The sequence below is a fragment of the Streptomyces sp. CLCI03 genome, from assembly GCF_053615355.1.
In genome coordinates, this window is record NZ_CM132132.1 from 4,987,833 (window position 1) to 5,045,503 (window position 57,671).

The window sequence follows — 57,671 nt, forward strand, 5'->3', positions numbered from 1 at the left end:
GACGAGCTCGGTGCCGACGGGGCCGCGGCGCCCGCTGCCCAGCACGATCTCGGCGAGGCCGCCCATGCCCTGCCCCTGGTCGGTGGCGGCGGCCCAACGGGCCATCAGGGAGGCCGGGGTGGCCCGGGCCAGCCCCAGCTCGTCCAGCAGCCGCGCGGTGGCGGGCAGGGTGGCCGCGGTCGTCCGGTACGGGTCGCCGGAGCCGCCGCCCTCGGCGGTGCGCAGCGGGGCGAGGGCGCGGGCGAAGCGCTCGGCCCAGGCGGCGGAGACGGCGTCGGAGGTCGCGGTGCCCCCGGACGGGACCGGCCGGCCGCCGTCGAGGGTGAAGGTGCGTACGGCCGTGGCCACGTCGCCGCTGAGCAGGGCGACCGCGCCGCAGTCCCGGAAGGCGGGCGAGCTCGCGCATGCGGCCTCGTACGTCTCGGCGACCGGTGAGGCGGGGGTGGCTGCCGGGGCCTCGGCGAGCACGAGCACGTGGATCCCGGCGGCCGGGCCGTGCGAGGCGAGCCGGCCGGTGATGTCGCGCAGCGGGCCGGCTCCGGGATCGCCGTCGAGGACGACGAGCGTGTACGGGCCCTGGTAGGCGTCGGCGGCCCGCCGGACCTGCCCGGGGTCGGCGGCGGCCCAGTGCGTGCCGAGCGGACCCTCGTCGAGGCGCCGGGTCAGCTCACCCGTACGGGCGACGGCCTGGTCGCGGTCGTAGGCGAGCAGGAGCCGGCAGTCCTGGCCGTGCGCCGGCCGGACGTGGGGCAGCCAGCCGAGCCAGCCCCAGTCGCGCCGCCGGTCGGCGAGACCGCGCGCCCGGTCGGCGGAGACGAGTACGATCTCCAGCTGCCCCGGCGCGTGCAGTGCCGCCAGCTGCGCGACCACCCAGCGGGCTGCCCCGGCCAGCCGGGCCCGCGGGCCGGCGAGCCCGAGGGCGCCGACGGCGAGCAGGGACACCCGGCTCCCGGCGCCGAGCCCGACGTCCAGGACGGCGGGATGCCCGGGCGTACGGGACCACAGACGCTCGCCGGGGCCCATCGCGGCCAGCAGCAGGGCGGCGGGATCGTCGGGGTGGGGTGCGGCGGCCACCGGTTCCTGGGGGGCCTCGGCGGGTTCCTCGCCGCGCACCCACTTGCGGGCCCAGGCGCCGAGGCCCTTCCGCCGCCCGAGGCCGGGGCCGGGGCCGGTCGAGGGGCCGGTTCCGGGGTTCGGCGGAGCACCCTGCGGCCCGGCCTCACCCACGGCGTCGGGGACCTCGGGCGCGTCCGGCACGGGCCTCGGGGCGGCCGGATCCGCGCTGCCGGGCGGACCGGCGAGGGGACCCGTGGGCGGAGCGGGGGCGACGGGCCGGGCGGAGATCGAGAGGTGGCCCTGGAGGTCCGGGGTCACCGCCAGCGCCGGAACGCCCGCCGGGGCCAGCCGCAGGGTGGACTCGCCGACCCGCAGCAGCGCCCCCGGGGGCAGGGCCACGGGCTGGGCCCCCAGCGGGGCGCTGTCCAGCGTGGTGCCGTTCGTCGAGTTCAGGTCGGCCACCGCGACCCGCCCGTCGGGGATCACCGTGACCGCGCAGTGCAGCCGGGAGACGTCGGGGTCGTCGAGGGGGACGTCGGCGTCGGCGGAGCGGCCCACCATGATCTGCCCGCTGTGCAGCAGGTGCACCCCGCCCGCGTCGGGTCCGGCGACGACGTGCAGCTGGGCCGCGCCGAGGCCGTCCTCCGGCAGCACGTCCGGCACGGGTCCGTGCAGCGCCAGCACCGCGCCGTCCACGAGCGGCGGCTCGCCGAGCACCCGCCGCTGGAGGTCGAGGCGCTCGGAGCCGGCGTACAGCACGACCGTGCCCCCGGTGTCGGGTCCGCCGACGGTCGCCGCGAGCCCGGAGGCGACCGCGGCCAGCACGGTGCCGACGGGGGCGGTGACGAGGACGTCACAGCTCGCGGGGGCGGTCGCGGTCTGGTGGCCGCTGCGCGACCCAAGGACGGTCAGCCGGATCTGCATCGCCGTCAGCGGTCCCTTCTGCGCGGTGCGTGCGCCCGGCAGGGGAATCCCGTGACATGACCGTCCGGTCGCCCCCCACCCGGCACGGACGCGTCGTCCGGTCAGGTCTGCCCGGAAGGCGGGGCTCCCGTCCCGTGCCGTCCGTACATGTGCATCCTCGCACCTGTCACGGACAACACGCCCGGCACCCGGCAACAAATGATCTTGATGTGTCGGGACCCGGGTCGGACCCCGATCGGATCCGGCCACCAAGGCGGTGGAAGACGGGGAAAATCGCCTCCGGCATACCCCGCAAACATCACCCTCCGCACATATGTGCGGCAACCAACCTCCGGGGACCCGCGTCTTCCGAGGGGACACCCCCTAGAGTGGGCCGGAAAACCACTCAGCGGATCGACCACATTCAGACGACAGCAGGGGAGCGCGAGACGTGCGGCCAGTCGGCAGCAAATACCTGCTCGAGGAGCCGCTCGGGCGCGGCGCCACGGGCACTGTCTGGCGTGCCCGCCAGAGGGAGGCCGCCGGCGCGGAGGCGGCCGTCGCGGGACAGCCCGGAGAGACCGTGGCCATCAAGGTCCTCAAGGAGGAGCTGGCCCAGGATCCCGACATCGTCATGCGCTTCCTGCGGGAGCGCTCGGTCCTGCTGCGCCTGACCCATCCCAACATCGTCCGGACCCGCGACCTCGTCGTCGAGGGCGATCTGCTGGCCCTGGTCATGGACCTGATCGACGGCCCGGACCTGCACAAGTACCTCCGCCAGAACGGCCCCTTCACCCCTGTCGCGGCGAGCCTGCTGACCGCCCAGATCGCCGACGCCCTGGCCGCCAGCCACGCCGACGGCGTGGTCCACCGCGACCTGAAGCCGGCCAACGTGCTGCTCGACGAGCGCGGCGGGCAGATGAAGCCGATGCTCACCGACTTCGGCATCGCCCGCCTCGCGGACTCCCCGGGCCTGACCCGCACGCACGAGTTCGTCGGCACCCCGGCCTACGTCGCCCCCGAGTCCGCCGAGGGCCGCCCGCAGACCTCCGCCGTCGACATCTACGGCGCCGGCATCCTGCTCTACGAGCTGCTGACCGGCCGCCCGCCGTTCGCCGGCGGCACGGCGCTCGAAGTGCTCCACCGCCACCTCAGCGAGGACCCGCAGCGGCCCTCGACCGTGCCCGAGCCGCTGTGGACGGTCATCGAGCGCTGCCTGCGCAAGGAGCCCAACGAGCGGCCCAGCGCCGAGAGCCTGGCCCGCGGGCTGCGCGTGGTGGCCTCCGGCATCGGCGTGCACTCCTCGGCCGCCGAGGTGGAGGCCGCGCTCGGCGTCGGCGCCCTCCTCGCGCCCGACCCCTCGCCGGCCCCGGTCCCCGAGACCCCGGGCGCGCCCGTCGGCGGATACGACCCGAACGGCATGACCAGCGTCCTGCCGCCGGTCGGCGCGGCCGACGCCACCTCCGTGCTGCCCATGGGGTCTCCCCGGCCCGGAGGGCCAGGGGAAGCGGCGGGCCCCGGGGCCGACCCGACCTCGGTGATGCCCCCGGTGCAGCGGCCCGACTCGCCGCATCCCTGGCAGTCGCAGATGCAGGCCGCCCGCGACCGCAACGAGCAGACGCAGATCCAGCGCCTCGACCCGAACGACGACCCGCTGCGCCGCCGCCCGCAGCGGCAGGCGCCGCCTCCGCCGCAGCACCGGCCCCAGCAGCCGCAGCAGCCGCCGCAGTACCGGCAGGGCCCGCCGCCCCCGCAGCAGCAGTACCAACAGCCGCAGCAGCCGCAGTACCGCCAGCCGCCGCAGCAGCAGTACGCACCCCCGCCGCCGCAGCACTACCAGCCGCAGCAGCCGCCCCAGCCGTACCAGCAGCAGCCTCAGCCGCAGCAGCCCCAGTACCGCCAGCCGCAGCAGCAGCCCCCGCAGCCGCCCCCGCAGCAGCGGCCGGCCCCCCGGGAGCCGCGTGAGCCGCGCCGCCGCAGCGCCAACCCGGTGCGGATCCCCGGCCTCGGCTGCCTCAAGGGCTGCCTGGTGCTGATCCTGGTGTTCTTCGTCGCCGGCTGGCTGGTCTGGGAGCTGACCCCGCTTCAGGAGTGGGTCGGCACCGGCAAGGGCTGGTGGGACCAGGTCTGGTCCTGGGGCTCCGGCGTCGTCGACTGGGTCAGCACGATCGGGGACTCCGCGGGCTCCTCGGGTTCTTCGGGGTCCGCCAAGCCCTGAAACGGACCCGCGTAGCCCCGACTTCGTGGATTTGTCGACTTCTGGGACACGATTTCGCTCGCAGAAGTGAAGGTCGCCGCGAATCCGGCCCCCTGCCGGCCTCCAATGCCCACCCGGCCGCGTAGCTTTGGTGCGTACGCCAGCCGCTGAGGGAGCAGTCGTGGCACGGAAGATCGGCAGCCGGTACACCGCGCACCAGATCCTGGGGCGCGGCAGCGCGGGCACGGTGTGGCTGGGCGAGGGGCCTGACGGGCCCGTCGCCGTCAAACTGCTGCGCGAGGACCTCGCGTCCGACCAGGAACTCGTCGGACGGTTCGTCCAGGAGCGCAGCGCGCTGCTCGGCCTGGAGCATCCGCACGTCGTGTCCGTCCGCGACCTCGTCGTGGACGGCAACGACCTCGCCCTCGTCATGGACCTGGTCCGCGGTACGGACCTGCGCACGCGCCTCGACCGGGAGCGGCGGCTCGCCCCGGAGGCGGCCGTGGCCATCGTCGCGGACGTCGCCGACGCGCTCGCCGCGGCGCACGCGGCGGGGGTCGTCCACCGGGACGTCAAGCCGGAGAACGTCCTGCTGGACATGCAGGGCCGGCTGGGCCCCGGTGGCTCGCACCCGGCGCTGCTGACCGACTTCGGTGTGGCCAAGCTCATCGACTCCCCGCGGCGGGCCTCCACGGGCCGCGCCTCGGCCCCCACGACCCGGATCATCGGCACCCCGGACTACCTGGCGCCGGAGATCGTCGAGGGCCTGCCCCCGCGGGCCGCGGTGGACATATACGCCCTGGCCACGGTGCTGTACGAGCTGCTGGCCGGATTCACCCCCTTCGGCGGGGGCCACCCGGGCGCGGTCCTGCGGCGGCACGTGACGGAGACGGTCGTCCCGCTGCCGGGGATCCCCGACGAGCTGTGGCAGCTCATCGTGCAGTGCCTGGCCAAGGCCCCGGCCTCGCGGCTGCGGGCCTCGGAGCTGTCGGTGCGGCTGCGGGACCTGCTGCCCCTGCTGGCGGGCATGCCGCCGCTGGACGTGGACGAGCCGGACGACGCGGATCCGGACCCCGAGCCCGCGGAGGAACCTGCGGCCGACCCGGTCCGGCGGCGGGGCGTGGTCCCGCTGGTGCCGGGCTCCGCGACCGACTCCAACCGGGACACCCACACCTCGATGCGCGTGCCGGGGCCGGACGAGCTGGCGGGCGGGGCGCTGGGCACCGCCCGGGTCCCGCGCCCGGCGGGCGGCCACCGCCCCGGCTCCGCCCGCCACCGGGCGGAGGCGGCCCGCAAGCGGAGGCTGGCCTTGTCCGCCGGAGCGGTGGCCTTGGTGGCGGCGGTCGGGCTGGGTACCTGGCTCGCGGTCTCGGGAGACGAGGCCCCGCCGCCGCAGGACAGCAAGCAGTCGGTACCGCGGGTTCCGTAGCGTCGTGCGGCGCCGGGGGTTCGGGGGCTCCGCCCCCCGGACCCCCGCGCCTCAAACGCCGGCGGGGCTGAAACAGCGGGGCTCCGCCCGAACCCCGGTCCTCGAACGCCGGACGGGCTGGAAAATCCAGCCCCGCCGGCGATTGAGCAGGGGGCACCTCCCAGCGGTAGCTGGGGGAGGGTCCGGGCGGAGCCCAGGAGGCTCCGCGCAGCGGATACGGTCACGCCCGCCACACGGCCGGGGGCGGTTACACCGAGGCCAGTTCCGGGTGCCAGCGCCGCGCCACGGCCGGGTGGGCGCGGACCCAGCCCTTCAGTTCGTTGCGGCCGTACTGGGCGTGCAGCGGGTTCGACTCGTCGTGCGCGACACCGGGCGCCGAGCGCAGGTATGCGCCGGGGACGGTCTCGATCACCGCGTCGAGCCGCGGGTTGTAGAAGAACGGCACCGAGTACCGCTCCACCGCGCCCGGCGGGCTGACGACCCGGTGGTCCGTCGCCGTCAGGTAGCCCTCGGTCGCGATCTCCAGCAGCTCGCCCAGGTTCACCACGAACGCGCCCGGCATCGGCGGTACGTCCACGTAGCCGCCGTCGCGGACCACCTGGAGGCCGCCCACCGAGTCCTGCAGCAGGAGCGTCAGGAACCCGTAGTCCTTGTGCGCGCCGACTCCCTGGTCGGCGCCGGAGGGGGCCGATCCGGGGTAGCGGATCAGCTTGGTGTGCAGGTGCGGGCGGTCCGCGAAGGCCTCGTCGAAGAAGTCCGCCGGGGCGCCGATCGACACGAGGAGCTCCTGGAGCAGGCGGTGGGCCACCGCCGCGAGCCGGGACTGCCAGTCCAGGACCACCGTACGGAGCTCCGGGAGGGCGGCGGGCCACTGGTTCGGGCCCTCCAGCCACAGGAACGCCGGGTCGTCCGGCCCCACGACCGGTGCCGGGCGCTCCGCGCCGACGTCCAGCTGGTCCCGCCAGTCGGAGGCGCCGCCGGTCAGCTCGTGGCCGATCCGGGTGTACCCGCGGAAGTGCGGGGAGTTCAGATTGCTGACGGCGAGCCGGTCGGCCTCCGGGAGGGCGAAGAAGGCCCTGGTCAGCTCCAGGATGCGGGCGCTCTCGGCGGCGGTGACGCCGTGCCCGGTCAGGTGCAGGAATCCGGTGTCCCTGGCAGCCGCGTGCAGCTGCTTCAGGAAGCCGGCCCGCTGGGCCGGGTCGTCGGCCTGGGAGAGGTCGAGGACGGGGAGAGAGTGCGCGGACGGCATGACGGCTCCGTTTCGGATGTCACGGGGTCCTGTTCCCCAAAGGTGGTGGGGGCCGCGGGCGGGGGGAGGGTCTCCGACGGGGATGGTGCCGGGACCACGGGGGCCGCGTACAGGACCAAGTCGGATCGTGGTGGATCAGGCTTGGGTTCGGTCCGGCGGCGGACAGCTCGTCGTCGTGACACGCATGTGGTCCACATGGCGGCGCTTGACGAGGAGAACGGTCATACGGAGAGCGTACGCCTGTGCGATCCATCATCAGAACGGGTGATTCGGCCTGCCCGGACGGCGTCCTCCGGGGACCGGCTACGCTGGACCCGTGGCAGTCGTCGATGTTTCCGAAGAGCTGAAGTCCCTCTCCTCGACCATGGGGTCGATCGAGGCCGTCCTGGACCTCGACAAGCTGAGGGCAGATATCGCCGTGCTCGAGGAGCAGGCCGCCGCGCCGTCCCTGTGGGACGACCCGGAGGCCGCCCAGAAGATCACGAGCAAGCTTTCGCACCTCCAGGCGGAGGTCCGGAAGACCGAGACCCTGCGGGGGCGCATCGACGACCTCGCGGTGCTCTTCGACCTCGCCCAGGAGATGGACGACGCGGAGACCCTGGCCGAGGCCGAGGCCGAGCTGGTGTCCGTCCGCAAGGCGCTGGACGAGATGGAGGTCCGGACCCTGCTCTCCGGCGAGTACGCCGAGCGCGAGGCCCTGGTCAACATCCGTGCCGAGGCCGGCGGCGTGGACGCCTCCGACTTCGCCGAGCGCCTGCAGCGCATGTACCTGCGCTGGGCCGAGCGGCACGGCTACTCCACCGAGATCTACGAGACCTCGTACGCGGAAGAGGCCGGCATCAAGTCGACCACCTTCGTCGTCAAGGCCCCGTACGCCTACGGAACCCTCTCCGTCGAGCAGGGCACCCACCGCCTCGTGCGCATCTCGCCCTTCGACAACCAGGGCCGCCGCCAGACCTCCTTCGCGGGCGTCGAGGTGCTCCCGGTCGTCGAGACCAGCGACCACGTCGAGATCGACGAGGCCGAGCTGCGCGTCGACGTGTACCGCGCCTCCGGCCCCGGCGGCCAGGGCGTCAACACCACCGACTCGGCGGTGCGCATCACGCACATCCCGACCGGCATCGTCGTCTCCTGCCAGAACGAGCGCTCGCAGATCCAGAACAAGGCCAGCGCGATGAACGTCCTCCAGGCCAAGCTGCTGGAGCGGCGCCGCCAGGAGGAGAAGGACAAGATGGACGCCCTCAAGGACGGCGGCAGCTCCTGGGGCAACCAGATGCGCTCCTACGTCCTGCACCCGTACCAGATGGTCAAGGACCTGCGGACGGAGTTCGAGGTCGGCAACCCGCAGGCGGTGCTCGACGGCGAGATCGACGGCTTCCTGGAGGCCGGAATCCGCTGGCGCAAGCAGCAGGAGCAGACCGCGTAACGACGCGAGACGCGTGGAAGGGCCCGGACACCTGGTGTCCGGGCCCTTCTCGCGTGTGTGACGCGTGTGTGATCGGTACGTGGCACGGGGCCACGGGCACCACGGCCGGGGCGGTGGCGGTCTAGGCGGTGTGCTGGGCCACCAGTACCAGAGCTGTCACGAGGACCACCATGAGCGCGATGAGTGTCACGGGGTTCAGGCCGGAGAAGGGGCCCTCCTGCTGGAGGCGCTCCCGGTTCGCCCGGCACACCGGGCAGCGGCCCTGGCTGACGGGTGCGGCGCAGTTCGCGCACACGAGCCGGTCATATGTCATGCGCTCCTCCTCTCGTCCCCTCGTCTTCTGCTGCCTATAACGGCGTCGGGAACCGGAGCGTTCCCCCTACCACTGTGCCGGCTTCGCCGACATTCGGCGCGGCCCGTCCGGGCAATCAGGCTCCTGGGCGCCCGCACGCCGGGATAAATCGGGCAAGTCCGGAGGCCGGGTCCCCACCTCGCGCCCGTTCGCGTATGGTCACGCACACCTACTCCCGGCGACCGTGGTGCACCCGTGATCCGATTCGACAGTGTCTCCAAGTCCTACCCGAAGCAGAGCCGCCCCGCACTCAGGGAAGTCTCCCTCGACATCGCGAAGGGCGAGTTCGTCTTCCTGGTCGGCTCCTCCGGCTCCGGCAAGTCCACCTTCCTGCGGCTCATCCTGCGCGAGGAGCGGGCGAGCCACGGCCAGGTGCATGTCCTGGGCAAGGACCTCGCCAAGCTCTCCAACTGGAAGGTTCCGCAGATGCGGCGCCAGCTGGGGACCGTCTTCCAGGACTTCCGCCTGCTGCCCAACAAGACGGTGGCCGAGAACGTGGCCTTCGCGCAGGAGGTCATCGGCAAGCCGCGCGGTGAGATCCGCAAGGCCGTCCCGCAGGTCCTCGAACTCGTGGGTCTGGGCGGGAAGGAGGAGCGGATGCCGGGCGAGCTCTCCGGCGGTGAGCAGCAGCGCGTGGCCATCGCCCGCGCCTTCGTCAACCGCCCCGCCCTGCTGATCGCGGACGAGCCCACGGGCAACCTCGACCCGCAGACCTCGGTCGGGATCATGAAGCTGCTGGACCGGATCAACCGGACCGGCACCACGGTGATCATGGCCACCCACGACCAGCAGATCGTCGACCAGATGCGCAAGCGCGTCATCGAACTCGAACAGGGCCGACTCGTGCGCGACCAGTCGCGCGGCGTCTACGGCTACCAGCACTGAAAGGTCCCTGAGACGCAATGCGCGCCCAGTTCGTCATGTCGGAGATCGGCGTCGGTCTCCGTCGCAATCTCACCATGACCTTCGCGGTCATCATCTCGGTGGGCCTCTCGCTGGCCCTGTTCGGCGGCTCCATGCTCATGAGCGAGCAGGTGAGCAAGATGAAGGGCTTCTGGTACGACAAGGCCAACGTCTCGATCTACCTGTGCAACAAGCAGGACGCCCTGGAGGCGAGCGAGGCCGCGACCAAGAAGGCCGACGGTTCGGCGGGCGGCTCCACGGGCGTCACCACCTGCGCCAAGGGTGCGGTGACCGAGGAGCAGAAGAAGCAGATCCAGGCCGAACTCAAGCAGATGTCCCTGGTGAAGTCCGTCGCCTACGAGTCGGCGGACGAGGCGTACAAGCACTACCAGGAGCGGTTCGGGAACACGGCGCTCGCCTCCTCCATCACGCCCGACCAGATGCAGGAGTCCTTCCGCGTCAAGCTGAAGGACCCGGAGAAGTACAAGGTCGTCACCTCCGCCTTCGTCGGCCGTGACGGCATCCACACCGTCGACGACCAGCGTCAGGCCATCGACGACCTCTTCCGGATCCTCAACTACCTGAACATCGCCGCGCTCGCCATCATGCTGATCATGCTGATCGTGGCGCTGCTGCTGATCGTCAACACCGTGCGCGTCTCGGCGTTCAGCCGACGGCGTGAGACGGGGATCATGCGGCTGGTGGGCGCGTCCAGCTTCTACATCCAGGTCCCGTTCATCATGGAGGCGGCCGTCGCCGGCCTCATCGGCGCGCTGTTCGCCTGCGCCATGCTGATGTCCGGCCAGTACTTCGTGATCGACCACGGCGTCGGACTGCGGGACAAGATCCAGCTCATCGACTTCATGGGTTGGGGATCGGTGCTGGCCAAGCTCCCGTACGTGCTCTTCATCGGCCTCCTGATGCCCTCCATGGCCGCCTTCATCGCCCTGCGCAAGTACCTGAAGGTGTGACAAGCGCCCCGCGAGCGGTCCGGTCAACCACCCGTACCGGCGCGGGGCTTGTCCTAGACTCGGCGCCATGCTGGGCTTGCCGAGTATTCCCGCCTTCTGTCTGCGGCCCCGCGACCTTCGTCGCGGGGCCGTTCTGACGATGGCCTTCCTCGCCGCCGTCGGCACCGGTGCGTACACCGGCTGCTGGGACCGCGAGGAGGGCGCCGCGGTCGCCGCGGTCCCGGCGGGCGCCCCTACGGCCGAGGGCCCGCGCGAGGCGGGCACCGCCGACCGGGACGCGGTCGCCCGCGCCGTCGCCGAGGCCGTCGCCGAGGGCAAGTCCGGGAAGAAGGCGGCCCAGGAGGTCGTCAGCCGCAGCGGTGACCGCTGGGGCACCGTCTACGACCAGGGCGAGTACGCCGCCTTCGCCGAGGGCCTCGACGGCCACTGGACCGGCGTCGGGGTGTGGGCCGGACGGGCCCCCGACGGCATGATCAAGGTCGACAAGGTCCAACCCGGCAGCCCCGCCGCCCGGGCCGGACTCCGGGCCGGGGACCGGCTGCTGAGCGTCGACGGGCGCGCCGTGACGGGCCTGGCCGTGCCCGACGTGATCGCCCTGCTGCGGGGCGACGCCGGCACCCCCGTCGTGCTGAACCTGAGCCGGGACGGCGTCGACCTCACCGAGACCGTGCGCCGCGAGCAGCTGAAGACCGAGCCGGTGACCGTACGGCAGCGCCCGGACGGGGTCACCGTCATCAAGGTGGCCTCCTTCACCCGCGGTTCCGGCGACCGCGTCAAGGCGGCCGTCAAGGCGGCCCCGCCCGGCGAGGGGGTCGTCCTCGACCTGCGGGGCAACCCGGGCGGGCTGGTCACCGAGGCGGTCACCACCGCCTCCGCCTTCCTGGACGGCGGGCTCGTGGCCACGTACGACGTACGGGGCGACCAGCGGGTCCTGTACGCGGCGGAGGGCGGGGACACCGGCCGGCCGCTGGTGGCGCTGGTCGACGGCGGCACGATGAGCGCGGCGGAGCTGGTGGCGGGCGCCCTGCAGGACCGGGGCCGGGCGGTGGCCGTGGGCAGCCGGACCTTCGGCAAGGGCTCGGTGCAGATGCCGACCGAACTCCCGGACGGTTCGGTGGCCGAGCTGACGGTGGGCACGTACCGCACGCCGGCGGGCCGCAGCCTGGACGGCGGCGGCATCACCCCGGACGTGCCGGCGGGCGAGCGGGTCGAGGAACGGGCGGTCACAGTATTGGGTGGCCTCGGGGTGGGTCCGTAGTGCGAAAATGACCGCACTATGGCTAAGGAAAAAGGGCGCAAGCTGATCGCCCAGAACAAGAAGGCGCGCCACGACTACGCGATCCTCGACACCTACGAGTGCGGTCTCGTGCTCACGGGTACCGAGGTGAAGTCCATGCGCCAGGGCCGGGCCTCGCTGGTGGACGGCTTCGTGTCGGTGGAGAGCGGGGAGGCCTGGCTCTACAACGTGCACGTGCCGGAGTACAGCCAGGGCACCTGGACCAACCACAGCGCCCGGCGCAAGCGCAAGCTCCTCATGCACCGCGAGGAGATCGACAAGCTGGAGCGCAAGGCCGACGAGGCCGGTCACACGGTCGTGCCGCTGTCGCTGTACTTCAAGGACGGTCGGGCGAAGGTCGAGATCGCGCTGGCCAAGGGCAAGAAGGAGTACGACAAGCGGCAGACCATGCGGGAGAAGCAGGACACCCGCGAGACGAACCGGACGATCTCGGCGATCCGTCGCAAGCAGCGCGGCACGGTTTAATCACCTGGCACGCGGTGGTCCACTTCGCGTACCATGGCGTCAGCACCGCCCCCCGGGGTGGAGCAGCTTGTTAAAAAAACATGGGGATGATCGGTTTCGACAGCGGATGTCGATGCAGGGGAAGCGAGCCGAGGAAGCGGCAATGATCTCGCTAACCATATGTCGCAAACAATAATCGCCAACTCCAAGAGCGATAACTCCCGCTTCACCCTCGCTGCCTAATAACAGTGAGCTGAAGCCTCTGTGAGGAGCGTCAGCCCGGAAGTGGTCCCGGTCCGGATCCTGGCGTCAATTAGGGATCTAAACCTCTAGCCCCGGTCACGGGGGTTGGAGGGAAATCAAACAGTGACTGAGCCCGTCGGAGACTTGTCCGTGTGATCTCCGGGGCCGAGAAAAGCGCAGCGGACTGCGCTCGGAGAAGCCCTGCTTCTGCACCGTTGGACGCGGGTTCGATTCCCGCCATCTCCACTCATCCCATGTGGGCACAGGCCCCGCGGCCTCTCGGCTGCGGGGCCTTTGTCATGCGGGGAAGAGTCCGCGCTGTGCTCTCGGTGGCGGTACGGTGAGAAGCCCACTCCGGAGCGGAGTTCCAGCGAGGAGGACATGTGAGTACGCCGATCTCCGACGAGGGCGGGCCGCTGATCCCCATGCCGGAACTCACGCCCGCCGCCCTACGCGAGGCCGTCGCGAAGATCGCGCCCAGCCGTGTCCCCGGGTTGACGCAGCACCTCTTCGAGGCCACGACGAGCGCGCAGCAGGCACAGTCGCTCGCCCCACTGCGAGCCTTCATCCACTCATGGGCCGTATTCGTCGAGATCGAACGCCACCCCCGGCGGGCCGCACGTCTCCACGCTCTGGAACGGCTGGTGCAGGAAGGGGCCGAGGATCCCGGGCCGGCATTGGCCGAGATCCAGCAGATCCTCGACAAGGCAGAGGCCGAGACCGGCCTGTGAGCCACTGGACATGGGACTACAACACCGACGATTCGGCGCACATCACCGGCGGTCTGCCGCCCGGGGTGGTCGCGGAGGTCGAGCGGATCGCCACCGAATTGGCGGCGCTCGGCCGTGATGCCGAGGCCGTCGGCCGTCCCACCGGAAGAACCGGAGGTCTCCGCGAATTCGACATCCTCGGCGGGCGCGGGTTCATCAACTTCCTGGCCGTCCCCCGGCACGAGTGCGTCTACATCTGCGGCATCACCTGGTACGAGTGACGGCCCGGACGGATGCGAGTGCGAGGACGGCCGCAGCGGCCGGGAGGGCGTAGGCCGTCGTCGGGCCCAGGTGGTCGACCAGGGTGCCGCCCGTGGCCGCGCCCAGGGAGATGCCCGCGAGGATGGCGGTGACCGCCAGGGTCATGCCTTCGTTGAGGCGGCCCTTCGGGGTGAGCGCGTGGATCCGGGACATCGCCGTCACCATCGTCGGGGCCGTGGCCATCCCCGCCAGCAGCAGCGCGCAGGCCAGCGGGAAGAGCGCGCCCGTGCTCGCCGCGAGCCAGGGCAGGGTCATCGCCGCGGCCATGGCGATCAGGCAGGTGCGCAGGCCGCGCGGGCGCCGGATGCCGTAGAGCAGGCCGGCCGCGCAGGAGCCCGCCGCCTGCAGGGCCAGCACCGGGCCCGAGGCCGCGCCCAGTCCCAGGGCGTCGAGGTGGGCGATCGAGGCGATCTCCATCGAGCCGAAGACCACCCCCGTGGCGAGGAAGAGGGGCAGCAGCGGGGCCAGGGCGCGCAGCGGCGAGCCGTGCCGGGGCTCCGCCGACACCGGGGGCTGGGTGGCGCGGCAGGAGGTGAAGACCAGCATTCCCGTCAGCAGCAGGGATGCCGCGACGAGGGTGCCGGCCTCGGGGAACACCACCGAGCAGAGGAAGGCCGCCAGGACCGGGCCGAGCATGTAGCACAGCTCGTCGGCGGCCTGCTCGAAGGACATCGCGGTGTGGTGCGCGCCCGGGGAGTCCCGCAGCAGGTGCGTCCAGCGGGCGCGGGACATGCCGCCGATGTTGGGGGTGGTCGCGGTCGCCGCGTACGAGGCGAAGAGGGTCCAGGCGGGGGCGCCGCTACGGACGCACACCACCAGGGAGAGCGAGCCGAGGACGGCGATCAGGGTGGCCGGGACGGCGATCCGGGCCTGGCCGTGCCGGTCGACCAGTCGGGCGGTCCACGGCGCGACCAGCGCGGTGGCCGCCAGGCCGGTCGCCGTGACCGCGCCGGCGAGGGCGTACGAGCCGCGCTGGCCGGCGATCATCATGACCGCGCTGACCCCGAACATGCCCATGGGGAGGCGGGCGAGGAGGTTCCCGGCGGTGAACCCGCGCGTGCCCGGCAGCGCGAACAGGCGCCGGTAGGGGCCCGGCGGGCGCGGGGGAGTGCGGTCGGGGGCGGGCGGGGCGGCGAGGACGAGGGTGGTGCCGGTGACGGTCATGAGGGGCATGACCACCACCCTCGGCCGGGACCGGGTGCACCGTCCAACACCTGTTCGGAGGCCATTCACGCCGATCTGTTGTTAGTCTCCGGGGGTGATGCCCCGTGATGTGGACCCCCGGCTGCTGCGTGGGTTCGTCGCCGTGGCCGAGGAGTTGCACTTCACCCGGGCCGCCGCCCGGCTGTACGTCGCCCAGCAGGCGCTGAGCCGGGACGTACGGCGGCTCGAAGAGGCCCTCGGCACCACGCTGTTCGTCCGTACGACCCGCGCCGTCGAACCCACCCCCGACGGGGAACGCCTGCTGCCGCTCGCCCGACGGGTGCTCGCCGCGCACGAGGCCGTCGCCGCCGCCTTCGCCGCGCCCCGGCCGCTCCTCGTCGACCTGAACACCGACGGGCCGAGCACCGCGCGCACCGTGCTGGAGCGGGCCCGCGAGCTGGCCCCGGACTGTGAGCTGATGGCCCGCTGGGAGAGCGGACTGACCCACGCCGCCGACGAGGTCGCCGCCGGACGCCTCGACGTCTCCTTCGGGTACGCCGACGGACTGGACCCGGCACGGCGCTCGCGCATCGCCCACCGGCCCGTGCGCTACGAACCGCTCGCCGTGCTGCTGCCCGAGGGGCACCCGCTGGCCGGGCGGGCGACCGTACCGCTGGACGCGCTGGCCGGGGAGACCGTGTACGCGGGCGCCGGGAACCCGCGGACGTCGGAGTGGACCGGACTCGCGCGCGAACTGTTCGCCGGGCGGGGCATCCTGATGGCGCCGCCCGCGCCGGTGGCCATCGGCAAGGACGAGTTCGGCCGGGTCATGGCCAAGACCGGCAATCCGGTGCTGGTGACCGTCGACTTCGTCGACATGCCCGGGTCGGTGAAACGGCCGCTGGTCGACCCCGTACCGCTGTCCCCGCTGTCCATGGTGTGGCGGAAAGGTTTCAGCCACCCCGGACTCGAAGCCCTGCACCGGGCCGTGGCCGACCTCGGTGCCGCCCGCGGCTGGCTGGACGTGCCCCCGGCGAGCTGGCGCCCGGCCGCGCTCACAGGCGCCCCCGGCGGCGGGTGAGAGCAAGGTTTCCCGGCGGTCATCCGGCGGGGACCGGGGCCGAAACGCGCCGTTCCTACGGTCGTTCCACGGACGCGAGAGCTGTGGAGGCGTGTGATGACCGGTACGACCGCACCGCGCAAGGGGGGCCGCTGGATCGAGCGGTGGGACCCCGAGGACGAGACCTTCTGGAAGGAGACCGGGGAGCGGACCGCCCGCCGCAACCTCATCTACTCCGTCTTCTCCGAGCACATCGGCTTCTCCATCTGGTCGCTGTGGTCCGTGATGGTCCTCTTCATGGGACCGGCCTACGGCATCGACCCTGCCGGGAAGTTCTTCCTGATCGCCACCGCCACCCTGGTGGGCGCGATCGTCCGGGTGCCCTACACCTTCGCCGTCGCCCGCTTCGGCGGCCGGAACTGGACCGTCTTCAGCGCCCTGCTGCTGCTCGCGCCCACCGTCGCCGCGATCGTGGTGATGGAGCCCGGGACCTCCTACGGGACCTTCCTGGTCGTCGCCGCCCTCACCGGCGTCGGCGGCGGAAACTTCGCCTCCTCCATGACCAACATCAACGCCTTCTTCCCGCTCCGCAAGAAGGGCTGGGCGCTCGGCCTGAACGCCGGCGGCGGCAACATCGGCGTGCCCGTCGTGCAGCTCGCCGGACTGCTCGTCATCGCCACCGCCGGGGCCACGCACCCCCGCTACCTGCTGGCCGCCTACCTCCCGCTGATCGTGACCGCGGCGGTCCTGGCGGCCGTACGGATGGACAACCTGGCGCCCGTGCGCAACGACACCGGCGCCGTCCGCGAGGCGCTGAAGGACGCACACACCTGGATCATGGCGTTCCTCTACATCGGCACGTTCGGATCCTTCATCGGCTACAGCTTCGCCTTCGGCCTGGTGCTGCAGACCCAGTTCGGCCGCACCCCGCTCCAGGCCGCCTCGCTGACCTTCATGGGACCGCTGCTCGGATCGCTGATCCGGCCGGTGGGCGGGGCGCTCGCGGACCGGTTCGGCGGGGCGCGGATCACCCTCGGGACGTTCGTGGCGATGGCCGCGGCCACCGGTGTGGTGGTGTTCGCCTCCCAGCGGTCCTCGCTCCCGGTCTTCCTCGTCGGCTTCGTGGCCCTGTTCGTCCTGAGCGGGCTCGGCAACGGATCGACGTACAAGATGATCCCGGGCATCTTCCAGGCGAAGGCACTGGCGCGCGGCATGAGCGGCGAGAGCGCGGCCGCGTACGGACGGCGGCTCTCCGGCGCCTCGATGGGACTGATCGGGGCGGTCGGCGCGCTCGGCGGACTCGGCATCAACCTGGTCTTCCGGGAGGCCTTCCGCACCTCCGGCTCCGGAACGGCGGCCTTCGTCACCTTCCTCGGCTTCTACGCCCTGTGCTGCGCCGTGACCTGGGCGGTATACCTTCGCCGCCCCGTGGCCCCCGTGATCCACACGGTCGGGGTCGAGACGAAACCCCAGCTCACGTCGGTGTAACCGGGGCGAAATACGGGTGAACCGAGTCCGACACGACGTGTTGACAAGCTCGGTCCACCCGTACCGCCCCCACATGCGTCACTAGGCAGGTCACGATGGACGAGACGAACACCGGCCCGCTCGCGGGCTTCACCGTAGGGGTCACGGCCGCCCGCCGCGCGGACGAACTCATCGCGCTGCTGCGCCGTCGCGGGGCGCAGGTGCTGCACGCGCCGGCGCTGCGGATCGTGCCGCTCGCCGACGACAGCGAGCTGCTGGCCGCGACGAAGGAACTGATCGGCTGCGCACCGGACGTGGTCGTGGCCACCACCGCCATCGGCTTCCGGGGGTGGATCGAGGCGGCCGACGGGTGGGGCGTCGGTGAGGAACTGCTGGAACGGCTGCGCGCCGCCGAACTGCTGGCGCGCGGGCCGAAGGTGAAGGGCGCCATCCGGGCCGCCGGACTCACGGAGACCTGGTCCCCGGACTCCGAATCGCTCGCCGAGGTACTTCAGCGGCTGCTGACGGCCGGGGTGTCCGGCCGACGGATCGCGCTCCAGCTGCACGGGGAGCCGCTCCCCGGCTTCGTCGAGGCCCTGCGGGCCGGCGGGGCCGAGGTGGTGGTGGTCCCGGTGTACCGGTGGATGGCGCCGGAGGACCTCGCTCCGCTGGACCGGCTGCTCGACGCGATCGTCGGCGGCGGGGTGGACGCCGTCAGCTTCACCTCGGCGCCGGCGGCGGCCTCGCTGCTGTCCCGCGCCGAGGAACGAGGGCTGCGGGAGGCCGTACTGGACGCGCTGCGCGGCAGGCTGCTGTCCGCGTGCGTCGGGCCGGTGACCGCGCTGCCGCTGCAGGCGCACGGGGTGGACACGGTGCAGCCGGAACGGTTCCGGCTGGGCCCGCTGGTGCAGTTGCTCTGCAAGGAGCTGCCCGGCCGGGCCCGGGTGCTGCCGGTGGCCGGACACCGGGTGGAGATCCGGGGGCACGCGGTCCTGGTGGACGCCCTGCTGCGGCCCGTACCGCCCGCCGGAATGGCCCTGCTGCGGGCGCTGGCCCGGCGGCCGGGCTGGGTGGTGTCCCGCGCCGACCTGCTGCGGACGCTGCCGGGCGCGGGGCGGGACGAGCACGCGGTGGAGACGGCGATGGCCCGCCTGCGGGTGGCCCTGGGGGTCCCGAACCTGATCCAGACGGTGGTCAAGCGGGGGTACCGGCTGTCGCTCGACGCGGGCGGCGAGGCCAAGTACGGGGAACTCCCGGCCGACGTGGTGACGGCCCGGGGGGTCCTCGGCTAGCGTGCCGGGATGATCATTGCCGACGGGGTCGAGATGAGGGGCGTCGCGCTCGGCGACGCGGCGGGACTGGCCGAGACGTTCGCACGCAACCGGGCCTTCATGGCCCCCTTCGAGCCGGTCCGGCCGGACGCCTTCTACACGGAGGCCGGCCAGCGGGAACGGCTCGAAGGCGTGCTCGCCGAGCGGGACGCGGGGCGGCTCGTCCCGTACGTGTTCGTCGAGACGGCCACGGGCACGCCCGTGGGAGCGATCAACCTCGGCTCGATCGCGTACGGGCCGCTGTGCAGCGGCGGTGTCGGGTACTGGGTCGACCGGGCCTGGCACGGCAAGGGGCTGGCCACCGCGGCCGTGGCGGAGGTCTGTCGGGTCGCCCGCGACGAGCTGGGCCTGCACCGGGTGGAGGCGGGCACGCTGGTCGACAACGTGGCCTCGCAGCGGGTGCTGGCGAAGGCGGGCTTCGAGGAGTACGGCCTCGCGCCGCGCTTCCTGCACATCGCCGGCGCCTGGCGCGACCACCGCCTCTTCCAACGCCTCCTCCACGACGACGCCCCGCCCGGCTGACCGCCGCGCGGTTCGCCGGGCCCCTTTCAGCTGCTTCGGCCACCTTGAGCCTCGGCCGGGCCGTTTTCAGCCTCGCCGGCGAGGCTGGATTGCGCAGCCGGAGTCGCCGGCGAGGCTGGATCGGCGGGAGGGCGAGGCACCGGTTCGGGGGCTTCCGTTGGGACCCGTCGGGCGGCAGTCTGGTACGGCACCCCCACGACGGGAGGCTGACGGCATGCGGTTCGATACCGGGCGGGTCTGTCTGGACCTGGTGGCCACCTTCACCCCGCACGAGGGGATCCCGGACGGTGACGAGCTGCGGGTGTGGCTCGCCGGCGCCGGTCTGGTCCCCGATCGGACGCCACTGGCCCGGGTGGGGCCCGACTGGGCCGCGGCCTTCCGGTCCCTGCGCGCCGACGTGGAGACGCTCGTACGGGCGGAACTGCTCGGCACCGACCCGGACGAGAACGCCCTCGCCCGGGTCAACGCGCTGGCCGCCGGACCACCCCCGGGGCTGTGCGCCGTACGGGACCAGGAAGGTCACCTCGTAAGGGAGTTGTGCGGCGGCGTGGAGTGCGGCGCGCTGCTCGCGGCCGTCGCCCGGGACGCCGTCGAGCTGCTGACCGACCCCGGAGACCGGGCCCTGTTGCGGGCCTGCGCCGGCGACGGCTGCACCCGCGTCTACCTGGACACCTCCCGCGGCCACCGGCGCCGGTGGTGCTCCAGCGAGCGCTGCGGGAACCGGGAGCGCGTGGCCCGGCACCGGCGCCGGGCCCTGGCGGCCGGATCCGGGTGAGGGTCCTGGTACGAGGCGTACCACCCTGCGAGACCGGTTCCGGAACGGGCGTGCGGACAGGGGGCCGATTCGCGTACCTTTGACGGTCGCCCATGCACGTCAGAAGGGGGCCTTGGTGGCCGCGCAGAATGCCGCTGTCGACAGCACGGCGGATTCCGTCCGCGATCGGGAGATCGCGGTCGAGCAGACGCATCTCGACCAGGTGTACCGACGCCTTGAGGAGAAGATCCACGAGGCCGAGTTCCTGATGAACGACGCCGCCAAGCGCGGCCAGGTGGGTACGCCGGGCGCGCTCGCCGAGCGCGACGCCCAGGTCTTCCGCGCCGGTATCCACCTCAACCGGTTGAACAACGAGTTCGAGGACTTCCTCTTCGGCCGCATCGACCTGGTGCTCGGCAAGGACGGGGAGCGCGGCGCGGACGGCGCGTACACCTCCGTCGAGCCCGCCGACGACGCGATCCGCGAGGACCTCACCGCCGACATCGCCGAGACGCTGCACATCGGCCGCATCGGAGTCCTTGACTCCGACTACGCGCCGCTGGTCATCGACTGGCGGGCGCCGGCCGCCGCGCCGTTCTACCGCTCCACGCCCAAGGAGCCGGGCCGGGTCGTGCGCCGTCGCGTCATCCGTTCCAAGGGCCGCAAGGTGCTGGGCGTCGAGGACGACCTGATGCGCCCCGAGGTCACCGCCTTCCTGGACGGCGGGGAGCTCCCCGCCATCGGCGACGGCGCCCTGATGGCCGCCCTCGGACGGGCCCGCACGCACTCGATGCGCGACATCGTCTCCTCCATCCAGGCCGAGCAGGACCTGGTCATCCGGGCCCCCGCCGCCTCGGTGGCCGAGGTCGCGGGCGGCCCCGGCACCGGCAAGACCGCCGTCGCCCTGCACCGCGCCGCCTACCTGCTCTACCAGGACCGGCGCCGCTACTCCGGCGGCATCCTGATCGTCTCGCCGACCCCGCTGCTCGTCGCGTACACCGAGGGCGTGCTGCCCTCGCTCGGCGAGGAGGGCCAGGTGGCCATCCGGGCGCTGGGCTCGCTCGTCGACGGCGCGGAGGCCACCACCTACGACTCCCCGGCCGTGGCCCGTATCAAGGGCTCCTCCCGGATGCTCAAGGTGCTCCGCAAGGCCGTACGGGGCGCCCTGGAGCTCGGCGGTGCCCCCGACCGGCTGCGCGTGGTGGCCTTCGGCCGCCGCCAGGAGCTGGAGGCCGACGAGCTGAACCGCATCCGGCAGAACGTCCTCAGCGGCACCGCCCCGGTCAACCTGCTGCGCCCGCGCGCCCGCAAGCTGCTGCTCGACGCCCTCTACGCGAAGTCCGGCGGCGCCGGCCGGCACAGCGACCCGGAGCTGGCCGCCGAACTGCGCTCCGCCTTCGACGAGGACATCTCCACCGAGGACGCCTTCATCGGCTTCCTCGACGCCTGGTGGCCCGAGCTGACCCCGCGCGCGGTGCTCGCCGCGCTCGCCGACGAGCGGCACCTCGGCCGGTGGTCGCGTCGGGACCTCAACCCGCGCGAGAGCCGCCAGCTGGCCCGCTCGCTGCGCCGGGTGGGCCCGGACGGCAAGGGCCCCCTGTCGGTGCACGACGTGGCGCTGCTGGACGAGCTCCAGCTGCTGCTGGGCGCCCCGGCGCGGCCCAAGCGTCGGCGCGAGATGGATCCGCTCGACCAGCTGAGCGGGTTGGAGGAGCTGATGCCGACCCGCGAGGAGACGCAGTGGGAGCGGGCCGAGCGGCTCGCGGCGGAGCGCACCGAATACGCGCACGTCATCGTGGACGAGGCCCAGGACCTGACGCCGATGCAGTGGCGGATGGTGGGCCGCCGGGGCCGGCACGGCACCTGGACGGTGGTCGGCGACCCGGCGCAGTCCTCCTGGACGGACCCGGAGGAGGCGGCCGCGGCCCGGGACGAGGCCCTCGGGTCGCGCCCGCGCCGGCGGTTCACCCTGACGGTCAACTACCGCAATCCGGCCGAGGTCGCCGAGGTGGCCTCCCGCGTGCTGCGCCTGGCGATGCCCGGCATGGAGCCGCCGTCGGCGGTGCGTTCCACGGGCCTGGAGCCCCGCTTCACGGCCGCCGCGGGTGATCTCGGCACGGCGGTCCGGGAGGAGACCCGGCGGCTGTTGGAGCAGGTGGACGGCACCGTCGGCGTGGTCGTGGCGATGGACCGGCGGGCGGAGGCCGCGGGCTGGCTCGCGGACCTCGGTGAGCGGGCGGTGGCGCTGGGCAGCCTGGAGGCCAAGGGCCTGGAGTACGACGCCACGGTGGTGGTCTCCCCGGCGGAGATCGCGGACGAGTCCCCGGCGGGCCTGCGGGTGCTGTACGTGGCGCTGACGCGTGCGACGCAGCAGCTGACGGTGGTTTCGGCCGACCGGGACAAGCCCGACGCGGACGGGGTGCCGGAGCTGCTCCTGCCGTAGGGGGCTGCCCGCTCGGGGCCTCGTACGGCCGGATGGTCCGCGGCCAGGAGCATGGTGCGCGGATACGGGTACGAGTGGGGGGATCACTTTCGGCGATCCTTTGTTAGCCTGGATACGGCACCGACTCGATCCAAGCCCCCGGGCCCAACCTTCGTCGCTCAGAGCGACCACTTGCCGCGAGGCGAGCATGGCGGGTCGGTGTCTTCAACGTAGGAATCAACAGGTCCGCGTCCCCCACCTGTGGGGGGCGCGGACCTGTTTCGTATGACCCCACCATTCCGCACGCCCGGGGTATCTCGTATGGTGGAAGAGTCTTTCCGAATTTTGTAGCTGGTTACCTTGTACTGGCGGGTAGGTGGGACGATCGGACAACAGGTCCTGCCGCACTTGCTGTGCAGCGGGGCTCTGTGTGTTACAGCGAACCAGGGACAGAAGAGGAACACGGCCATGGCAACGGCGCCCAGCGTCTCGTATTCGATGACGGTCCGTCTGGAAGTGCCCGCGAGCGGAACCGCGGTCTCCCAGCTCACCACCGCCGTGGAGTCCTCCGGCGGATCGGTCACCGGCCTCGACGTGACCGCATCCGGCCACGAGAAGCTCCGGATCGACGTCACCATCGCCGCGACCTCCACCGCGCACGCGGACGAGATCGTCGAGAAGCTGCGCGGCATCGAGGGCGTCAGCCTCGGCAAGGTCTCCGACCGCACCTTCCTGATGCACCTCGGCGGCAAGATCGAGATGGCGTCCAAGCACCCCATCCGCAACCGTGACGACCTCTCCATGATCTACACCCCGGGCGTGGCCCGCGTGTGCATGGCGATCGCCGAGAACCCCGAGGACGCGCGCCGCCTCACCATCAAGCGCAACACCGTCGCAGTCGTGACGGACGGCTCCGCCGTGCTGGGCCTCGGCAACATCGGCCCGATGGCCGCCATGCCGGTCATGGAGGGCAAGGCGGCCCTCTTCAAGCGCTTCGCCGACATCGACGCCTGGCCGATCTGCCTGGACACCCAGGACCCCGACGAGATCGTGGCCGCCGTCAAGGCCATCGCCCCCGGCTTCGCGGGCATCAACCTGGAGGACATCTCCGCGCCGCGCTGCTTCGAGATCGAGGCCCGTCTGCGCGAGGCCCTCGACATCCCCGTCTTCCACGACGACCAGCACGGCACCGCGATCGTCGTGCTCGCCGCCCTCACGAACGCACTGCGCGTGGTGGGCAAGGCAGTTGGGGACGTCAAGGTCGTCATGTCGGGCGCCGGCGCGGCCGGTACGGCCATCCTCAAGCTGCTCCTCGCGGCGGGCGTCAAGAACGCGGTGAGCGCCGACATCCACGGTGTCGTGCACGCGGGCCGCCCCGACCTCGTCGACGCGGCCGCGGACTCCCCGCTGCGCTGGATCGCCGACAACACCAACCCCGAGGGCTACACGGGCACGCTGAAGGAAGCCGTGGTCGGCGCCGACGTGTTCATCGGCGTCTCGGCCCCCAACGTGCTGTCCGGCGAGGACGTCGCGGCCATGGCGGAAGGCGCGATCGTGTTCGCGCTCGCGAACCCGGACCCCGAGGTGGACCCGGCCGTGGCCCGTCAGACGGCCGCCGTGGTGGCCACAGGCCGCTCCGACTTCCCGAACCAGATCAACAACGTGCTGGTCTTCCCGGGTGTCTTCCGCGGCCTGCTGGACGCTCAGTCCCGCACCGTGAACACGGAGATGATGCTGGCCGCCGCGAGCGCGCTGGCGGACGTCGTGGGCGAGGACGAGCTGAACGCGAACTACATCATCCCGTCGGTGTTCAACGACAAGGTCGCCGGCGCGGTCGCGGGTGCCGTCCGCAAGGCGGCCTCGGGGGCCTGAGCCCCGCTGTGACGGCCCTCACGGGGCTCCGATCCCGGCGCGTCGCGAGATGCGGGCCCGACGGGCCGCCTCTAGGGTTGCGGGGATGCCCGCGAGGTCCGCGGTCCGCAGCGGCGTGTGAGCGAGGGCGTGGACGGAGCGTCACCGCGGCGTGACTGTGGCGCTTTTCGTGTGACCCCGACGGGTGCCGGATTGGCTTTCCCGCCGCTGGTGGGGGCAGGATGCGTAACCGGGCGAGAGGGTCTGACGTTCAGACCCGGGTCCGGGGACTGTCCTAGGGCCCTGGCAGCATCGGCTTCGATCTCACGCCTCTAAGGCAAGTTGAACACGGGAGTACAACATGAACCGCAGTGAGCTGGTGGCCGCTCTGTCCGAGCGCGCCGAGGTGACCCGCAAGGACGCCGACGCCGTTCTGGCCGCGCTCGCCGAGACCGTCGGCGAGATTGTCGCCAAGGGCGACGAGAAGGTCACCATCCCCGGCTTCCTGACCTTCGAGCGCACCCACCGTGCCGCTCGCACCGCGCGCAACCCGCAGACCGGCGACCCCATCCAGATCCCGGCCGGCTACAGCGTGAAGGTCTCCGCGGGCTCCAAGCTCAAGGAAGCCGCCAAGGGCAAGTAGTCCTGCCCCGGCGCCGAGGGCCGCACAGGCCCTTGGAACGGCAGTAGTACGCAGAACGACGATGGGCGGTCACCCCCGGGCGGGGTGGCCGCCCTTCGGTCTGTCCGGGGCCCGACGCGGGCCGGTGGGCCCTGAGGGGCCGAGGGCCGCCCCCGGGTGGCCCGGCGGGCCTGCCAGGCCCTGTGAGGGCCCGTCAGGGGCCTGGCGGGGCCCACGTATGCCGCCGGCATGTCCCCCGGGGGCCGGTGCGCGGCGCGTACGGCCCCGCGCGGGCGCCGAGGCACGGTGCGGGGCGTACCCGCGGCCTGCGTGAGGCGTGCGCGCGTGAGGCGTGCGCGAGGTGTACGGAAAAGCCCCCCGGGCCCTGTGCGGGGCCGGGGGGCTCTGCCGTACGCGAGGTGCGCGCGGGGGACCGTCAGGCGAGCTCGCCGCCCGGGAGCTCGACCTTCGCGCCGAGTTCCACGAGCTTCTCCATGAAGTTCTCGTAGCCGCGGTTGATCAGGTCGATGCCGTGGACCCGCGAGGTGCCCTCGGCGGCCAGGGCCGCGATCAGGTACGAGAACCCGCCGCGCAGGTCGGGGATGACCAGGTCGGCACCCTGCAGCTTGGTGGGGCCGGAGACGACCGCCGAGTGCAGGAAGTTGCGCTGGCCGAAGCGGCAGGCGCTGCCGCCCAGGCACTCGCGGTACAGCTGGATGTGAGCACCCATCTGGTTGAGCGCCGAGGTGAAGCCGAGCCGCGACTCGTAGACCGTCTCGTGGACGATCGACAGGCCGGAGGCCTGCGTCAGGGCCACGACCAGCGGCTGCTGCCAGTCGGTCTGGAAGCCGGGGTGGACGTCCGTCTCCAGCGCGATGGCCTTGAGCGGGCCGCCCGGGTGCCAGAAGCGGATGCCGTCGTCGTCGATCTCGAACGCCCCGCCGACCCGGCGGAAGGTGTTCAGGAAGGTCATCATCGAGCGCTGCTGGGCGCCGCGCACGTAGATGTTGCCGCCGGTGGCGAGCGCCGCGGAAGCCCAGGACGCGGCCTCCAGACGGTCCGGGAGGGCCTTGTGGTTGTAACCGCCGAGGCGGTCGACGCCCGTGATCCGGATGGTCCGGTCGGTGTCGACGGAGATGATCGCGCCCATCTTCTGCAGGACGCAGATGAGGTCCTCGATCTCCGGCTCCACCGCGGCGTTGCTGAGCTCGGTGACGCCCTCGGCCAGCACGGCCGTCAGCAGCACCTGCTCGGTCGAGCCGACCGACGGGTAGGGGAGGCGGATCTTGCAGCCGCGCAGGCGCTGCGGGGCTTCCAGGTACTGGCCGCCCTCGCGCTTCTCGATGGTCGCGCCGAACTGGCGGAGCACGTCGAAGTGGAAGTCGATCGGCCGACCGCCGATGTCGCAGCCGCCCAGGCCCGGGATGAAGGCGTGGCCGAGCCGGTGCAGCAGGGGGCCGCAGAACAGGATCGGGATGCGCGAGGAGCCCGCGTGGGCGTCGATGTCGGCGACGTTCGCGCTCTCGACATGGGTGGGGTCGAGGACGAGCTCGCCCGGCTCCTCGCCGGGACGGACCGTCACCCCGTGCAGCTGGAGCAGCCCGCGGACGACGCGCACGTCACGGATGTCGGGAACGTTGCGCAGCCGGCTGGGTTCGCTGCCGAGCAGAGCGGCGACCATGGCCTTGGGCACGAGGTTCTTCGCACCACGGACACGGATCTCGCCCTCGAGCGGGGTACCGCCGTGGACAAGCAGTACATCGTCACTGATGCCGGTCATGAATCTCGCGTTCCGGAGAGGGGTGGGCAGGGGGCCAGGGAAAAGGGTAAGGGCCACCACCCCCTTGTTCGTAAGGCCGACGTGGCCGTAGGACTGTCATGAATTCGGTACAACACCCTCCGTATCCACCACATGGCGGAGTGTTGCGTTCCGTCTACGCCGTCCGTGCGCGCTCCTCGCTGCTGCCGTGCGCCCTGAGCTGCGATCGATCCGATCTTCCCGCCCGCTCCCCGGAATCGGCCGATGTGCGGGATCATGGCGGCATGACCGAGGTGTCCTCCCTCACAGGGCGGCTGCTCGTGGCCACCCCCGCCCTCGCGGACCCGAATTTCGACCGCGCGGTCGTGCTGCTGCTCGACCACGACGAGCAGGGCTCCCTCGGTGTGGTCCTGAACAGGCCGACCCCCGTCGGCGTCGGCGACGTCCTGCTGCCCTGGGCGCCCCTGGCCGGCTCCCCCGGCGTGGTCTTCCAGGGCGGGCCGGTGGCCATGGACTCGGCCCTGGGGCTCGCGGTGATCCCGGGCGAGGAGGGGCCGCTCGGCTGGCGCCGGGTGCACGGGGCCATCGGGCTGGTCGACCTGGAGATGCCGCCGGAGCTGCTGGCCGCGGCCCTGGGCGGCCTGCGGATCTTCGCCGGTTACTCCGGTTGGGGCCCGGGGCAGCTGGAGACGGAGCTCGGCGAGGGCGCCTGGTACGTGGTGGAGTCGGAGCCCGGGGACGTGTCCTTCCCGGATCCGGAGCGGCTCTGGCGGGCGGTGCTGCGCCGCCAGCGCAGCGACCTCGCGATGGTCGCCACCTATCCGGACGACCCGTCGCTCAACTGACTGGCGCGGGGTTAAGTACCCTGGGTTCCATGAGCACTCTTGAGCCCGAGCGCGGGACTGGCACGGGGACCCTCGTAGAGCCGACGCCGCAGGTGTCGCACGGTGACGGCGACCACGAGCGCTTCGCCCACTACGTCCAGAAGGACAAGATCATGGCGAGCGCGCTCGACGGGACCCCCGTCGTCGCGCTCTGCGGCAAGGTCTGGGTACCGGGCCGGGACCCGAAGAAGTACCCGGTCTGCCCCATGTGCAAGGAGATCTACGAGTCCATGGGCCCCGGTGGGGACAAGGACAAGGGCGGCAAGGACAAGTAGTCCGACCCCCGGCCCTCCTTCTTCGCAGGACCGAGACCCCCGGTGCGCCACAGCGCGTCCGGGGGTCTTTGCCGTGCCCGCACGGAGCGTTAGGGTCGGCGCGACGAGCGCCCTGCGGAACGAGCGTTGCGCAGGACGCAATCCGCGCACGCAGTCGTGAAGGGCTGACGCATGGACCTGATCCCCGCACCCCGGGTCGCACGTCTCGACGAAGGCGGGCGCCGCTTCGCGTTCGGGCCCGAGCCGCTCCTCGACGCCGGTCCGGGCACCGGGACGGTCGCGCGCTGGCTGCGGCGGGAACTGGGCGCGGCCACCGGCTGGGAGCTGCCCCCCGCGGCGGCCGGCGCCGCCGCCGCGCTGCGGCTGCGCGTCGACCCGGACGTCGCGGGAGACCTGGGGCCGGAGGCGTACCGCATCGACATCGGCCCGGACGGGGCCGAGCTGCGGGGCGCGAGCGCGGCCGGGCTGTTCTGGGCCGCCCAGACGCTGCGTCAGTTGCTCGGGCCCGACGCGTACCGCAAGGCGCCGCTGCCCGGCCGTACGTGGAGCCTGCCGTACGCCCGCGTCGTGGACGGCCCGCGGTTCGGCTGGCGCGGGATGATGCTGGACGTGGCCCGCCACTTCATGCCCAAGGACGGCGTGCTGCGCTACATCGACCTGCTCGCCGCCCACAAGCTCAACGTGCTGCACCTGCACCTGACCGACGACCAGGGCTGGCGGATCGAGATCAAGCGCCACCCGCGCCTGACCGAGGTCGGCGGGTGGCGCCCGCGCAGCCGGTGGGGGCACCGGGCCTCGCCGCTGTGGAACGAGACCCCGCACGGCGGGTACTACACCCAGGACGACATCCGCGAGATCGTCGCCTACGCCGCCGAACGGCACGTCCGGGTGGTCCCGGAGATCGACCTGCCGGGGCATTCGCAGGCCGCGATCGCCGCGTATCCGGAGCTCGGCAACACCGACGTCGTCGACACCACGGCGCTCGGGGTGTGGGACGACTGGGGGATCACCGAGAACGTGCTCGCGCCCACCGAGGCCGTGCTGCGGTTCTACGAGGGTGTCTTCGAGGAGCTGCTGGAGCTGTTCCCGGCGGAGGTCTCACCCTTCGTGCACGTGGGCGGGGACGAATGCCCCAAGGCCCAGTGGAAGGCCTCCGCGGTCGCCCAGGAGCGGATCCGCGAGCTGGGCGTGGACGGCGAGGACGGGCTGCAGGCCTGGTTCGTCCGGCACTTCGACGGCTGGCTCGGCGCGCGCGGGCGCCGGTTGATCGGCTGGGACGAGATCCTGGAGGGCGGGCTCGCGGCCGGCGCCGCCGTCTCCTCGTGGCGCGGCTACGCGGGCGGGATCGCCGCCGCCGAGGCCGGGCACGACGTGGTCATGTGCCCCGAACAGCAGGTCTACCTGGACCACCGGCAGGCGGGCGGCGCCGACGAGCCGATGCCCATCGGCTACGTGCGCTCGCTGGAGGACGTCTACCGCTTCGACCCGGTGCCGCCGAAGCTGTCGCCGGAGGCCGCCGCGCGGGTGCTGGGCGCGCAGGCCAACGTGTGGACCGAGGTGATGGAGAACCAGGACCGCGTCGACTACCAGGTGTTCCCACGGCTGGTGGCCTTCGCCGAGGTGGTGTGGTCGCGGCAGCCCGAGCCCGGGGAACGCGACTTCGCGGCGTTCGAGGAGCGGATGGCCGCGCACTACCCGCGGTTGGCCGCGCAAGGGGTCGATCACCGGCCGCCGGGCGGCCCGTTGCCGCGGCAGCGGAGGCCCGGGGTGCTGGGACGCCCGATCGAAGGAGCGCCCCCGAACGTGTGACACCCGGGTGACGACGCCGACCGGAACCGAAAGGGAACGGGAGCGGAACTCTGCCTCAATTTCCCCTGATACAGGGAAAATCGGGCAATAAGGTAGGAGAGTCGCCGAAGGCGGTGCGACAGGGTCGTACGGCCCGTACGGGACACCGCGCCCCGGGGAGGGACGCGGCGGGCCGACCCTCGCGCCGGGAGGGTCGGAGGATGTGCCAGAGTTGCCACGTCCCGGCGGTGAGCACGTACCGTACGGCGGAACAGGCGTGAGCGCCGGAACCGGGACATCGGGAAGGGGCAGCTGGGTTGACCACGCACGCACCGCACGCACTGGATTCACCTCAGGGGCCGCACGGCCCGCAGGCGGCGCAGTCCGTGACGCTGCCGGCCTCGCTCGACGAGGCCGTGGCGGCGCTCACCGCCATGCCCGCCGCCGTGCCGGTCGCCGGCGGCACCGACCTGATGGCCGCCGTCAACGCGGGGCTGCTGCGGCCCGCCGCGCTGGTGGGCCTGGGCCGGATCAACGAGATCCGCGGCTGGCAGTACCAGGACGGCCACGCGCTGCTCGGCGCCGGCCTCACGCACGCCCGGATGGGACGGCCGGATTTCGCCGCTCTGATCCCCGCCCTGGCGGCCGCGGCCCGGGCCGCCGGCCCCCCGCAGATCCGCAACGCGGGCACCCTCGGCGGCAACATCGCCACCGCCGCGCCCACGGGTGACGCACTGCCCGTGCTGGCCGCGCTGGAGGCCGTCCTCGTCATCGTCGGCCCGGGCGGGCAACGGGAGATCCCGGTGTCGTACCTGCTGGCCGGGCGGGAGATGCTGCGGCCCGGCGAACTGATCGGCTTCGTGCGGGTGCCGCTGCTGCACGCCCCGCAGGTGTTCCTGAAGGCCACCGGCCGAACGGGGCCGGGACGTGCCGTGGCGTCCGTGGGCCTCGTCCTGGACCCGGCGCGCCGGGGCGTGCGCTGCGCCATCGGCGCGGTCGCCCCGATGCCGCTGCGTCCGCTGGAGGCCGAGCAGTGGGTGGCCTCGCTGATCGACTGGGACGGCGGGCGGACCTTGGCCCCCGAGGCGCTGGAGGCCTTCGGCGAGTACGTCGCGGCCGCGTGCGTGCCGGACCAGGGCGAGCCGGTGGCTCCCGGAGTACTGCATCTGCGGCGGACGGTGGCCGTGCTGGCGCGCAGGGCCCTCGGGAGGGCGCTGACCTCATGAGCGAGAACGAGAACGAGAACGAGAACGTGACCCAGGGGAACGGCACGGCGGGCTGGGGCTGGGAACCGGTTCCGCAGGGCGGCGAGTACGACTCGGACGCCACGGCCTTCGTGAAGCTGCCGCAGGACATGCTGGACGCGCTCGGCACCGGGGAGCCCCTCGCGGCGCCCGGGCACGGCTACGTGCCGCCGCCGATGATCGTGCCGCTCGGCTCGGCCAGTACGGATCCGGCGGCCACGGGGACGTGGACGATCCCGGTGCAGTGGCCGGAAGCCGGCGGATCGGCGCAGACCGATCCGGCGGGCGCTCCGGGCGCGGGCGCCGGTGCCGGCGGAGCGGGCCAGGGGCAGGGCCCCGGGTCCGTGGGCGGGCCGATCCCGGCGTCGATCCCGATCCCGGCGTCGGTCGCGGCGGCGTTCGCCGAGGCGGAGCCGGAGCAGCCGGCGACCGACCCGAGCGCGACGGCCGAGTGGCGCTTCCCGGAGGCGACGCACGAGCCCGAGCAGGCCGGCCCGGCGACCGGGCAGTGGGCCGTGCCCGAGTACGACGAATTCTCCGAGCAGCGGAACGAGTACCGGCCGGGCGCGCTGGACGCCGACTGGAGCCAGGCCCCGGCGACCCTGCCGGGCGGCGCCCCGGCGCCGTGGGCGTACCTGACGCAGCAGCCGGCCGGGGACCCGAACGCGGACACCGGCGCCGGCGCGGGCGCCGCTGCCGGTGTGCTGCCCGGTACGGACGAGGCGGCGGCCGCCTCGGCCGCGGCCGCCGCGACCGCGCACACCGCCGGGCGGCTGCTCGGCGGGCCCGGAGTGGGCGCCGCCGGCCGCGGGCCGCGGGTGCTGGGCGGACCCGGGGTGGGTACCCCGCTGCCCGAGGGCGAGCCGGTGCACCCGGCCCCGCACGACATCGAGGCCGCGCACGGCCCGGCGGCCGAGCAGTCCGAGGGCGCCAGGGCAGCGGACCACACGGGGCACACGGACCACGCGGGGCACACCGACCACGCGGAGCACGTCGCCGCGGATGAGTACAGCGGCCACACCGGGCACACCGGGCACACCGGGCACACGGTCCTGGGGGAGTACGTCGGATACGCGGAGCGGGCCGGGTACCCCGAGCCCGCCGCCGACCCGGAGCCGCAGCAGGTGGCTCCCCCCGAGCTGGATCTCTTCGGCGGGGTGCGCGCACCGGCGCCGGCCACCGAGCCCGCGCAGCCCGGCGGCACCGACGGCACCGACGGCCACGGCTTCACCGCCTTCGGCCACGCGCCGGAGCCCGGGCCGCAGGCCGCGCAGGAAGCCGCGCACGAGGCGGAGCCCGCCGCCGCGGAGTCCGACCCCGGCCCCGGGGACGGGCCGGCCGCGCAGGAGCCCCCGGCCGACCGCACGCCGACCGAGGACACCGCCGACAGCGAGGGCGCACCCCTGGACGAGGGGATCGGCCGAGGCATCCCGGCCGAGGTGGCGACGTACGAGGAAGAGGCGACCGCCGGGGCCGTCGCCCATCACGAGCACCCGTCGGCCTCCTACGTCCTGCGCGTCAACGGCGCCGACCGGCCCGTCACCGGCGCCTGGATCGGCGAATCCCTGCTGTACGTGCTGCGCGAGCGGCTCGGCCTCGCGGGCGCCAAGGACGGCTGCTCGCAGGGCGAATGCGGCGCCTGCGCCGTGCAGGTCGACGGCCGGCTCGTCGCCTCCTGCCTGGTACCGGCCGCGACGGCCGCCGGCAGCGAGGTCCGCACCGTCGAGGGTCTCGCGACGGGCGGGGAACTCTCGGACGTCCAGCAGGCGTTGTGCAGGTCGGGCGGGGTGCAGTGCGGGTTCTGCATTCCCGGCATGGCCATGACCATCCACGACCTGCTGGAGGGCAATCACGCCCCCAGCGAGCTGGAGACCCGTCAGGCCCTGTGCGGCAACCTCTGCCGTTGCTCCGGCTACGCGGGGGTCGTCGACGCCGTCCGCGAGGTCGTCGCCGAGCGCGAGGCGGCGGCCGCCGAGCCGGCGGCCCCGGGCTCCGGCGCGGGATCGGGTCCGGGCTCCGGCTCGGGCGCTTCCGAGCCTCGCATCCCGCAGCAGGCAGCGCCCGGCGAGGGCGGCATCCACCACGGAGGCACGGCGTGAGCGGGCAGGACGCGGCGACGGCGACGACAACGGTCAACCCCACGGTGACGGCCATGGCGGCCCCCGGCCCCGAGGCCACCGAACCACAGGTCCCGCGCGGCATCGGAGCCTCCGTCCCGGCCGCGGACACCCGCGCCAAGACCGAGGGCACCTTCCCCTACGCCGCCGACCTGTGGGCCGAGGGCCTCCTGTGGGCCGCCGTGCTGCGCTCCCCGCACGCCCACGCCCGGATCCTGTCCATCGACACCACGGCCGCCGCCGAGATGCCCGGCGTCCGCGCCGTCGTCACCCACGCCGACGTGCCCGGCGCCACCACCCACGGCCGCCGCATCGCCGACCGGCCGGTCTTCGCGCACGACGTCGTACGCCACCACGGCGAGGCCATCGCCGCCGTCGCCGCCGACCACCCGGACACCGCCCGGCTCGCCGCCGCCGCGATCGCCGTCGAGTACGAACTCCTCGACCCGGTCACCGACCCCGAGCAGTCCTTCGGCGCCCCCGCCCTGCACCCCGACGGCAACCTGATCCGGCACATCCCGCTGCGCTACGGCGACCCGGAGGCCACCGGCGAGGTCGTCGTCGAGGGCTTGTACCGGATCGGCCGCCAGGACCCCGCGCCCATCGGCGCCGAGGCCGGACTGGCCGTACCGCGCCCCGACGGCGGTGTGGAGCTGTACACCGCGTCCACCGACCCGCACAGCGACCGCGACCTGGCAGCCGCCTGCTTCGGGCTGGACCCGGACCGCGTACGCGTGGTCGTCACCGGCGTGCCCGGCGCGACCGCCGACCGCGAGGACGCCGCCTTCCAGCTCCCGCTCGGCCTGCTCGCGCTGCGCACGGGCTGCCCGGTGAAGCTGGCCGCCACCCGCGAGGAGTCCTTCCTCGGCCACACCCACCGCCACCCGACGCTGCTGCGCTACCGCCACCACGCGGACGCGGAGGGCCGCCTCGTCAAGGTCGAGGCACAGATCCTGATGGACGCGGGCGCGTACGCCGACGCCTCCTCCGAGTCCCTGGCGGCCGCGGTCGCCTTCGCCTGCGGCCCCTACGTCGTCCCGCACGCCTTCGTCGAGGGCTGGGCGGTACGCACCAACAACCCGCCGTCGGGCCACGTCCGCGGCGAGGGCGCCATGCAGGTGTGCGCCGCGTACGAGGGCCAGATGGACAAGCTCGCGGCCGCCCTCGGCATCGACGGCGCGGAACTGCGCATGCGCAACGTCCTGGCCACGGGAGACCTCCTCCCGACGGGCCAGACGGTCACCTGCCCGGCCCCGGTGGCGGAACTGCTGCGCGCGGTCCGTGACTTCGAACTGCCCGCGCTGCCCAAGGACGCCCCCGAGGACGAGTGGCTGCTGCCCGGAGGCCCGGAGGGCGCGGGCGAGCCGGGCGCGGTACGGCGCGGCGTCGGCTACGGCGTCGGCATGGTCCACATGCTCGGCGCCGAGGGGACCGACGAGGTCTCCACCGCCACCGTGAAGGTGGTGGGCGGCGCGGCCACGGTCATCTGCGCGGCCGTCGACACCGGCCAGGGCTTCGCCACGTTGGCCCGCCAGATCGTCCAGGAGGTCCTGGGCGTCGACGAGGTCACCATGGCCCCGGTGGACACCGACCAGCCGCCGGCCGGCCCGGCCGCGCACGGCCGCCACACATGGGTGTCGGGCGGCGCGGTGGAGCGGGCGGCGAAGATGGTCCGCACCCAGCTCCTCCAGCCGATGGCCCACAAGCTGGGCATGTCGACGGAGCTCCTGCAGATCCAGGACGGCCGGATCACGTCGTACGACGGCGCGTTCTCGATGTCGGTCATGGAGGCCATGGCGGGCAAGGAACTCTGGGCGACGGCCCAGTGCCGCCCCCACCCCACGGAACCCCTGGACGCGGACGGCCAGGGCGACGCCTTCGTGGGCCTCGCCTTCTGCGCGATCCGCGCGGTGGTGGACGTGGACATCGAACTGGGCTCGGTCCGGGTCGTGGAACTCGCGGTGGCCCAGGACGTGGGCCGCATCCTGAACCCCCGTCAGCTGGAGGCCAGGATCGAGGCGGGCGTCACGCAGGGCGTGGGCGCGGCCCTGACGGAGAACCTCCGCTCGGTCTCGGGCCTCATCCGCCACCCGGACCTGACGGGCTACGCCCTGCCGACGGCACTGGACGCCCCGGCGGTCCGCATCGTCAAACTGGTCGAAGAACGCGACGTGGTGGCCCCGTTCGGCGCGAAGGCGGCGAGCGCGGTCCCGGTGGTGACGACCCCGGCGGCGATCGCGTCGGCGGTCCGCGCGGCCACGGGCCGCCCGGTCAACCGCCTGCCGATCAGGCCGTCCGCGGCGGTCGGTACGCCCAACTCGTGACCGTGTGACCCGCATTGCACGTGCAACCCCGGACTTGGGCCTGTCGGTACCGGTCGCTAGAGTGATCGGTACCGGTGTACGCGTACGCGCGGACACGGGTGCGAACGGGGATGGGGCGCGGCGGAGACGCCGCGACCACGGGGATGACGGGGAGTCGGGGAGGCCAACGTGGCAGACGACAACGGGGCAGGCGCGGTCCAAGCGGCCCTCGCGCTGGGGCTGGCTGGCCCGATGGGCGCGATCGCGGGGGCAGCTTACGGGGCTACCGCTGCCGCGCTGCGGGTCCAGTACGACGAGTTGAAGGACTACCAGAAGCTCGTGGACGGACTTCTGACGACACTTCAGGAATCGTCGGCTCACCACGGGAAGCTGGCCGACGGCACGCTGCCGACGTCAGCCCTGGGCAACGGCTTCGCTCAGGCCGGCAAGCTCTACACGGCCTACAAGACCGTCCACACGGAGCTGCAGAACCTGTCGAAGGGGCTGGCGGTGCAGATCGAGGCCCTGGGCATCGCGATCCAGTCCGCGAACGGCGGCTACAGCGAGGTGGACGAGGAGACGAAGCGGCGCATGGCCCTCCTCGCCAAGCAGGCCCATGACCAGTACATCGAGGAACGCGACCCGTACGCGGACAAGAAGGCCGACGGCGGACAGCCGGCCACGCCGAACACGCCGCAGCCGAACGCGACGAAGAAGGGAAGTGCCTTCGGATGAGCGAGTTTGAGGGCCTCACGCACGCACAGCTGTACGGCATGATCGCTGCGATCGACCCGGACAAGGTCTACGACTGCTCGGCGCTGCTCACCAACGCCGCCAAGACGATCGACGAGATCGGGAGCAAGCTCAAGGACCACAAGGTCAAGGGCTGGGAGGGTGAAGCGGCCGACGCCTTCCAGAACTGGGTGAACCAGACGGGAAGTGCCACGCTGGAACTGGCCAAGTACAGCGCCAACGGCGGCAAGTACATGGCCGAGACGGCGCAGATCATGCGCGAGGTCGCGCCGACCACGTACGGCGCGGGCGACATGCCCATGTACAGCGCGTCCGCGGAGGCGACCCTCAAGCAGAACCTCGCGACATCCCGCGAGTACCACAACGATCCGGACGCGGTGAAGATGGGCCAGGAGGCCTGGTCGAAGCTGAGTGGCGACCACGCGCGGGCCGTCGACGCGATGACCAAGCTGGCCGGGTCGTACGAGAAGTCCACGCAGCACATAGATGCTGTGAAGCCCCCGACGTTTCCGCCTCCGCCGGATGTGCTGGTGCCGAAGGGTGTCTACGGTTCGGACGAGAGGGCGAGGCCCGGAGGAGAGTCTGGCGGGGGAACCGGCGCGACCGGCTCCTCGTTCACGGCGCCAGGGCCGTCGCACAGTACGTCCTCCAGTGACCCCGGATCGGTCACCAGTCGTCCGCAGCAGCCGGACAGCACGGTTCCGTCGGTGCCGATGCCGTCGACTCCGGACCGCGAGGTGGGCGTCGACCTCGACACCGTTGGCACGCTTCCGGACCGGACCGTACCTCCGGTGACGACCCTGCCCGGCCCCGGCCCGCTGCCCACTGGTCCCGTCAGTCCCACTCCTGGACCCCTCCTGCCGCCCATCGGCTTCCCGCCGGTCGGGGGCATGAAGCCGCCCGGCCTCACCGGTCCTCCGGGCCTCGGCCCCTACCCGGGACTGGGCGGCCCCACCACTCCTCCTCCCGGCGGCAAGGGCCTCGGCACGCCGGGCATGCCCCCGCGGGACAGCGGCATCACAGGCGGCCGGGCCGTGACGTCGACGGGACCCGGATCGGGTATCCCGCGTGGCACGGTCATCGGCGAAGGCGCCCACGCGGGCCGCCCCATGGGTGGTGGAGGCATGGGCCACGGTGGTGGCGGTGCCCACGGTAGCCAGGGCGGCTTCGCGGCAGGACGTCGACTGGCCTCGGAGCCGGGCGGTGTCGTTGGAGGGCGTCAGACCGGTGCGGTCGGTCGTCCGGTTTCGGGCGGTCAGCCGTTCACCCAGGGCGGTTCGGGCCTCGTGCGTAACGGCACTGGTGGCGCGGGCATGGGTCGCATGGGCCACGCTGGGGCAGGCACGCAGACCCCGGGTAAGCGACGGAACGACCAGGTTGGCGAACGTCCCGACTACCTGGCCGAGGACGAGGAAACCTGGCAGGGCAACCGTCGCGTTGTTCCGCCCGTTATCGACTGAGCAGAACGGACATGGCACGGGATGCACATGCGTAAGGCGACCTCGGCCCTGGTGGGTCTCCTCCTGGCCGGGGTCGCCGCGACCCCGGCCCATGCGGAGACCATTCGATCGCAGCAATGGCATCTCGACGCCATGAAGGCCGACGAGATCTGGAAGGTCACCACCGGTAAGGGAATCACCGTGGCGGTGATCGATACCGGTCTCAAGCGCATCCCGGAACTCCAAGGGCAAGTCGTTCCCGGTGCGGTCTTTCCGGTCGGCGATGCCCCGGGTGACCAGGACAACGACTACGACGGTCATGGCACGGGCATTTCCGCCATGATCGCTGCCAGCGGGAAACACCCAAGTGGCGACGGTGCCTACGGGCTTGCACCCGGGGTCAAGATCCTTCCAATCCGTGTTCCTGACATGCTCGAAGGGGCGAATACTCCGTCGATTGTCGCGGCTATTCGGTACGCAGCCGACTCGGAGGCCAAGGTCATCAATATCTCTCTGGCTACCGGCGGGAAGCCAGAGGATGATCGGGATCGAGCCGAAGCGGTGAGGTACGCCCTCTCCAAGGGGAAGCTGATCTTCGCAGGCGCCGGCAACAACGGGAATTCGACCAACAGGCTTCTCTATCCGGCCGGGACTCCTGGAGTGGTGGGCGTCGGTGCAGTGGACGTCACTGGTGAGCCAACCAAGGAGTCCCAGCACGGTGCCCAGGTGGACTTGGCCGCACCTGGTATGGACATCGTCACGGCTTGCACTAGTAAGACGGGGCTGTGCACGACTCATGGCACCAGCGATGCGACCGCCCTCGCCTCCGCCTCTGCCGCACTCCTCTGGTCCGCACACCCCGACTGGACCAACAACCAGGTCCTGCGGGTCTTGTTGAACACCGCCGGCAAGCCCTTCGACGGCTCCCAGCGCAACGATTACATCGGCTACGGCATCGTCCGCCCCCGCGTCGCGCTGCAGACGCCCGGTGACCCCGGTCCAGCCGACGTCTATCCGCTGCCCGATCTCGCGGCCGCGGATGCGGCCAAGAAGCCCTCCGCCTCCGCCGACGCCAAGGCCCCCGACGCCGCCGCGTCCGCGCCCGCCGCGCAGGCCGAGGAGAAGAAGAGCGGCAGTGTGCTTCCCTGGATCGCCCTTGGTCTGGGAGCCTGCGTGCTGATCGGTGGAGCCGTGGCCGTGGTCGTCGTACGACGTAACCGCTGACCCGGGGCCGATCCGACCTGCACCCTGCCTTCGGGAGTCCACGCGATGTCGTTCGACGAGGAATGGTCGGCGGCTCGCGCCACGGCCACCGCCGGTGTCGCCATGCGCCTCAACCAGGTGCCCGCCGATCCCGGCGGCGGTGGCGGCGGTGGCGGTGGTGATCTGGAGCTCGATCAGGACCACATCGGCGCGATCGGCTCCGAGGCGTACAAGCTGCACACGCGCCTGCAGACCGACGGCAAGCACGCCGCCACCGCCACCGCCGAGGCGGCCGGGGCCCTCACCAAGGAGGGCTTCGCGAGCGGGGCGGCGCTGCTCAAGGTCAACAGTGCCTGGGAGAGCCAGGTGAAGACCCTCGTGGCCGCCTGCGCCAACATCTCCAACGGGCTGAACTACTCGCTCGCCTCCCACGCCAAGGACGAGCAGCAGCTCCAGGCGGACTTCACCGCATCCGCGATAGACAAGTACCTGAAGTAGGCGGCGCTTTCATGCTGACGTACGAGAACGTGATGAACGCGCCCCTGGGCAAGCTCCAGACGGCCGTGACCGACTGGACGGCGATGGCCGGCAAGCTCGACGAGATGGCCGAGGCCGCCCGCGACGGAATGAAGGCGAAGTCCGACAAGGCCGAGTGGAGCGGGGTCACCGCGGGAGTGGCGCGCGGGTTCGTCGACAAGACGGCCAAGGAGTTCGAGGACGCGGCCAAGGCCGCCAAGGGCATGTACCAGGTCCTCGCCGACGCGCACGCGACGTTCAAGGCGGCCCAGGACGAGCTGAAGAAGCTCGCCGCCGAGGCTCCGGCGGCCGGCTTCCGGGTCGGTGACGACGGGCGGGTCACCGCCATCCCCCTGCCCACCGAGGGGGAGCGGAACGCGGCCCGACACGACCCCGACTACCAGGCGACCTTGAACACGGCCCGCAACGCGTGGCAGACCCGGATCAACCGGGCGGTCGAGGATGCCCAGGACGCCGACGACTCCCTGGTCCGGGTCCTCCAGGCGAACGTCGCCGACGCACACGACTTCAGCGGACCGAAGTTCACCACCCTCGACGGCGAACAGGCGGCCCGCGCGGCCGATCTGATGAAGAAGGTCACCGGCGAGGGTGGCACGGCCCGCAACGTCGAGGCCCTGCGCGAGCTGGAGGAACTGCTCGACGACAACCGCACGGACCCTGAGTTCTCCACGGGCTTCTACCGGACGATCGGCGCCGAGGGCACGCTGGAGATGTACTCCAAGATGTCCCTCGACGCGACCGGCCTGGGGGCGCCCGGCAAGGACCGCGCGCTGATGGTCGCGAACATCCAGAGCGACATGGGTGCGATGCTCGGCCTCGCGACGCACAAGGACGTCCCGAACCACCTCGACGCGGCCTGGACGACCCAGCTGATGAAGGCCGGCCGCAAGGAGATGGCCGTCTACGGCGGCGTGCAGCAGATCTACGGCTACCAGGCCTTGGGCGCGCTGCTGCGCGAGGGGAAGTACGACACGGAGTTCCTCACCTCCGTCGGCCGCGACATGGTCGCCATGGACCGCGAGGACCCGCGGGCCTGGGAGTTCCACACCCCGTACGGGCTGGAGTCGGTCCTCAGCCAGGGCCAGGACGGCCGCGGCTTCTACCCGCTGACCGGCCTGATGGAGGCACTGGGCAACAACCCGGACGCCGCGACGGCCTTCTTCGACGAGCCGGTCCGCGAGGACAGCAACAAGGACGGCATCGTCACGAAGGACGACAAGCCGGTCTCGGGGCAGCACGGCAAGGAGCAGGGCATGGTCGACTACATGCTCGACAAGAAGCCGTACATGGACAGCTTCGACATCAGCCGGACCGGCGACCTGCACCCTGCCCAGCAGGCGGTCGGCGATGCCCTGATGGCGGCGGTCTCGCACCGCGCCCCGGGTGACGAGGACTCCCCGCCGGTCCCGCACACGAAGGAGATGGCGGCGGTCATGGAGCGCGTCGTCGAGAAGATCGGCGACAAGCCGGAGCTGGTCGACGCGGACCCGAAGGACCCGGACGGGCCGCTGAACGGGCTGTCCGGGCACTTCGGCCAGATGGCGGCCGAGTACATGCCGGACCTCCAGGCCGCCGCGGAGAACGGCAGCGGGACGATCAAGGCCAACGGTGAGATGGCCGAGTTCGACAAGGCGGGCATGGCGCGGTTCATCGGGGCGGTGGGCCAGGATCCGGACGCCTACGGTGCGATGACCACGGCCCAGCGGACCTTCACCACGGCCCTGGTCAATGACGTCTTCACCCATCGGGGCGAGTACGACGACGTCGACGCGGCCGTGAAGGTCGCGGTGCACCCGGGTGGTCAGATCGCCGGCATGTTGTCGCAGGCCCGGGCGGAGGGCACGTTCGGCGAGAACGCCCACAAGCAGGAGGAGTACGTCAAGGGCGTCGAGGACAACGCCAAGTGGGTCAACCGCGGTATCACCGCGGCGGGCGGCAAGTACCTCGAACTGGTGCCGTTGGCCGGCGACGTCGTCGAATGGCTTCAGGAGGACATCACGGAGAGCGTGGTCGAGGGGGCCGAGAAGGACGCCGCGAAGAAGGTCGAGGACAGCAACCAGAAGGCGGGCGAGGAGTACGTGCGCGCGCAGACCGGAGCCTCCGACTCGGCCGCGGCGTCGGTCCGCATCGCAGCCCGCGGATCCGGATTGTCCGAGCGGACCGTCGACTCCTACGCGGGTGTCGCGTCCACGGAGACGGCCAACGCCTACTCGGTCGGCCGGGACCTGGTCGCCACCGTGAACGGCGGATCATGATGGCCGGTTCTCGTCCCCACCGTGCCGTGGTCGCGGTGGTCGCGGTGGTCGCGGTGGTCGCGGTCGCCGTGGGAGCGGCACTGCTGGCCGGCTGCTCCGACGGCAAGACGTCGACCGTACCCGAGCTCCCCGTCTCCACGTGCTTCGGAGCCTTCACCCCGACGGAACTCGCACCCTTCGTGGGTACGGGCAAGGAGGTCCGGGTGGACGCGCCGGCCGATGCGCGCCTGACCGCCGGCCGCGACAGCGCGATCTGCAACATCTACGTGGACGGGAAGACCCGGTTCTTCGCGTCGGCGGAGCGTCTGCCACAGGGACAGCACTTCTTCTGGGCTCCGGCGGTCGATGAGCAGAAGCCGGAGCCGCTCCCCTTCGCGGAGAACGGCAAGCTGTGGGACGGCGGCGCCGCGATCTTCCTCTCCTGCAAGGGCCCCACCGAGGCCTTCGAGCTCAAACTGTGGCTCGACGGGTCGACGGAGCAGATCGAGCAGAAGGAACGCCGACCCGTGTTCGCAGGTCTCATGAAGAAGTACCTGGACTTCGCCAGGCAGCAGACCGGATGCGGCGCCTGAGCCGGAGCCGGAAAAGGCGAAGGCCGCTCAGGGGTGCGCCTGCCCCTGAGCGGCCCGCCGCGAAGCCGTGACCGGAATCGAACCGGCGTAACTCGCTTTGCAGGCGAGTCCCTCAACCACTCGGGCACACGGCTGTGTGGTGGTGACCCGCATGACGCTACGGGGGCCCGCCGGGCCGGGGAAGGGATGCGCCGCCCGTGCAACGCGACTGCCATGCCGCGTTCACAGTCCGCCGGACCTAGGTCTGACGGACGAGAGCGGGATCCGTCGAATTGACAGGGTCACTCGGGGGCTACGCACCTTACTCTGGGGCGATGAGCGCCCTTGAACGCAGCGTGCCCGACATAGCCGCACCGATCCCGCCCCCGCCCCCGGGCGGGATTCTCGGGCCCGCGTACCGGACGCTCAGCATCGGGATCATCTCCGTCGTCTTCCTCATCGCCTTCGAGGCCACCGCCGTCGGCACGGCCATGCCCGTCGCCGCCCGCGAGCTCGACGGGATCGGGCTCTACGCCTTCGCCTTCTCCGCCTACTTCACCACCAGCCTCTTCGGCATGGTCCTGGCCGGCCAGTGGGCCGACCGGCAGGGGCCGCTGCGGCCGCTGACCGTCGGGATCGCCGCCTTCGCCTCCGGGCTCGTGATCTCCGGCACCGCCGGGGCCATGTGGGCGTTCGTCCTCGGCCGGGCCGTGCAGGGCTTCGGCGGCGGACTGGTCATCGTCGCCCTCTACGTCGTCGTCAGCCGGGCCTACGAGGAGCGGCTGCGCCCCGCGATCATGGCGGCCTTCGCCGCGAGCTGGGTGGTCCCCTCGATCGTCGGGCCGCTGGCCTCCGGAACGGTCACCGAGCACCTCGGATGGCGGTGGGTCTTCCTCGCGATCCCGGCGCTCGTGGTCGTCCCCCTGGTGGTGGCGCTGCCCGCGATACGGCGGACCGCGTCCGGGCCCGTCGACCCCGACGCCCCGCCGGTGGCCTTCGACCGCCGGCGGATCCGGCTCGCCTTCGGCATCTCGGTGGGGGCGGGGCTGCTCCAGTACGCCGCCCAGGACCTGCGGTGGCTCTCGCTCGCGCCGGGCATCGCGGGCGCGGCCCTGCTGGTGCCCGCCGTCCTGGGGCTGCTGCCGCGCGGGACCTACCGGGCGCGGCGCGGGCTGCCGTCCGTGGTGCTGCTGCGCGGGGTCGCCGCCGGGTCGTTCATCGCGGCGGAGAGCTTCGTCCCGCTGATGCTCGTCACCCAGCGGGGGCTGAGCCCGACGATGGCCGGGTTCTCGCTCGCGCTCGGCGGGCTCACCTGGGCGGGCGGCTCGTGGGTGCAGTCCCGGAGCCGGACGGCGCCCTACCGGGAACGGCTGATGATCGGCGGCATGGTGCTGGTGGCGCTGGCCATCGCCGCCGCGCCCGCCGTGCTGATCGAATCCGTGCCGGTGTGGACGCTCGCACTGGCCTGGGCGGTCGGCTGCCTGGGCATGGGCCTGGTGATCGGCTCCACCAGCGTGCTGCTGCTCCAGCTGTCGGCTCCGGAGGAGGCCGGGGCCAACTCCGCCGCCCTCCAGATCTCGGACGCGCTGGCGAACGTGGTGCTGCTGGCCGGCGGGGGCGCCGCCTTCGCCGCCCTGGGCGGTGGCGCGGTGGGCGCCGCGCACACGGTCGGCGAGGCCGGCGCGTCGGCCTCGCACCCGGCCGCGTTCGCCGTGGTGTTCCTGCCGATGGCCGCCGTCGCACTGGTGGGGGCCTGGGTCGCTACCCGGCTGGAACCAACTCCCGAACCCGCGTGACACCGGGCGGTACCACGCGGTACCGTCAAGATATGGCTGGTCTCAACGTCAGGTTCACCGAAGAAGAGCTGGACGCCCTGCGCGAGCGCGCCGAGGCGGAGGGCCGCAGCATGCAGTCCTTCGCGCACGAGGCGGTGATCAGGGCCATAAACGAACACTCCCGGCTGTTCAACGAGGCGGCCGAGCACGTCCTGAAGGTCAGCGGTGAGCTGAACCGGAGGCTTGCGTGACCCACTACCTGACCCTGCCCGAGGTGCTGAACCTCGCGGAGCGGCTCGGGACCAGCGAGGTGCGCGACTACGGGCTGCTCGACTCGGCGCTGGCACGTCCCCAGTCGAGCGTGTTCGGTCAGGACGCCTACCCGGACATCTGGGAAAAGGCTGCGGCCTTGATGGAATCACTCGCCCGCAATCACGGGCTGGTGGACGGCAACAAGCGGATCGCCTGGTACGCGACCTGGGTGTTCCTGCACATGAACGGCCACCCCCTGGACGCCGGATTCGATGTCGATGAGGCCGAGCGTTTCGTGCTGGACGTCTGCCAGGGCTCGTTGGACGTACCCAAGATCGCAGCGCAACTGCCGAGGTTCGCCCGCTGACCCCGCTGACCCCGCTGACCCCTCCGATGTGACGCTCGCCGCACCCGCCGAGGTCACGGGCCTGTCCCTCCGCGAGGGGCGGGCCGGGGCCGGTAGGGTGGCCCGGTTGTCCTACGTACGACTGCCTGCCACCCGTACCAGATACGCCGAGAGCACGAACCGGAGACCGTGACTACTACCGCCTCCCACCATCTCTCACCCGCCTTCCCCGGCCGTGCCCCTTGGGGTACCGCCAACAAGCTGCGTGCCTGGCAGCAGGGGGCGCTCGACCGCTACATCCAGAACCAGCCGCGGGACTTCCTCGCGGTCGCCACGCCCGGCGCCGGTAAGACCACCTTCGCGTTGACCCTCGCCTCCTGGCTGCTGCACCACCACGTCGTCCAGCAGGTGACCGTCGTCGCGCCGACCGAGCACCTGAAGAAGCAGTGGGCGGAGGCGGCCGCGCGGATAGGTATCCGGCTCGACCCCGAGTACTCCGCCGGACCGCTCAGCAAGGACTACCACGGGGTCGCCGTCACCTACGCCGGTGTCGGCGTGCGCCCGATGCTGCACCGCAACCGCTGCGAGCAGCGCAAGACCCTCGTCATCCTCGACGAGATCCACCACGCCGGTGACTCGAAGTCCTGGGGCGAGGCCTGCCTGGAGGCCTTCGACCCGGCGACCCGGCGCCTGGCCCTGACCGGTACGCCCTTCCGGTCCGACACGAACCCGATCCCCTTCGTCACGTACGAGGAGGGGAACGACGGGATCCGGCGGTCCTCCGCCGACTACACCTACGGCTACGGCAACGCGCTCGGCGACGGCGTCGTCCGGCCGGTCATCTTCCTCTCCTACAGCGGCAACATGCGCTGGCGGACCAAGGCCGGCGACGAGATCGCCGCCCGGCTCGGCGAACCGATGACCAAGGACGCCATCTCCCAGGCCTGGCGCACCGCGCTCGACCCGCGCGGCGACTGGATGCCGAACGTGCTGCGCGCCGCCGACCAGCGGCTGACGGAGGTCAGGAAGGGCATCCCGGACGCCGGTGGCCTCGTCATCGCCTCCGACCAGGACTCGGCGCGCGCCTACGCCAAGCTGCTCCGGGAGATCACCGGCACGAAGGCGACCGTCGTGCTCTCCGACGACACCGGCGCGTCCAAGCGGATCGACGAGTTCAGCGAGGACGGCAGCCGCTGGATGGTCGCGGTCCGCATGGTGTCCGAGGGTGTCGACGTGCCGCGCCTCGCGGTGGGCGTCTACGCCACCACCATCTCGACGCCGCTGTTCTTCGCGCAGGCCGTCGGCCGCTTCGTGCGATCGCGCCGGCGCGGCGAGACCGCCTCCGTGTTCCTTCCGACCATTCCCTATCTCCTCGGCTTCGCCAACGAGATGGAGGTCGAACGCGACCACGTCCTCGACAAGCCGAAGAAGCAGGGCGAGGAGGATCCGTACGCCGAGTCCGAGAAGGAGATGGACGAGGCGAACAAGCAGGAGGACGAGGACACCGGCGAGGACGAGCAGATGTCCTTCGAGGCGCTGGAGTCCGACGCGGTCTTCGACCGGGTCCTCTACGACGGCGCCGAGTTCGGCATGCAGGCGCACCCGGGCAGCGAGGAGGAGCAGGACTACCTCGGCATCCCCGGACTGCTGGAGCCCGACCAGGTGCAGATGCTGCTGCAGAAGAGGCAGTCGCGGCAGATCGCGCACAGCCGGCGCAAGCCGGACGCGGAGGCGGACCTGCTGGAGCTGCCGGCCGACCGGCGGCCCGTGGTCTCGCACAAGGAGCTGCTGGAGCTGCGCAAGTCGCTGAACACGATGGTGGGCGCCTACGTCCACCAGACCGGGAAGCCGCACGGGGTGATCCACACGGAGCTGCGCCGCGTGTGCGGCGGTCCGCCGAGCGCGGAGGCGACCGCGGGGCAGCTGCGCGAGCGGATCAAGAAGGTCCAGGAGTGGGCCACCCGCATGCGGTGAGCCCGTGGGCGAGGGGGACGGGGTTCGTGCGGAGGTTCGCACGGACCCCGTCCGCCGTTACGCGGTACGCGGGTACGCGTCGTCGTTACGCGGTGGGGCGGCGACGGCGGCCGGTGCCGGCGACCAGGGCCGCGCCCATGGCGAGCGCCACGCCGGCGCCACCGAGGGCCCAGCTGGTGGCCGCGTCGGAGCCGGTCTCGGCCAGCTGCCCACCGGTGGTGGACGTCGTGCCGGTGCCGGTGCCGTTCCCGTCGACGATCGGCTTGGCGCCGCCGTCGGGGGTGGGCTGGTTGCCGGTGCCACTGCCGGTCCCGGTGCCCGTCCCGGTTCCGCCGCCGTTGTCGGCGGTGAGGATCGTGGTGGTGTGGGCGCCCGTGGAGGACCAGATGAACGGGCCCGACCCCTGCTCCTTGTAGCCGGAGGCCCCCATGATGAAGCCGCCGGCCGGGGTGCTCTTGTCGAAGCGCAGACGGAGCTTCACGACGGCCTTGTCGCCCGCGGCGATGGACTGGAGGCCGACGTCGCCGCCCATGGTGTCCTCGCTGCCGCCGATCTCGATGTCGAACCAGCCCTCCTTGCCGTGCTCGTCCTCGCCGAACGCCTGGAGGCGGATCTGGGACGGGTCCACCCACGGGCCCTGGCCGAAGCCGCGGCCCATGTGGAACGACACGAGGTAGTCCTCGATGTCGGGCAGGCCGGCGTTGTCGAGCGTGAGCTGGAGCTCCTGCCAGTCCGCACCCGCCTTGAAGCCCCCGGCCGGGATGCCGGCCAGGGTCATCTTCGGACCGTCGATGTCCACGGGCGCGGTCGCGGCCACGACGGAGGAGCGGTAGCTCACCGTCTTGGAGACCAGGCCGCCGTGGCGTGGGTCGCCCTGGCCGGAGACGTCCAGCTTGAGGTCCCCGGCGGGGACGTCAGCCGTGAACTTGACCCGGATGACCAGGTCGCGCTTCTCGCCGGCCCCGTACTCGCCGCCGAAGTCGAAGATCCGCAGCTTGCCGTTCTCGCCGGTGACCTCGACCGGGTGCCAGAAGGACTCGCCGCCCACGGTCGTGGCGTAGTACTCGACGACGACCTGATCGGCGCGGAGCGAGGTGTTCCCGGAGACGAGGTCGACCCCGACGTTGTACTCGCCCGTGCCGGGGCGCGCCGAGTTGTCCACCTTCAGCGTGAGCTCGTTGCCGACGTCGTCCCCGGCCGTGAAGCCCTCGCGGGGCAGGCCGTGCAGGCTGAGGACCGGGGCCTTGGACACGACCTGCTCGCCCGCCCGGGTGATCTTCGACTGGCGGGAGAAGGGCTTGGAGTCGACCGAGGTGTGGTTGGTGCCGGTGGCCGTGATCGTCAGGGCCGTGGCGGGAGCGTCGGCCGAGGCGCGTGCGCGCACCGGGACGGTCTTGGTCCCGTTCTCGCCGACGGTGATGCCGGACAGCAGGTCGAAGACCGGAGCGTCCAGGCCCGGCATCCGCCGGGCCTGGGCCCAGCCGTTCCCCGTGTGGTATTCGAGCTCGACGTGCTCGCCGGACAGCTTGACGTCGGTGCCCGCGAAGGACAGGCCGAGGTCGAAGCCCTCCACGGCCCTGTTGCCGCGGTTGTTCAGGGACACGTTGAACTGGGACCAGTCGCCGCCCGCGGCGAAGGCCGCCGGCTGGCTGAAGATCGACAGTTCCGGCCCGGCCTGGGCCTGAGCCTGGGCGGCGGCCTTCGCGGGGGTCTTCGCGGGGGCCTCGGTCCCGGCCGGGGCCCGGTCGCCGGCCCCGTCGCCCTTGGGCTCCGCGTCCGGGGTCGTGACCGCCGGGTTGGCGACCTCGTCGGCCATCGCGGGCGTGGCCATCAGGACCGTCGGACCCACCACCGCGGCGGCGGCCACGATGGCGATGCGCTTGAGCTTCATGTGTTGCTTCCCCCTCATCGTGCTCCGGGTGCGCGGGGGCGCATCCCCCCCTGGAGCCGATCACCATAGTTTTGAACATGCTCAGAGTAATGGGTTGGTAAAGGCGCCTTGTGGCAAACGAGGTCACGAATTGACACCGGGGTCGATCAGGAAACGGCACAAACAGGTAGCGCGCGCCCGGATTCTGGACGAGCCCTTCCGCTGAGCGGACCTGCTCGCTACTGTCCCCGCATCAAACGCACCGTGGCAGCGCCGCCGCGGGAGCGCAGCCGGTGCAATGGCCGCTACCGGCGGCCTCTCCGTGCGTCGCCGCGGGACCGGCGACGTGCCACCCCGAGAGTCACCGCCGCTCACCGAAAGAGGGCGAGGCGTCGTGACCGCGGAAACCTCCCAGACTCTCGACAGAGGGCTCAGAGTCCTCAAACTGCTCGCCGACACCGACCACGGTCTGACCGTCACCGAGCTCTCCAACCGCCTCGGTGTGAACCGCACCGTGGTCTACCGGCTCCTCGCGACCCTCGAACAGCACGCTCTGGTCCGCCGTGACCTCGGCGGCCGGGCCCGCGTCGGGCTCGGAGTGCTGCGGCTGGGCCGACAGGTCCACCCGCTCGTGCGCGAGGCCGCCCTGCCCGCGCTGCGGTCCCTCGCCGAGGACATAGGCGCCACCGCGCACCTGACCCTCGTCGACGGCACCGAGGCGCTCGCCGTCGCCGTCGTCGAGCCGACCTGGACGGACTACCACGTGGCCTACCGGGCCGGCTTCCGCCACCCGCTGGACCGCGGGGCCGCCGGGCGGGCCATCCTGGCAGCCCGTCAGGGCTCCTTGATCGAGCCGGGGTACACGCTGACCCACGGGGAGCTGGAAGCGGGCGCCAGTGGCGCCGCCGCGCCGCTCGTGGGCATCACCGGGCTGGAAGGCAGCGTCGGCGTCGTCATGCTGGCGGACGCGGTGCCGGAGCGGGTCGGGCCGCGGGTGGTCGACGCGGCGCGGGAAGTGGCCGACGCCCTTCGCTAGCCGCGGGCTCGGCGGATCGTGGGTGCCTGAGCCCGGATGCCGGGTGCGGCGCCGTTGCCGGGGGCGCTGCCCCCGGACCCCCGCGCCTCGAACGCCGGCGGGGCTGAAGGCGGCGCCTCAAACGCCGGCGGGGCTGAAGGCGGCGCCTCAAACGCCGGCGGGGCTGAAGGCGGCGCCTCGAACGCCTGCGGGGCCGGAGCGGCCGGTGGGTCGGTGGGGGTGAGGGGGCGGATAGATTGGGCGGGTGCTCTCACGCCTCACACGTCTGCCGCGTCCCGCCGCCCTGGCCGTCTGCGCCGTGCCCGTGCTCGGGCTGTTCGCCGCCGCCGCCTTCGCGCCGCTGCCCTTCGTGGTCGCCATCCCCGGACTGACGGCCGACGTGCTGGGCTCCGACCAGGGCAAGCCGGTCATCACCGTGACCGGTGCCCCCGTCCGGGACACCAAGGGCGAGCTGCGGATGACCACCATCCGGGCCACCGGCCCGTCCTCGACGATGAAGCTGCACGAGCTCATCGACCACTGGTTCAAGACCGATCAGGCGGTCATGCCCCGGGAGGCCGTCTACTCCTCGGGCGGAAGCGACGAGGAGATCGAGAAGCACAATCTGGAGGAGATGACCAAGTCGCAGTCGGCCGCCACCGACGCGGCCCTCGGCTTCCTCCACAAGGACCCCAAGGACGTGAAGGTCGACCTCAACCTCGCCGACGTCGGTGGCCCGAGCGCCGGACTCCTCTTCTCCCTCGGCATCGTCGACAAGCTCGACGGTGACGGCAGCGGCGGCGATCTCACCGGCGGCCGCAGCATCGCCGGTACCGGCACCATCACCGCCGACGGTCAGGTCGGCGCGGTCGGCGGGGTGGCCCTGAAGACCCAGGCCGCGCGGCGCGACGGGGCGAGCGTGTTCCTCGTACCGAAGGCCGAGTGCGCGGACGCCCTGTCGGAGCTCCCCGAGGGGCTGCGGCTGGTCCCCGTCACTTCGCTGACGGACGCGGTGAACTCGCTTCGCGCGCTGAATCAGGGACGGCCGACTCCGTCCTGCTGACGTCCGGCCCGGCGTCCAGTCCGCGCCAGGCCGGGAAGACCATCGGGGAGAGCGTCGTCAGCAGGTACGTGCCGCCGAACAGCAGCAGCGCCGTCGTGATCCCGAACCCGTCGACCAGCAGACCCGCGGCGAGTCCGCCCATCGGCATGGTCAGCTCGCAGCCCGCCGTGGCCACGCCCGAGACGCGACTGCGCAGCGCCTCCGGCACCTGCTCGTACATGACGGTGGTCAGGATCGGGTTGAGCATGCCCGCGCCCAGGCCGGCCAGGGCCATCGTCACCGCGAGCGGCAGGGTCGTGTCGGTGAGGGCGGCCACCACGTACCGGGTCGCCCCGGACAGCAGGAAGGCCGCCGTGAACACCGCGCGGCGCGGGAACCGCTCGCCCCACATCCCGTAGAGCAGGGCGCCGAGCAGCGCGAAGCCGCCGAAGAGGGAGATCATCAGGCCGATCGCGGTGGCGCCGCCGAGGTCCTCCCGGCCGTGCACCGGCAGCAGGACCGACGACCACCCCTGGTCCAGCCCGTTGGTCATCATGACCATGACCGTGACGCCCAGCAGCAGCCGGGTGCGGGTCATGAAGGCCCAGCCCTCGGCGAGTTCGGCGCGGTAGGCCCCGAAGGACACCTTGCCGGAGGTCCGTTGGGGTTCGGCGGCCGGCACCCCGCGCAGGAAGGCGGTGACGAGCAGCGCCGACGCCCCGAAGGTGGCGGCGTCCAGCAGCAGTACGGTCTCGGCGCCGAACGCCACGATGAGCAGGCCTGCCACCGCGGCCCCGGCCATCCGGGCGCCGCGCGAGACCGCGTCGTAGAGGCCGGCGGCCCGGGTGATGGTGGTGCCGGCGTGCTCGGCGAGGTTCGGCAGGAGCACGGCGCGGGCGGTCAGGCCCGGGGTGTGCACGAGGCCGCCGACGGCCATCAGCGCGCACAGCATCCAGAACTCCAGCACGCCCGCGTAGTGCAGCAGCGGGATCGCGCCGACCGACAGGCCGCTGATCAGGTCGGAGGCGACGGAGACCCTGCGGCGGCCGATCCGGTCGATGACCGGTCCGCCGACCAGGGCGGCCACGATGACGGGCAGGGTGGCGCAGAAGGCCACGATCCCGGCCCGGCCGGCGCTGTCCGTGGTCTGGAGCACGAACCACGGGACGCCGATGAGGGTGAGCGAACTCCCGGCTATGGAAATGGTGTTGGCGGCCAGTACGCCGACCAGCGGGCGCTTGTCCGTACGGCGCGGCTCGTCGAGAGGTAAGGCGTGCACGGTGGACTCCTCGGATGTGTGTCGGTGGTGTGCGGTGTCCCTGCGGGGTGCTCGGCGGTGCGGGGTGCGGGTCGGGCTGCGCCCGGGGCCGCGCCTCAATCGCCGGCGGGGCCGGTTCCCCTGCGGGGCTGCTCGGCGGTGCGGGGTGCGGGTCGGGCTGCGCCCGGGGCCGCGCCTCAATCGCCGGCGGGGCTTGAGGGGCGGGGCCTGTGTCTCGGTGTCGGTTGTGGGTCGGGGTGGGGGACGGGGTGGGGTGTCTCCTCGGCTCGCGCCTTACGGGCATGTCTCGGTTGTCGGGCGGGGTTGCGCGCTCGTCCTGCGGGGACACCCCACCCCGTCCCCCCACCCCTCCGGCCGTGCTGTCGAAGCCCCGGCGTGGGGCGGGGACACGCAGGAGGGTCCCCGCAGGACGAGGCGTCACCACGGCCGCCTTGCCGAGACCCCCCGCACGCGCCGAGCCGAGGAGACCCTCGTGCGGGGCCCCGCACCACCCACACCCCCCAGCCCCGCCGGCGATTGAGGCGCCGCCCCGGGCGCAGCCCGAGTCCGGCTGAACACCACCGAGCAGCCCGCAGGGGCCCGGCAGCCCGAGTCCGGCTGAACACCACCGAGCAACCCCGCAGGGGACCCGGCAGGGCTACTCCGCCGACTCGCGCGGGAAGGCGTGCGTGTGGAAGCGGACCGCCTTCGTGTCCTGCGTGGTCGGCAGATCGCGGTAGCTGTTGATCAGGTCGTGCATCTTGTGGATCAGCTCGTGGCTCTGCTCGGCGGTCAGGTGCAGGGTGAAGTCGCTCATGTCCGCGCCCCTGCGCCACTCCTGGGGCCAGGTGTGGGCGTTGCCGAGCCAGGTGCTCAGCTCCTGCGTGTGGATCGTCGCGATCTCGTGCAGGAAGAGGTCCGCCGCACCGCGCACGGCCGGGTCCTCGTCGAGGGTCAGCGTCTCGTCGAACGCCGTGCCGTCGTACACGGCCCGCCACCAGCGCTCGCGGCCCTTGCCGTGTTCGGGTGCGTCCTCGACGAACCCGTGCGCCGCGAGCTGGCGCAGGTGGTAGCTGGTGGCTCCGCTCGACTCGCCGAGACGGTCGGCCAGTTGGGAGGCGGTCGCGGGGCCGTCGTGCCGCAGGGCGGCCAGCAGGCGGATGCGCAGGGGGTGGGCGAGGCCGCGCAGTGAACGGGCGTCGAGTGTGCGGACGTTGGGCTCGGCGGGGCCGGTGGGTTCTGCGGGCGTCTCGGGCATGGCTCGACGATAGAGTTACAAAGAGTCCCATGCAAGGGTTTCTTTGCAACCAGTTCTTCGGAAGTCTCCCGCGCGACGCCGTCAGGCCCGCGTGTCGTCCTCCGCCGCCTGCTCCACCAGCGGGATGATCCGCAGCGGTACGGGGTTCTCCATCACGATCGCCGTCGAGGCCCGCACGATCCCCTCGAAGCCGACGACGCGGTCGATCACCCGCTGGAGGTCGGCGTTGGACCGGGCCACCAGCCGGCACAGCATGTCCCCGTGCCCGGTGGTGGTGTGCAGCTCCAGCACCTCCGGCACCCCGTTCAGGTGCGCCCGTACGTCCGCCCCCTGCCCCTGCTTGATCTCCAGCGTCGCGAACGCGGTCACCGGATAGCCGAGGGCCGTCGGGTCGACCTGCGGGCCGAACCCGCGGATGACCCCGTTCGACTGGAGTCGGTCCAGGCGCGCCTGGACGGTCCCGCGGGCCACCCCGAGCCGCCGCGAGGCCTCCAGGACCCCGATCCGGGGCTCGCGGGCGAGCAGGACGATGAGCCGGCCGTCGAGTTCGTCGATGCCCATGGATGCCTCCGGGTGCCCACGCGTGCTCGCGGGTGGTCATAGTGCACAGATGTTTCACACAGCCTGCGGTCATCCTGGGCAGTTTGTACAGCCAATCAGGAAACTATTGCGCAGCTTGTGGATCGGCGGGACTCTGCGTCTCATGACTGAGTCTCTGGCGAACCTCGAAACCACCCCGCACACCGCGCGTGAGGCAGACCCCTTCCCGGTGAAGGGCATGGACGCGGTCGTCTTCGCCGTCGGCAATGCCAAGCAGGCCGCGCACTACTACTCGACCGCCTTCGGCATGAAGCTCGTGGCCTACTCCGGACCGGAGACCGGCTCCCGCGAGACCGCCAGCTACGTCCTGACCAACGGCTCCGCGCGCTTCGTGCTGACCTCGGTCATCAAGGCGACGACCGACCACGGCCGCTTCCTCGCCGAGCACGTCACCGAGCACGGTGACGGCGTGATCGACCTCGCCATCGAGGTCCCGGACGTCCGCGCGGCGTACGCGTACGCCGTCGAGCAGGGCGCCCGCGGGCTGGACGAGCCGTACGAGGTCAAGGACGAGAACGGCACGGTCGTGCTCGCCGCGATCGCGACCTATGGTCAGACCCGCCACACGCTGGTCGAGCGCGGTGACTACACCGGCCCGTACCTGCCGGGCTACGAGGCCGTCGAGCCGATGGTGGCGCCCCCGGCCAAGCGCACCTTCCAGGCGATCGACCACTGCGTCGGCAACGTCGAGCTCGGCCGGATGAACGAGTGGGTCGCGTTCTACAACAAGGTCATGGGCTTCACGAACATGAAGGAGTTCGTGGGCGACGACATCGCGACCGAGTACTCGGCGCTGATGTCCAAGGTGGTCGCGGACGGCACCAAGAAGGTCAAGTTCCCGATCAACGAGCCGGCGATCGCGAAGAAGAAGTCGCAGATCGACGAGTACCTGGAGTTCTACAACGGCCCCGGTGTCCAGCACATCGCGCTGGCCTCGAACGACATCGTCTCGACGGTCCGCACGATGCGCGCGGCGGGCGTCCAGTTCCTGTCCGTCCCGGACACCTACTACGACACCCTCGGCGAGTGGGTCGGCGACACCCGGGTGCCGATCGACGAGCTGCGCGAGCTGAAGATCCTGGCCGACCGCGACGAGGACGGCTACCTGCTGCAGATCTTCACCAAGCCGGTGCAGGACCGCCCGACGGTCTTCTTCGAGATCATCGAGCGGCACGGCTCGATGGGCTTCGGCAAGGGCAACTTCAAGGCCCTGTTCGAGGCGATCGAGCGCGAGCAGGACAAGCGCGGCAACCTGTAGGTCGAACAGGTCGAACGACCTGGCTTCCGGCACGGCCCGAGGGGGGCCCGGCGCCGCACCCGTGCACGGGTGCGGCGCCGCCGTGCCTCCGGGGGCGCCGCCGGTTCCCGGGCCCGCCGCTCAGCGACCCGACGGGGTCGGCTTCGGCTTCGCGGCCTTCGGGAGTTCCGGTTCCACCCAGGGGGCCGTCGGGCGGATGTTCTCGGGGCCGCCCGGCGCCGGCTGGGCGATCGACGCCAGGGCCTGCTTCGCCAGCGGCCCGCGCAGCGGCGAGAAGTGCGGGTTCGTCCGCATGGCCTCCTGGAGGTGACGGCGGGCCGCCTCCTCGTCCCCGAGGCCCTGCTCGATCAGCGCCCGGTGGTAGGCGAAGTCGGCGCTGCGCAGCCCCGGTTCCGTGGCCTTCTTCGCGTACTCCAGCGCCGCCGTGTCGTCGCCGCTCTGGTGCAGCGCCCATCCCAGCGCGTCCGCGACCTGCACGCTCTTGTGCCGAGACCACTCCTGCGACAGGCGCCGCACCGCCGCCACCGCATCCCCGTGATCCGCCTCGTACAGCCCGAGGAGCACGGCGTCGTCGACCCCGTTCGTGGTGTCCCGGGCCACCATCGTGGTCAGCGCCTCGTACTGGGTACGCGCCTCCTGCGGCCGCCCCAGCGCCTCCAGCAGCTCGCCCAGCTCCCGTGCCAGTTGCGGCATCGCGGACCGGCCCAACGCCATCCGGTAGTCCCGGACCGCCTCCCCGCCGCGGCCCAGCGCGGCCAGCGCGCGGGCCCGGCCGCCCAGCGCCTCCGCCTGCGCCGGATCCGTCCGCAGCGCGCCCTCGTACTGCCGCAGCGCCTCGGCCGGGTCGCCCCGCTCCCAGGACAGCTCCCCGAGCCGGAACAACGCGTACGCCTTCTCCGCCGGGGTCTTCGCCGCGCCCGCCGCGTGCTCCATCGCCACCACCGCGTCCTCGCGCCAGCCGCGGTCCCGGTAGACCTGCGAGGCCCTGACGTACGCGGCCAGGCCCGGCCGCATGTCCAGCAGCAGCTCCATCGCCTTCTGCGCGCCCTTGTAGTCGCCGAGCCCGGTGTACGCGTCCACCAGCACCGGATACGCCCCCCACCGCTTGGGCGCCTGCGCCCGGACGAGCTCGCCCCACTTGCGGGCCGTCCCGAAGTCCCGCCGGGCATTGGCCAGCGCGCCCATGCCCGTCATCGCGTCGAAGTTGCCCTTCTCGGCCGGGCGGAGCTCCAGCGAGCGCTTCAGGGCCTTCTCCGCCTTCGGATACCAGCCGGATTCGGCCGTCCGCCGCGCCTGTTCGAGGTACGCGGAGCCGAGCACGGCCCACGAGGCGTCATCGTCCGGGTGCGCCGCGAGCCACTTCTCCCGGTCGGCGACCAGCGCCGTCACGTCCACCGCCGCCGCGGGCGCGCCCATGCCGACCGCCGACGCGGCACGCTCGCTCGGCTCCGGCGGACGGGCGTCGTCATCGGTCCTGGCAGGCCGGATCAGCAGGGCCCCGGCGATCAGGACCACGGCGACCGCGGCCGCCACGAGCGTCTTGCGGCCGGTGAAGGTCACGGGCGGCGCCGGCGTCTGCGATTCCTCGTCGATACGGTCCATGGGGTCACTGTGCGTCAATATGAAGAGTTCGCGGAGGTGTCCGAAGGGGAGCGCGGCCGTGTTCACACCGATGGCCCCGACTGCCACGCTGGTCCCATGGATGACGATCTCATCGCACGTCTGCGGGCCGGCCTGCTCGAAGGGCTCCCCGCCGAGGCCCTGCTCACCGATCCCCAGGTGACCACCTCCTACGCCACCGACATGGCCAGCTTCTGCGCCGCCGGCACACCGGCCGTCGTCGTCCTGCCCCGGACCGTGGAGCAGGTCCAGCACGTCCTGCGCACCGCCACCGCCCTACGGATCCCCGTGGTCCCGCAGGGGGCCCGGACGGGCCTGTCGGGCGGCGCCAACGCCTCCGACGGCTGCATCGTGCTCTCGCTCGTCAAGATGGACCGGATCCTGGAGATCAGCGCCGTCGACCGGATCGCCGTGGTCGAGCCCGGCGTGGTGAACGCCGTGCTCTCGCGCGAGGTCGCCCGCCAGGGCCTGTACTACCCGCCCGACCCGTCCAGCTGGGAGCAGTGCACCATCGGCGGCAACATCGGCACCGCCTCGGGCGGCCTGTGCTGCGTCAAGTACGGGGTCACCGCCGAGTACGTGCTCGGCCTCGACGTGGTCCTGTCCGACGGGCGGCTGCTGCGCACGGGCCGGCGTACCGCCAAGGGCGTGGCCGGCTACGACCTGACCCGGCTCTTCGTGGGCTCCGAGGGCAGCCTGGGCGTGGTCGTCCAGGCCGTCCTCGCCCTGCGACCGGCGCCGCCCCGGCAGTTGGCACTGGCCGCCGAGTTCCCCTCCGTGGCGGCCGCCTGCGAGGCCGTCTGCGCCGTCATGGAGGCGGGCCTGACCCCCTCGCTGCTGGAGCTGATGGACCGGACGACCGTCCGGGCCGTCAACGCCCTCGGGAAGATGGGGCTGCCCGAGGCCACCGAGGCCCTCCTGCTGGCCGCCTTCGACACCCCGCACGCCCCCGAGGACCTCGCGACCGTCGGCGAGCTGTGCACGGCCGCCGGGGCCACCGCCGTCGTGCCCGCCGAGGACGAGGCGGAGACCGAACTGCTGCTCCAGGCGCGGCGGATGGCCTTCCCCGCGCTGGAGGCGCTGCGGCCGGCGACGATGATCGACGACGTGTGCGTACCGCGCTCGCGGCTCGGCGAGATGCTGGACGGCACGGCCGCCATCGCCCGCGCCCAGGACCTGCTCATCGGGGTCTGCGCGCACGCCGGCGACGGCAACACCCACCCGATCGTCTGCTTCGACCCCGCGGACGAGGACGAGACGCGGCGGGCCCGCGAGTCCTTCGGCGAGATCATGGCGCTCGGCCTCTCCCTGGGCGGGACCATCACCGGCGAACACGGTGTCGGCGTGCTGAAGAAGGAGTGGCTGGCCCGCGAACTCGGCCCGGTGGGGCTGGAGATGCAACGGGCCGTCAAGCAGGCCTTCGACCCGCTCGGGCTGCTCAATCCCGGCAAGCTCTTCTGACACCTCGGCCCGGCCGTCCGGGCCGGCCCGCGCGCGGTCGCCCCGCCTCACAGGTCCCCGTCCGCCGACTCGTCCGACGGCCACGGGTCGCGCAGCCACAGGTCGTCGGCCGGGGTCGGGGTGAGCAGCTCGACCAGCGCGTCGTCCAGGCCGAGCCGCTC

General features: G+C 72.4%; 48 protein-coding genes, 1 tRNA gene and 1 other RNA gene (2 of these 50 cut by a window edge). 38 read left to right on the forward strand and 12 right to left on the reverse strand.

The features are described from left to right. Positions 1-1,980 carry the 5' portion of an FtsK/SpoIIIE domain-containing protein gene (locus ACWG52_RS23010; protein WP_453125775.1) on the reverse strand. Its footprint begins 948 nt before the window's first position, so only the first 1,980 of its 2,928 coding nucleotides appear in the window; the start codon lies at positions 1,978-1,980; its stop codon lies beyond the left edge, outside the window. A gap of 430 nt (positions 1,981-2,410) precedes the next feature. Here ACWG52_RS23010 and ACWG52_RS23015 point away from each other — a divergent pair, with 430 nt between their 5' ends. After that, positions 2,411-4,177: a serine/threonine-protein kinase gene (locus ACWG52_RS23015; RefSeq protein ID WP_453125777.1), complete on the forward strand. Its 1,767-nt coding sequence runs from the start codon at positions 2,411-2,413 to the stop codon at positions 4,175-4,177. Positions 4,178-4,337: 160 nt separating this feature from the next. Next, positions 4,338-5,585 (forward strand): serine/threonine-protein kinase, encoded by a 1,248-nt coding sequence (locus ACWG52_RS23020; RefSeq protein ID WP_389816186.1) that lies wholly within the window; start codon positions 4,338-4,340, stop codon positions 5,583-5,585. 247 nt (positions 5,586-5,832) lie between these two features. On the opposite strand, the gene ACWG52_RS23025 is transcribed toward ACWG52_RS23020, so the two are convergent. Further along, on the reverse strand, positions 5,833-6,834 hold the full coding sequence (locus tag ACWG52_RS23025) for an isopenicillin N synthase family dioxygenase (protein WP_386129569.1): 1,002 nt from the start codon (positions 6,832-6,834) through the stop codon (positions 5,833-5,835). Positions 6,835-7,150: 316 nt separating this feature from the next. Here ACWG52_RS23025 and prfB point away from each other — a divergent pair, with 316 nt between their 5' ends. Then, a complete protein-coding gene (gene prfB, locus ACWG52_RS23030; protein ID WP_375942208.1) occupies positions 7,151-8,260 on the forward strand; it encodes a peptide chain release factor 2 in 1,110 nt (369 codons plus the stop codon). A gap of 121 nt (positions 8,261-8,381) precedes the next feature. On the opposite strand, the gene ACWG52_RS23035 is transcribed toward prfB, so the two are convergent. Further along, complete coding sequence (locus ACWG52_RS23035) at positions 8,382-8,573, reverse strand: hypothetical protein (RefSeq protein WP_030724207.1); 192 nt, start codon at positions 8,571-8,573, stop codon at positions 8,382-8,384. Positions 8,574-8,807: 234 nt separating this feature from the next. On the opposite strand from ACWG52_RS23035, the gene ftsE reads away from it, so the two are divergent. The 7 genes from ftsE to ACWG52_RS23070 all read left to right on the forward strand — a co-directional run bounded on the left by ftsE (position 8,808) and on the right by ACWG52_RS23070 (position 13,461). Next, complete coding sequence (gene ftsE / locus ACWG52_RS23040) at positions 8,808-9,497, forward strand: cell division ATP-binding protein FtsE (protein WP_030011324.1); 690 nt, start codon at positions 8,808-8,810, stop codon at positions 9,495-9,497. A gap of 17 nt (positions 9,498-9,514) precedes the next feature. Next, positions 9,515-10,486: a permease-like cell division protein FtsX gene (ftsX, locus tag ACWG52_RS23045; RefSeq protein ID WP_030724208.1), complete on the forward strand. Its 972-nt coding sequence runs from the start codon at positions 9,515-9,517 to the stop codon at positions 10,484-10,486. A gap of 67 nt (positions 10,487-10,553) precedes the next feature. After that, entirely contained in the window at positions 10,554-11,744 is a 1,191-nt protein-coding gene (locus tag ACWG52_RS23050; protein ID WP_389816193.1) for a S41 family peptidase, read from the forward strand. 18 nt (positions 11,745-11,762) lie between these two features. Next, on the forward strand, positions 11,763-12,248 hold the full coding sequence (gene smpB / locus ACWG52_RS23055; protein WP_030774276.1) for an SsrA-binding protein SmpB: 486 nt from the start codon (positions 11,763-11,765) through the stop codon (positions 12,246-12,248). 82 nt (positions 12,249-12,330) lie between these two features. After that, positions 12,331-12,719, forward strand: a transfer-messenger RNA (tmRNA) gene (ssrA, locus tag ACWG52_RS23060). A gap of 134 nt (positions 12,720-12,853) precedes the next feature. Beyond that, the gene (locus tag ACWG52_RS23065; protein ID WP_033224455.1) at positions 12,854-13,201 is read left to right on the forward strand and encodes a hypothetical protein; all 348 of its coding nucleotides are present in this window, start codon (positions 12,854-12,856) and stop codon (positions 13,199-13,201) included. Beyond that, complete coding sequence (locus tag ACWG52_RS23070; protein ID WP_371587854.1) at positions 13,198-13,461, forward strand: hypothetical protein; 264 nt, start codon at positions 13,198-13,200, stop codon at positions 13,459-13,461. Before ACWG52_RS23065 ends, ACWG52_RS23070 begins: the two co-directional genes overlap by 4 nt. Here ACWG52_RS23070 and ACWG52_RS23075 read toward each other — a convergent pair. Further along, complete coding sequence (locus ACWG52_RS23075; RefSeq protein WP_390169317.1) at positions 13,445-14,665, reverse strand: MFS transporter; 1,221 nt, start codon at positions 14,663-14,665, stop codon at positions 13,445-13,447. The two genes, ACWG52_RS23070 and ACWG52_RS23075, sit on opposite strands and share 17 nt — an antisense overlap. A gap of 97 nt (positions 14,666-14,762) precedes the next feature. On the opposite strand from ACWG52_RS23075, the gene ACWG52_RS23080 reads away from it, so the two are divergent. The 8 genes from ACWG52_RS23080 (at position 14,763) to ACWG52_RS23115 (ending at position 24,694) form a co-directional block, all read left to right on the forward strand. After that, the gene (locus tag ACWG52_RS23080) at positions 14,763-15,725 is read left to right on the forward strand and encodes a LysR family transcriptional regulator (protein ID WP_389816198.1); all 963 of its coding nucleotides are present in this window, start codon (positions 14,763-14,765) and stop codon (positions 15,723-15,725) included. A 96-nt stretch (positions 15,726-15,821) separates the two neighbouring features. Then, the gene (locus ACWG52_RS23085; protein ID WP_390169292.1) at positions 15,822-17,192 is read left to right on the forward strand and encodes a nitrate/nitrite transporter; all 1,371 of its coding nucleotides are present in this window, start codon (positions 15,822-15,824) and stop codon (positions 17,190-17,192) included. Between the two features lie 95 nt (positions 17,193-17,287). Beyond that, a complete protein-coding gene (locus ACWG52_RS23090; RefSeq protein WP_389816203.1) occupies positions 17,288-18,463 on the forward strand; it encodes a uroporphyrinogen-III synthase in 1,176 nt (391 codons plus the stop codon). A gap of 9 nt (positions 18,464-18,472) precedes the next feature. Beyond that, positions 18,473-19,024, forward strand: coding sequence for a GNAT family N-acetyltransferase (locus ACWG52_RS23095; protein ID WP_389816206.1), 552 nt, complete (start codon positions 18,473-18,475; stop codon positions 19,022-19,024). Positions 19,025-19,238: 214 nt separating this feature from the next. Then, on the forward strand, positions 19,239-19,799 hold the full coding sequence (locus ACWG52_RS23100) for a CGNR zinc finger domain-containing protein (protein WP_375941395.1): 561 nt from the start codon (positions 19,239-19,241) through the stop codon (positions 19,797-19,799). A 115-nt stretch (positions 19,800-19,914) separates the two neighbouring features. Next, the gene (locus tag ACWG52_RS23105; RefSeq protein ID WP_375941397.1) at positions 19,915-22,221 is read left to right on the forward strand and encodes a HelD family protein; all 2,307 of its coding nucleotides are present in this window, start codon (positions 19,915-19,917) and stop codon (positions 22,219-22,221) included. A 447-nt stretch (positions 22,222-22,668) separates the two neighbouring features. After that, entirely contained in the window at positions 22,669-24,072 is a 1,404-nt protein-coding gene (locus ACWG52_RS23110) for an NAD-dependent malic enzyme (protein WP_033224466.1), read from the forward strand. A 340-nt stretch (positions 24,073-24,412) separates the two neighbouring features. Further along, on the forward strand, positions 24,413-24,694 hold the full coding sequence (locus ACWG52_RS23115; RefSeq protein WP_007264399.1) for an HU family DNA-binding protein: 282 nt from the start codon (positions 24,413-24,415) through the stop codon (positions 24,692-24,694). 415 nt (positions 24,695-25,109) lie between these two features. Here ACWG52_RS23115 and murA read toward each other — a convergent pair whose 3' ends face one another. Then, positions 25,110-26,453: a UDP-N-acetylglucosamine 1-carboxyvinyltransferase gene (gene murA / locus ACWG52_RS23120; RefSeq protein ID WP_383198757.1), complete on the reverse strand. Its 1,344-nt coding sequence runs from the start codon at positions 26,451-26,453 to the stop codon at positions 25,110-25,112. A 263-nt stretch (positions 26,454-26,716) separates the two neighbouring features. Between murA and ACWG52_RS23125 the strand changes: the two genes are divergently transcribed. The 12 genes from ACWG52_RS23125 to ACWG52_RS23180 all read left to right on the forward strand — a co-directional run bounded on the left by ACWG52_RS23125 (position 26,717) and on the right by ACWG52_RS23180 (position 41,802). Further along, the gene (locus ACWG52_RS23125) at positions 26,717-27,277 is read left to right on the forward strand and encodes a YqgE/AlgH family protein (RefSeq protein ID WP_033224470.1); all 561 of its coding nucleotides are present in this window, start codon (positions 26,717-26,719) and stop codon (positions 27,275-27,277) included. 29 nt (positions 27,278-27,306) lie between these two features. After that, complete coding sequence (locus tag ACWG52_RS23130) at positions 27,307-27,591, forward strand: DUF3039 domain-containing protein (RefSeq protein ID WP_030010729.1); 285 nt, start codon at positions 27,307-27,309, stop codon at positions 27,589-27,591. A 171-nt stretch (positions 27,592-27,762) separates the two neighbouring features. Then, entirely contained in the window at positions 27,763-29,400 is a 1,638-nt protein-coding gene (locus ACWG52_RS23135; RefSeq protein WP_389816213.1) for a beta-N-acetylhexosaminidase, read from the forward strand. Positions 29,401-29,720: 320 nt separating this feature from the next. Beyond that, positions 29,721-30,605, forward strand: coding sequence for an FAD binding domain-containing protein (locus tag ACWG52_RS23140; RefSeq protein WP_030724228.1), 885 nt, complete (start codon positions 29,721-29,723; stop codon positions 30,603-30,605). Further along, entirely contained in the window at positions 30,602-32,722 is a 2,121-nt protein-coding gene (locus tag ACWG52_RS23145) for a 2Fe-2S iron-sulfur cluster-binding protein (RefSeq protein ID WP_390169296.1), read from the forward strand. The genes ACWG52_RS23140 and ACWG52_RS23145 overlap by 4 nt, the downstream gene beginning before the upstream one ends. A 53-nt stretch (positions 32,723-32,775) precedes the next feature. After that, positions 32,776-35,064 (forward strand): xanthine dehydrogenase family protein molybdopterin-binding subunit, encoded by a 2,289-nt coding sequence (locus ACWG52_RS23150; protein WP_389816320.1) that lies wholly within the window; start codon positions 32,776-32,778, stop codon positions 35,062-35,064. A gap of 168 nt (positions 35,065-35,232) precedes the next feature. Continuing rightward, positions 35,233-35,778, forward strand: coding sequence for a hypothetical protein (locus ACWG52_RS23155; RefSeq protein WP_389816218.1), 546 nt, complete (start codon positions 35,233-35,235; stop codon positions 35,776-35,778). Beyond that, on the forward strand, positions 35,775-37,256 hold the full coding sequence (locus ACWG52_RS23160; RefSeq protein ID WP_390141162.1) for a WXG100 family type VII secretion target: 1,482 nt from the start codon (positions 35,775-35,777) through the stop codon (positions 37,254-37,256). Before ACWG52_RS23155 ends, ACWG52_RS23160 begins: the two co-directional genes overlap by 4 nt. A 27-nt stretch (positions 37,257-37,283) precedes the next feature. Further along, positions 37,284-38,459, forward strand: a complete 1,176-nt coding sequence (gene mycP, locus ACWG52_RS23165; protein ID WP_453125786.1) for a type VII secretion-associated serine protease mycosin — start codon at positions 37,284-37,286, stop codon at positions 38,457-38,459. A 45-nt stretch (positions 38,460-38,504) separates the two neighbouring features. Further along, entirely contained in the window at positions 38,505-38,936 is a 432-nt protein-coding gene (locus ACWG52_RS23170) for a hypothetical protein (RefSeq protein ID WP_389816227.1), read from the forward strand. A gap of 11 nt (positions 38,937-38,947) precedes the next feature. Next, positions 38,948-41,230 carry a hypothetical protein gene (locus ACWG52_RS23175; protein ID WP_389816230.1) on the forward strand — a complete coding sequence of 761 codons (2,283 nt, stop codon included), beginning with the start codon at positions 38,948-38,950 and terminating at the stop codon, positions 41,228-41,230. Beyond that, positions 41,230-41,802, forward strand: a complete 573-nt coding sequence (locus tag ACWG52_RS23180) for a hypothetical protein (RefSeq protein ID WP_453125789.1) — start codon at positions 41,230-41,232, stop codon at positions 41,800-41,802. The genes ACWG52_RS23175 and ACWG52_RS23180 overlap by 1 nt, the downstream gene beginning before the upstream one ends. 62 nt (positions 41,803-41,864) lie before the next feature. Here ACWG52_RS23180 and ACWG52_RS23185 read toward each other — a convergent pair. After that, positions 41,865-41,936 (reverse strand) — tRNA-Cys (locus ACWG52_RS23185). Positions 41,937-42,116: 180 nt separating this feature from the next. On the opposite strand from ACWG52_RS23185, the gene ACWG52_RS23190 reads away from it, so the two are divergent. The 4 genes from ACWG52_RS23190 to ACWG52_RS23205 all read left to right on the forward strand — a co-directional run bounded on the left by ACWG52_RS23190 (position 42,117) and on the right by ACWG52_RS23205 (position 46,128). After that, positions 42,117-43,577 carry an MFS transporter gene (locus ACWG52_RS23190; protein WP_389816235.1) on the forward strand — a complete coding sequence of 487 codons (1,461 nt, stop codon included), beginning with the start codon at positions 42,117-42,119 and terminating at the stop codon, positions 43,575-43,577. Between the two features lie 32 nt (positions 43,578-43,609). Continuing rightward, on the forward strand, positions 43,610-43,807 hold the full coding sequence (locus ACWG52_RS23195; RefSeq protein ID WP_053702279.1) for a plasmid mobilization protein: 198 nt from the start codon (positions 43,610-43,612) through the stop codon (positions 43,805-43,807). Beyond that, positions 43,804-44,175, forward strand: a complete 372-nt coding sequence (locus tag ACWG52_RS23200; protein WP_030769664.1) for a type II toxin-antitoxin system death-on-curing family toxin — start codon at positions 43,804-43,806, stop codon at positions 44,173-44,175. The genes ACWG52_RS23195 and ACWG52_RS23200 overlap by 4 nt, the downstream gene beginning before the upstream one ends. A gap of 168 nt (positions 44,176-44,343) precedes the next feature. Then, on the forward strand, positions 44,344-46,128 hold the full coding sequence (locus ACWG52_RS23205; protein ID WP_030724258.1) for a DEAD/DEAH box helicase: 1,785 nt from the start codon (positions 44,344-44,346) through the stop codon (positions 46,126-46,128). An 85-nt stretch (positions 46,129-46,213) separates the two neighbouring features. On the opposite strand, the gene ACWG52_RS23210 is transcribed toward ACWG52_RS23205, so the two are convergent. Next, the gene (locus ACWG52_RS23210; protein WP_389816239.1) at positions 46,214-48,019 is read right to left on the reverse strand and encodes a hypothetical protein; all 1,806 of its coding nucleotides are present in this window, start codon (positions 48,017-48,019) and stop codon (positions 46,214-46,216) included. A 373-nt stretch (positions 48,020-48,392) separates the two neighbouring features. Between ACWG52_RS23210 and ACWG52_RS23215 the strand changes: the two genes are divergently transcribed. Then, positions 48,393-49,034: an IclR family transcriptional regulator gene (locus ACWG52_RS23215; RefSeq protein WP_007264382.1), complete on the forward strand. Its 642-nt coding sequence runs from the start codon at positions 48,393-48,395 to the stop codon at positions 49,032-49,034. A gap of 244 nt (positions 49,035-49,278) precedes the next feature. Further along, positions 49,279-50,076, forward strand: a complete 798-nt coding sequence (locus ACWG52_RS23220) for a S16 family serine protease (protein WP_389816244.1) — start codon at positions 49,279-49,281, stop codon at positions 50,074-50,076. Here the strand turns inward: ACWG52_RS23220 and ACWG52_RS23225 are convergent. The 3 genes from ACWG52_RS23225 to ACWG52_RS23235 form a co-directional block, all read right to left on the reverse strand. Next, complete coding sequence (locus ACWG52_RS23225; RefSeq protein ID WP_389816246.1) at positions 50,006-51,334, reverse strand: MFS transporter; 1,329 nt, start codon at positions 51,332-51,334, stop codon at positions 50,006-50,008. The two genes, ACWG52_RS23220 and ACWG52_RS23225, sit on opposite strands and share 71 nt — an antisense overlap. A 637-nt stretch (positions 51,335-51,971) precedes the next feature. Beyond that, positions 51,972-52,571, reverse strand: coding sequence for an ArsR/SmtB family transcription factor (locus ACWG52_RS23230; RefSeq protein WP_390141628.1), 600 nt, complete (start codon positions 52,569-52,571; stop codon positions 51,972-51,974). A gap of 81 nt (positions 52,572-52,652) precedes the next feature. Continuing rightward, positions 52,653-53,132, reverse strand: a complete 480-nt coding sequence (locus tag ACWG52_RS23235) for an Lrp/AsnC family transcriptional regulator (protein WP_033226610.1) — start codon at positions 53,130-53,132, stop codon at positions 52,653-52,655. A gap of 142 nt (positions 53,133-53,274) precedes the next feature. On the opposite strand from ACWG52_RS23235, the gene hppD reads away from it, so the two are divergent. Then, positions 53,275-54,429 carry a 4-hydroxyphenylpyruvate dioxygenase gene (gene hppD / locus ACWG52_RS23240; protein ID WP_389816253.1) on the forward strand — a complete coding sequence of 385 codons (1,155 nt, stop codon included), beginning with the start codon at positions 53,275-53,277 and terminating at the stop codon, positions 54,427-54,429. Between the two features lie 120 nt (positions 54,430-54,549). On the opposite strand, the gene ACWG52_RS23245 is transcribed toward hppD, so the two are convergent. Continuing rightward, complete coding sequence (locus ACWG52_RS23245; protein ID WP_389816256.1) at positions 54,550-56,031, reverse strand: tetratricopeptide repeat protein; 1,482 nt, start codon at positions 56,029-56,031, stop codon at positions 54,550-54,552. A 96-nt stretch (positions 56,032-56,127) separates the two neighbouring features. On the opposite strand from ACWG52_RS23245, the gene ACWG52_RS23250 reads away from it, so the two are divergent. Continuing rightward, entirely contained in the window at positions 56,128-57,510 is a 1,383-nt protein-coding gene (locus tag ACWG52_RS23250; RefSeq protein ID WP_389816258.1) for an FAD-binding oxidoreductase, read from the forward strand. A 47-nt stretch (positions 57,511-57,557) separates the two neighbouring features. On the opposite strand, the gene ACWG52_RS23255 is transcribed toward ACWG52_RS23250, so the two are convergent. After that, positions 57,558-57,671, reverse strand: partial view of an SsgA family sporulation/cell division regulator gene (locus ACWG52_RS23255; protein ID WP_389816261.1) — the 3' portion only. It continues 366 nt past the right edge of the window; only the last 114 of its 480 coding nucleotides appear in the window; its start codon lies beyond the right edge, outside the window; the stop codon is at positions 57,558-57,560.

What these genes read in the sequence shown, in the direction of transcription:
- ACWG52_RS23080 (WP_389816198.1), top strand. Translation starts at nt 14,763, where the DNA reads ATGCCCCGTGATGTGGACCCCCGGCTGCTGCGTGGGTTCGTCGCCGTG.
- murA (WP_383198757.1), bottom strand. Translation starts at nt 26,453, where the DNA reads ATGACCGGCATCAGTGACGATGTACTGCTTGTCCACGGCGGTACCCCG.
- ACWG52_RS23090 (WP_389816203.1), top strand. Translation starts at nt 17,288, where the DNA reads ATGGACGAGACGAACACCGGCCCGCTCGCGGGCTTCACCGTAGGGGTC.
- ACWG52_RS23180 (WP_453125789.1), top strand. Translation starts at nt 41,230, where the DNA reads ATGGCCGGTTCTCGTCCCCACCGTGCCGTGGTCGCGGTGGTCGCGGTG.
- ACWG52_RS23150 (WP_389816320.1), top strand. Translation starts at nt 32,776, where the DNA reads ATGGCGGCCCCCGGCCCCGAGGCCACCGAACCACAGGTCCCGCGCGGC.
- ACWG52_RS23135 (WP_389816213.1), top strand. Translation starts at nt 27,763, where the DNA reads ATGGACCTGATCCCCGCACCCCGGGTCGCACGTCTCGACGAAGGCGGG.
- ACWG52_RS23115 (WP_007264399.1), top strand. Translation starts at nt 24,413, where the DNA reads ATGAACCGCAGTGAGCTGGTGGCCGCTCTGTCCGAGCGCGCCGAGGTG.
- ACWG52_RS23145 (WP_390169296.1), top strand. Translation starts at nt 30,602, where the DNA reads ATGAGCGAGAACGAGAACGAGAACGAGAACGTGACCCAGGGGAACGGC.
- ACWG52_RS23230 (WP_390141628.1), bottom strand. Translation starts at nt 52,571, where the DNA reads ATGCCCGAGACGCCCGCAGAACCCACCGGCCCCGCCGAGCCCAACGTC.
- ACWG52_RS23160 (WP_390141162.1), top strand. Translation starts at nt 35,775, where the DNA reads ATGAGCGAGTTTGAGGGCCTCACGCACGCACAGCTGTACGGCATGATC.
- ACWG52_RS23050 (WP_389816193.1), top strand. Translation starts at nt 10,554, where the DNA reads ATGCTGGGCTTGCCGAGTATTCCCGCCTTCTGTCTGCGGCCCCGCGAC.
- ACWG52_RS23250 (WP_389816258.1), top strand. Translation starts at nt 56,128, where the DNA reads ATGGATGACGATCTCATCGCACGTCTGCGGGCCGGCCTGCTCGAAGGG.
- ACWG52_RS23210 (WP_389816239.1), bottom strand. Translation starts at nt 48,019, where the DNA reads ATGAAGCTCAAGCGCATCGCCATCGTGGCCGCCGCCGCGGTGGTGGGT.
- ACWG52_RS23085 (WP_390169292.1), top strand. Translation starts at nt 15,822, where the DNA reads ATGACCGGTACGACCGCACCGCGCAAGGGGGGCCGCTGGATCGAGCGG.
- ACWG52_RS23075 (WP_390169317.1), bottom strand. Translation starts at nt 14,665, where the DNA reads ATGACCGTCACCGGCACCACCCTCGTCCTCGCCGCCCCGCCCGCCCCC.
- ACWG52_RS23235 (WP_033226610.1), bottom strand. Translation starts at nt 53,132, where the DNA reads ATGGGCATCGACGAACTCGACGGCCGGCTCATCGTCCTGCTCGCCCGC.
- ACWG52_RS23095 (WP_389816206.1), top strand. Translation starts at nt 18,473, where the DNA reads ATGATCATTGCCGACGGGGTCGAGATGAGGGGCGTCGCGCTCGGCGAC.
- ACWG52_RS23170 (WP_389816227.1), top strand. Translation starts at nt 38,505, where the DNA reads ATGTCGTTCGACGAGGAATGGTCGGCGGCTCGCGCCACGGCCACCGCC.
- ACWG52_RS23100 (WP_375941395.1), top strand. Translation starts at nt 19,239, where the DNA reads ATGCGGTTCGATACCGGGCGGGTCTGTCTGGACCTGGTGGCCACCTTC.
- ftsX (WP_030724208.1), top strand. Translation starts at nt 9,515, where the DNA reads ATGCGCGCCCAGTTCGTCATGTCGGAGATCGGCGTCGGTCTCCGTCGC.
- ACWG52_RS23190 (WP_389816235.1), top strand. Translation starts at nt 42,117, where the DNA reads ATGAGCGCCCTTGAACGCAGCGTGCCCGACATAGCCGCACCGATCCCG.
- ACWG52_RS23245 (WP_389816256.1), bottom strand. Translation starts at nt 56,031, where the DNA reads ATGGACCGTATCGACGAGGAATCGCAGACGCCGGCGCCGCCCGTGACC.
- hppD (WP_389816253.1), top strand. Translation starts at nt 53,275, where the DNA reads ATGACTGAGTCTCTGGCGAACCTCGAAACCACCCCGCACACCGCGCGT.
- mycP (WP_453125786.1), top strand. Translation starts at nt 37,284, where the DNA reads ATGCGTAAGGCGACCTCGGCCCTGGTGGGTCTCCTCCTGGCCGGGGTC.
- ACWG52_RS23025 (WP_386129569.1), bottom strand. Translation starts at nt 6,834, where the DNA reads ATGCCGTCCGCGCACTCTCTCCCCGTCCTCGACCTCTCCCAGGCCGAC.
- ACWG52_RS23125 (WP_033224470.1), top strand. Translation starts at nt 26,717, where the DNA reads ATGACCGAGGTGTCCTCCCTCACAGGGCGGCTGCTCGTGGCCACCCCC.
- ACWG52_RS23110 (WP_033224466.1), top strand. Translation starts at nt 22,669, where the DNA reads ATGGCAACGGCGCCCAGCGTCTCGTATTCGATGACGGTCCGTCTGGAA.
- ACWG52_RS23035 (WP_030724207.1), bottom strand. Translation starts at nt 8,573, where the DNA reads ATGACATATGACCGGCTCGTGTGCGCGAACTGCGCCGCACCCGTCAGC.
- ACWG52_RS23195 (WP_053702279.1), top strand. Translation starts at nt 43,610, where the DNA reads ATGGCTGGTCTCAACGTCAGGTTCACCGAAGAAGAGCTGGACGCCCTG.
- smpB (WP_030774276.1), top strand. Translation starts at nt 11,763, where the DNA reads ATGGCTAAGGAAAAAGGGCGCAAGCTGATCGCCCAGAACAAGAAGGCG.
- ACWG52_RS23175 (WP_389816230.1), top strand. Translation starts at nt 38,948, where the DNA reads ATGCTGACGTACGAGAACGTGATGAACGCGCCCCTGGGCAAGCTCCAG.
- ACWG52_RS23130 (WP_030010729.1), top strand. Translation starts at nt 27,307, where the DNA reads ATGAGCACTCTTGAGCCCGAGCGCGGGACTGGCACGGGGACCCTCGTA.